The 55,914-nt window shown below is 60.5% G+C and carries 53 protein-coding genes (2 of these 53 running past the window's edge); 21 read left to right on the plus strand and 32 right to left on the minus strand.

All coding sequences use genetic code 11. The features are described from left to right. Nucleotides 1–623 carry the 5' portion of a GntP family permease gene (locus HMPREF2996_RS08735; RefSeq protein WP_070730987.1) on the minus strand. It extends 877 nt beyond the left edge of the window, so only the first 623 of its 1,500 coding nucleotides appear in the window; the start codon lies at nt 621–623; its stop codon lies off the left edge, out of view. A gap of 75 nt (nt 624–698) precedes the next feature. Between HMPREF2996_RS08735 and HMPREF2996_RS08740 the strand changes: the two genes are divergently transcribed. Further along, nucleotides 699–1,280 (plus strand): TetR/AcrR family transcriptional regulator, encoded by a 582-nt coding sequence (locus HMPREF2996_RS08740; protein ID WP_070447129.1) that lies wholly within the window; start codon nt 699–701, stop codon nt 1,278–1,280. Nucleotides 1,281–1,332: 52 nt separating this feature from the next. On the opposite strand, the gene mmsB is transcribed toward HMPREF2996_RS08740, so the two are convergent. Together mmsB and HMPREF2996_RS08750 are read right to left on the minus strand one after the other, a co-directional pair. Then, a complete protein-coding gene (gene mmsB, locus HMPREF2996_RS08745) occupies nt 1,333–2,220 on the minus strand; it encodes a 3-hydroxyisobutyrate dehydrogenase (protein ID WP_070646226.1) in 888 nt (295 codons plus the stop codon). A 12-nt stretch (nt 2,221–2,232) separates the two neighbouring features. Continuing rightward, nucleotides 2,233–3,747 carry a CoA-acylating methylmalonate-semialdehyde dehydrogenase gene (locus HMPREF2996_RS08750; RefSeq protein ID WP_070646223.1) on the minus strand — a complete coding sequence of 505 codons (1,515 nt, stop codon included), beginning with the start codon at nt 3,745–3,747 and terminating at the stop codon, nt 2,233–2,235. Nucleotides 3,748–3,979: 232 nt separating this feature from the next. Between HMPREF2996_RS08750 and HMPREF2996_RS08755 the strand changes: the two genes are divergently transcribed. After that, nucleotides 3,980–6,619 (plus strand): GNAT family N-acetyltransferase, encoded by a 2,640-nt coding sequence (locus tag HMPREF2996_RS08755; protein ID WP_070730988.1) that lies wholly within the window; start codon nt 3,980–3,982, stop codon nt 6,617–6,619. After that, nucleotides 6,616–7,749, plus strand: coding sequence for an acetoin utilization protein AcuC (locus HMPREF2996_RS08760; RefSeq protein ID WP_070730991.1), 1,134 nt, complete (start codon nt 6,616–6,618; stop codon nt 7,747–7,749). Before HMPREF2996_RS08755 ends, HMPREF2996_RS08760 begins: the two co-directional genes overlap by 4 nt. Before the next feature lie 41 nt (nt 7,750–7,790). On the opposite strand, the gene HMPREF2996_RS08765 is transcribed toward HMPREF2996_RS08760, so the two are convergent. Further along, nucleotides 7,791–8,540 carry an SDR family NAD(P)-dependent oxidoreductase gene (locus HMPREF2996_RS08765; RefSeq protein WP_070730995.1) on the minus strand — a complete coding sequence of 250 codons (750 nt, stop codon included), beginning with the start codon at nt 8,538–8,540 and terminating at the stop codon, nt 7,791–7,793. Between the two features lie 82 nt (nt 8,541–8,622). Further along, complete coding sequence (locus tag HMPREF2996_RS08770) at nt 8,623–9,831, minus strand: acyl-CoA dehydrogenase family protein (protein ID WP_070717932.1); 1,209 nt, start codon at nt 9,829–9,831, stop codon at nt 8,623–8,625. Nucleotides 9,832–10,063: 232 nt separating this feature from the next. Between HMPREF2996_RS08770 and HMPREF2996_RS08775 the strand changes: the two genes are divergently transcribed. From HMPREF2996_RS08775 to HMPREF2996_RS08785, 3 genes are all read left to right on the plus strand, one after another. Further along, the gene (locus HMPREF2996_RS08775; protein ID WP_070730998.1) at nt 10,064–10,624 is read left to right on the plus strand and encodes a TetR/AcrR family transcriptional regulator; all 561 of its coding nucleotides are present in this window, start codon (nt 10,064–10,066) and stop codon (nt 10,622–10,624) included. Between the two features lie 159 nt (nt 10,625–10,783). Next, nucleotides 10,784–12,514, plus strand: a complete 1,731-nt coding sequence (locus tag HMPREF2996_RS08780) for an AMP-binding protein (RefSeq protein ID WP_070731000.1) — start codon at nt 10,784–10,786, stop codon at nt 12,512–12,514. 142 nt (nt 12,515–12,656) lie between these two features. Then, a complete protein-coding gene (locus HMPREF2996_RS08785; protein WP_070731002.1) occupies nt 12,657–13,157 on the plus strand; it encodes a MarR family winged helix-turn-helix transcriptional regulator in 501 nt (166 codons plus the stop codon). 11 nt (nt 13,158–13,168) lie between these two features. Here the strand turns inward: HMPREF2996_RS08785 and HMPREF2996_RS08790 are convergent, their stop codons facing one another. From HMPREF2996_RS08790 to HMPREF2996_RS08810, 5 genes are all read right to left on the minus strand, one after another. Continuing rightward, on the minus strand, nt 13,169–13,933 hold the full coding sequence (locus tag HMPREF2996_RS08790; protein WP_070710696.1) for an enoyl-CoA hydratase: 765 nt from the start codon (nt 13,931–13,933) through the stop codon (nt 13,169–13,171). Between the two features lie 66 nt (nt 13,934–13,999). Next, nucleotides 14,000–15,061 (minus strand): enoyl-CoA hydratase/isomerase family protein, encoded by a 1,062-nt coding sequence (locus tag HMPREF2996_RS08795; protein WP_070731006.1) that lies wholly within the window; start codon nt 15,059–15,061, stop codon nt 14,000–14,002. A gap of 40 nt (nt 15,062–15,101) precedes the next feature. Then, nucleotides 15,102–16,280, minus strand: coding sequence for an acetyl-CoA C-acyltransferase (locus HMPREF2996_RS08800; RefSeq protein WP_070731008.1), 1,179 nt, complete (start codon nt 16,278–16,280; stop codon nt 15,102–15,104). 198 nt (nt 16,281–16,478) lie between these two features. Further along, nucleotides 16,479–18,044 carry an aspartate-alanine antiporter-like transporter gene (locus tag HMPREF2996_RS08805; protein WP_070646189.1) on the minus strand — a complete coding sequence of 522 codons (1,566 nt, stop codon included), beginning with the start codon at nt 18,042–18,044 and terminating at the stop codon, nt 16,479–16,481. Between the two features lie 125 nt (nt 18,045–18,169). Next, nucleotides 18,170–19,039, minus strand: a complete 870-nt coding sequence (locus HMPREF2996_RS08810) for a patatin-like phospholipase family protein (RefSeq protein ID WP_070710693.1) — start codon at nt 19,037–19,039, stop codon at nt 18,170–18,172. 35 nt (nt 19,040–19,074) lie between these two features. On the opposite strand from HMPREF2996_RS08810, the gene HMPREF2996_RS08815 reads away from it, so the two are divergent. Continuing rightward, entirely contained in the window at nt 19,075–19,482 is a 408-nt protein-coding gene (locus HMPREF2996_RS08815) for a hypothetical protein (protein WP_070710692.1), read from the plus strand. Nucleotides 19,483–19,488: 6 nt separating this feature from the next. After that, on the plus strand, nt 19,489–20,034 hold the full coding sequence (locus HMPREF2996_RS08820) for a gamma carbonic anhydrase family protein (protein WP_070731011.1): 546 nt from the start codon (nt 19,489–19,491) through the stop codon (nt 20,032–20,034). Between the two features lie 138 nt (nt 20,035–20,172). Here HMPREF2996_RS08820 and HMPREF2996_RS08825 read toward each other — a convergent pair whose 3' ends face one another. After that, a complete protein-coding gene (locus HMPREF2996_RS08825; protein ID WP_070731014.1) occupies nt 20,173–20,829 on the minus strand; it encodes a sulfite exporter TauE/SafE family protein in 657 nt (218 codons plus the stop codon). 246 nt (nt 20,830–21,075) lie between these two features. On the opposite strand from HMPREF2996_RS08825, the gene HMPREF2996_RS08830 reads away from it, so the two are divergent. Genes HMPREF2996_RS08830 through HMPREF2996_RS08840 form a run of 3 tightly spaced genes read left to right on the plus strand, consistent with a single transcriptional unit; the run spans nt 21,076 to nt 24,604 of the window. After that, a complete protein-coding gene (locus HMPREF2996_RS08830) occupies nt 21,076–22,272 on the plus strand; it encodes an NAD-dependent epimerase/dehydratase family protein (RefSeq protein ID WP_070731016.1) in 1,197 nt (398 codons plus the stop codon). A gap of 8 nt (nt 22,273–22,280) precedes the next feature. Next, nucleotides 22,281–23,444, plus strand: coding sequence for a glycosyltransferase family 4 protein (locus HMPREF2996_RS08835; RefSeq protein WP_070731020.1), 1,164 nt, complete (start codon nt 22,281–22,283; stop codon nt 23,442–23,444). After that, nucleotides 23,444–24,604: a DUF6882 domain-containing protein gene (locus HMPREF2996_RS08840; protein ID WP_070731023.1), complete on the plus strand. Its 1,161-nt coding sequence runs from the start codon at nt 23,444–23,446 to the stop codon at nt 24,602–24,604. Before HMPREF2996_RS08835 ends, HMPREF2996_RS08840 begins: the two co-directional genes overlap by 1 nt. Nucleotides 24,605–24,611: 7 nt before the next feature. Here the strand turns inward: HMPREF2996_RS08840 and HMPREF2996_RS08845 are convergent, their stop codons facing one another. Then, nucleotides 24,612–25,646, minus strand: a complete 1,035-nt coding sequence (locus HMPREF2996_RS08845) for an enoyl-CoA hydratase/isomerase family protein (RefSeq protein WP_070731025.1) — start codon at nt 25,644–25,646, stop codon at nt 24,612–24,614. 97 nt (nt 25,647–25,743) lie between these two features. Between HMPREF2996_RS08845 and HMPREF2996_RS08850 the strand changes: the two genes are divergently transcribed. After that, complete coding sequence (locus tag HMPREF2996_RS08850) at nt 25,744–26,541, plus strand: HAD family hydrolase (protein ID WP_256380923.1); 798 nt, start codon at nt 25,744–25,746, stop codon at nt 26,539–26,541. A gap of 60 nt (nt 26,542–26,601) precedes the next feature. Here HMPREF2996_RS08850 and HMPREF2996_RS12900 read toward each other — a convergent pair whose 3' ends face one another. Continuing rightward, entirely contained in the window at nt 26,602–26,910 is a 309-nt protein-coding gene (locus tag HMPREF2996_RS12900; RefSeq protein ID WP_210398912.1) for a hypothetical protein, read from the minus strand. Between the two features lie 862 nt (nt 26,911–27,772). On the opposite strand from HMPREF2996_RS12900, the gene HMPREF2996_RS12905 reads away from it, so the two are divergent. After that, on the plus strand, nt 27,773–29,614 hold the full coding sequence (locus HMPREF2996_RS12905) for an acyltransferase family protein (protein WP_210398917.1): 1,842 nt from the start codon (nt 27,773–27,775) through the stop codon (nt 29,612–29,614). 72 nt (nt 29,615–29,686) lie between these two features. On the opposite strand, the gene HMPREF2996_RS08860 is transcribed toward HMPREF2996_RS12905, so the two are convergent. Both HMPREF2996_RS08860 and HMPREF2996_RS08865 read right to left on the minus strand, forming a co-directional pair. Further along, complete coding sequence (locus HMPREF2996_RS08860; RefSeq protein WP_070731032.1) at nt 29,687–30,007, minus strand: putative quinol monooxygenase; 321 nt, start codon at nt 30,005–30,007, stop codon at nt 29,687–29,689. A 98-nt stretch (nt 30,008–30,105) separates the two neighbouring features. Continuing rightward, nucleotides 30,106–30,693: a hypothetical protein gene (locus tag HMPREF2996_RS08865; RefSeq protein WP_246823022.1), complete on the minus strand. Its 588-nt coding sequence runs from the start codon at nt 30,691–30,693 to the stop codon at nt 30,106–30,108. A gap of 158 nt (nt 30,694–30,851) precedes the next feature. On the opposite strand from HMPREF2996_RS08865, the gene HMPREF2996_RS08870 reads away from it, so the two are divergent. Next, nucleotides 30,852–31,766, plus strand: coding sequence for an AEC family transporter (locus HMPREF2996_RS08870; protein ID WP_070447185.1), 915 nt, complete (start codon nt 30,852–30,854; stop codon nt 31,764–31,766). A 22-nt stretch (nt 31,767–31,788) separates the two neighbouring features. Here the strand turns inward: HMPREF2996_RS08870 and HMPREF2996_RS08875 are convergent, their stop codons facing one another. From HMPREF2996_RS08875 to HMPREF2996_RS08895, 5 genes are all read right to left on the minus strand, one after another. Then, nucleotides 31,789–33,624, minus strand: a complete 1,836-nt coding sequence (locus tag HMPREF2996_RS08875; protein ID WP_070731037.1) for an ABC-F family ATP-binding cassette domain-containing protein — start codon at nt 33,622–33,624, stop codon at nt 31,789–31,791. Between the two features lie 57 nt (nt 33,625–33,681). Further along, a complete protein-coding gene (locus HMPREF2996_RS08880) occupies nt 33,682–34,620 on the minus strand; it encodes a 4-(cytidine 5'-diphospho)-2-C-methyl-D-erythritol kinase (protein ID WP_070731039.1) in 939 nt (312 codons plus the stop codon). After that, nucleotides 34,617–35,459, minus strand: a complete 843-nt coding sequence (gene rsmA, locus HMPREF2996_RS08885) for a 16S rRNA (adenine(1518)-N(6)/adenine(1519)-N(6))-dimethyltransferase RsmA (RefSeq protein ID WP_070731042.1) — start codon at nt 35,457–35,459, stop codon at nt 34,617–34,619. Before rsmA ends, HMPREF2996_RS08880 begins: the two co-directional genes overlap by 4 nt. A gap of 33 nt (nt 35,460–35,492) precedes the next feature. Then, nucleotides 35,493–36,641: a resuscitation-promoting factor gene (locus HMPREF2996_RS08890; RefSeq protein ID WP_070646153.1), complete on the minus strand. Its 1,149-nt coding sequence runs from the start codon at nt 36,639–36,641 to the stop codon at nt 35,493–35,495. Between the two features lie 244 nt (nt 36,642–36,885). Beyond that, complete coding sequence (locus HMPREF2996_RS08895) at nt 36,886–37,710, minus strand: TatD family hydrolase (RefSeq protein ID WP_070710681.1); 825 nt, start codon at nt 37,708–37,710, stop codon at nt 36,886–36,888. 163 nt (nt 37,711–37,873) lie between these two features. Here HMPREF2996_RS08895 and HMPREF2996_RS08900 point away from each other — a divergent pair, with 163 nt between their 5' ends. Further along, complete coding sequence (locus tag HMPREF2996_RS08900; RefSeq protein ID WP_070731044.1) at nt 37,874–38,377, plus strand: GNAT family N-acetyltransferase; 504 nt, start codon at nt 37,874–37,876, stop codon at nt 38,375–38,377. Nucleotides 38,378–38,560: 183 nt separating this feature from the next. On the opposite strand, the gene HMPREF2996_RS08905 is transcribed toward HMPREF2996_RS08900, so the two are convergent. The 6 genes from HMPREF2996_RS08905 to rsmI all read right to left on the minus strand — a co-directional run bounded on the left by HMPREF2996_RS08905 (nt 38,561) and on the right by rsmI (nt 45,343). Further along, nucleotides 38,561–38,821: a HigA family addiction module antitoxin gene (locus HMPREF2996_RS08905; protein ID WP_070447199.1), complete on the minus strand. Its 261-nt coding sequence runs from the start codon at nt 38,819–38,821 to the stop codon at nt 38,561–38,563. Nucleotides 38,822–38,855: 34 nt separating this feature from the next. Continuing rightward, a complete protein-coding gene (locus tag HMPREF2996_RS08910) occupies nt 38,856–39,137 on the minus strand; it encodes a type II toxin-antitoxin system RelE/ParE family toxin (protein WP_070731047.1) in 282 nt (93 codons plus the stop codon). A 101-nt stretch (nt 39,138–39,238) separates the two neighbouring features. Beyond that, nucleotides 39,239–40,432, minus strand: a complete 1,194-nt coding sequence (locus tag HMPREF2996_RS08915; protein WP_070731051.1) for an MFS transporter — start codon at nt 40,430–40,432, stop codon at nt 39,239–39,241. Between the two features lie 4 nt (nt 40,433–40,436). Next, entirely contained in the window at nt 40,437–42,269 is a 1,833-nt protein-coding gene (metG, locus tag HMPREF2996_RS08920; RefSeq protein ID WP_070731052.1) for a methionine--tRNA ligase, read from the minus strand. Between the two features lie 75 nt (nt 42,270–42,344). Then, the gene (locus HMPREF2996_RS08925) at nt 42,345–44,189 is read right to left on the minus strand and encodes a BCCT family transporter (RefSeq protein ID WP_070447206.1); all 1,845 of its coding nucleotides are present in this window, start codon (nt 44,187–44,189) and stop codon (nt 42,345–42,347) included. 305 nt (nt 44,190–44,494) lie between these two features. After that, complete coding sequence (gene rsmI / locus HMPREF2996_RS08930) at nt 44,495–45,343, minus strand: 16S rRNA (cytidine(1402)-2'-O)-methyltransferase (RefSeq protein ID WP_070447208.1); 849 nt, start codon at nt 45,341–45,343, stop codon at nt 44,495–44,497. A 38-nt stretch (nt 45,344–45,381) separates the two neighbouring features. Between rsmI and HMPREF2996_RS08935 the strand changes: the two genes are divergently transcribed. Beyond that, nucleotides 45,382–46,995 carry a dolichyl-phosphate-mannose--protein mannosyltransferase gene (locus HMPREF2996_RS08935; protein ID WP_070447210.1) on the plus strand — a complete coding sequence of 538 codons (1,614 nt, stop codon included), beginning with the start codon at nt 45,382–45,384 and terminating at the stop codon, nt 46,993–46,995. Here the strand turns inward: HMPREF2996_RS08935 and HMPREF2996_RS08940 are convergent. Both HMPREF2996_RS08940 and HMPREF2996_RS08945 read right to left on the minus strand, forming a co-directional pair. Next, nucleotides 46,992–47,681 carry a zf-HC2 domain-containing protein gene (locus HMPREF2996_RS08940; RefSeq protein WP_070447212.1) on the minus strand — a complete coding sequence of 230 codons (690 nt, stop codon included), beginning with the start codon at nt 47,679–47,681 and terminating at the stop codon, nt 46,992–46,994. The two genes, HMPREF2996_RS08935 and HMPREF2996_RS08940, sit on opposite strands and share 4 nt — an antisense overlap. Further along, nucleotides 47,668–48,081: a DoxX family protein gene (locus HMPREF2996_RS08945; RefSeq protein WP_010187578.1), complete on the minus strand. Its 414-nt coding sequence runs from the start codon at nt 48,079–48,081 to the stop codon at nt 47,668–47,670. The genes HMPREF2996_RS08940 and HMPREF2996_RS08945 overlap by 14 nt, the downstream gene beginning before the upstream one ends. Before the next feature lie 54 nt (nt 48,082–48,135). On the opposite strand from HMPREF2996_RS08945, the gene HMPREF2996_RS08950 reads away from it, so the two are divergent. Both HMPREF2996_RS08950 and HMPREF2996_RS08955 read left to right on the plus strand, forming a co-directional pair. Continuing rightward, nucleotides 48,136–48,639: a methylated-DNA--[protein]-cysteine S-methyltransferase gene (locus tag HMPREF2996_RS08950; protein WP_070447214.1), complete on the plus strand. Its 504-nt coding sequence runs from the start codon at nt 48,136–48,138 to the stop codon at nt 48,637–48,639. A 24-nt stretch (nt 48,640–48,663) separates the two neighbouring features. Next, nucleotides 48,664–49,281 (plus strand): DNA-3-methyladenine glycosylase I, encoded by a 618-nt coding sequence (locus tag HMPREF2996_RS08955; protein ID WP_083276489.1) that lies wholly within the window; start codon nt 48,664–48,666, stop codon nt 49,279–49,281. 40 nt (nt 49,282–49,321) lie between these two features. Here the strand turns inward: HMPREF2996_RS08955 and glpR are convergent, their stop codons facing one another. The 4 genes from glpR to HMPREF2996_RS08975 form a co-directional block, all read right to left on the minus strand. Then, a complete protein-coding gene (gene glpR / locus HMPREF2996_RS08960) occupies nt 49,322–50,554 on the minus strand; it encodes a divisome protein SepX/GlpR (RefSeq protein WP_371441130.1) in 1,233 nt (410 codons plus the stop codon). A 171-nt stretch (nt 50,555–50,725) separates the two neighbouring features. After that, a complete protein-coding gene (locus HMPREF2996_RS08965; RefSeq protein WP_070718330.1) occupies nt 50,726–51,442 on the minus strand; it encodes a GNAT family N-acetyltransferase in 717 nt (238 codons plus the stop codon). An 18-nt stretch (nt 51,443–51,460) separates the two neighbouring features. Then, complete coding sequence (gene glp / locus HMPREF2996_RS08970) at nt 51,461–52,753, minus strand: molybdotransferase-like divisome protein Glp (protein WP_070731058.1); 1,293 nt, start codon at nt 52,751–52,753, stop codon at nt 51,461–51,463. 88 nt (nt 52,754–52,841) lie between these two features. Continuing rightward, nucleotides 52,842–53,771, minus strand: coding sequence for a UTP--glucose-1-phosphate uridylyltransferase (locus HMPREF2996_RS08975; RefSeq protein ID WP_070447224.1), 930 nt, complete (start codon nt 53,769–53,771; stop codon nt 52,842–52,844). Nucleotides 53,772–53,841: 70 nt separating this feature from the next. On the opposite strand from HMPREF2996_RS08975, the gene HMPREF2996_RS08980 reads away from it, so the two are divergent. From HMPREF2996_RS08980 to mscL, 3 genes are all read left to right on the plus strand, one after another. Continuing rightward, nucleotides 53,842–54,408, plus strand: a complete 567-nt coding sequence (locus tag HMPREF2996_RS08980; RefSeq protein WP_070731061.1) for a 5-formyltetrahydrofolate cyclo-ligase — start codon at nt 53,842–53,844, stop codon at nt 54,406–54,408. 91 nt (nt 54,409–54,499) lie between these two features. Next, on the plus strand, nt 54,500–55,144 hold the full coding sequence (locus HMPREF2996_RS08985; protein ID WP_070646122.1) for an SAF domain-containing protein: 645 nt from the start codon (nt 54,500–54,502) through the stop codon (nt 55,142–55,144). A 379-nt stretch (nt 55,145–55,523) separates the two neighbouring features. After that, nucleotides 55,524–55,914, plus strand: the 5' portion of a protein-coding gene (mscL, locus tag HMPREF2996_RS08990) for a large conductance mechanosensitive channel protein MscL (protein WP_070447230.1). The gene runs 38 nt beyond the window's last position; only the first 391 of its 429 coding nucleotides appear in the window; its start codon is at nt 55,524–55,526; its stop codon lies beyond the right edge, outside the window.

Consider the following 55,914-nt stretch of genomic DNA (forward strand, 5'->3'; position numbering starts at 1 on the left):
GCGCGCAGGGTGCGCACGCGGTACTCCAGCCACGCGGTTCCCACCGCCAGCATGATCGCAGAAGAGATGAGACCGAAGAGGGGTGCCGCGTAGACGTTGGTACCGAAGTAACTGGTGGGGATTGCGTTATGGATCTGCGGCGAACCGGGAAGCCCGGCCAGCGCGAAGGTGATGGTTCCCAGCGCAATCGCTCCGGGCATGAGCCGTTTGGGGATCCCAGATTCCTTAAACAGGGCGGTCGCGATGGGCACGATGGTAAAAGCCACAACCCACGCAGATACACCGCCATAGGTGAGCAAGGCTGTGGCGACGACCGTCGAGAACATCGCGCGCTTTGGCCCGAATAACGCGGTAATCCCGCGAGCTAGGTACCGGGCAAGCCCCGTGGAAGTCATGAGGAAGCCGAAAATCGCGCCGAAGAGGAAGAGCGGGAAATACTTGGTCACGAAGTTTCCGGCTGCCGGCATAAAGATCTGGGTATAGGTAGCCAGGATCGGCCCCCCAGAGAAAACCACCGCGATCAAGGCCGCGAAGGGGGCGACGACCACCACGGAGTGCCCGCGGTAGGCCATCACGACGAGGAAAATCAGGGAAAGAACCACCCCGATGAATGAGATAACCATAATTTCTACCTCACTGTCTTGGTCATCTGAGGCAAGAGGGTGAATCACCCTTCCTGCGCATGCGTCGCCGGTACCATGTCCTCTATGGAGGAGAAAACAGCTTCGACGCGGGAGAGAATTCTCGAATGTTCACGCGAGCTTTTCAGTGAGCGGAGCTTCTCACAGGTCTCAATGAAAGACATCGCGGAGGAAGCGAATGTTTCTGTCGCGCTGATTGTGAAGCACTTCCATAACAAGGAAGGGCTCTTTGAGGCCACGGTGGATTTCACTGCTTCCTCGGCAGCGCTCTTTGCCGGTCCCTTCAGCGAATTAGGCCGCACCGCGGTGGTTGAAACCCTTACTGCTCCACACAACGCGCCCTACTCCATGGCCCGGACTATTTCCGTGGCGAGCGGTGACTATCAGACGCTCGGAGCCATTGGTAAGAGAATTAAATCCGACTTGCTGGAGGTCTTAGCTTCTCGGATTCGTGAAGAGTCCGGGAAGCACTCGCCTTCGCCGGAGCTGCGGGCCCAATCCGCGCTGGCCCTTCTCATGGGACTGTCGTTCATGCGGCGTTTTGGTGATACCGAGTTTGCGGCCTTTCCTACCGAGGAACTCATCGAGTACTATGCCCCGCTGCTCCAGGGCATCCTCGACGGTGGCCAAGCGCCCTAGCGCTCTCAGCAGGCTAGAGCGCCTAGGAGGCCTTAGAAGCACTTAGGAGCGCTTAGGCTGTTCCTTTGGAACGAACTTCGGAAATGATGGCGGAGAAGTCGAGGCCGCCGTGGCCTTCGTCCACAAAGGAGGAGTACTGCTCCTCCGCAATCCGGCCCAGGACAGTGTCGGTCTTGGTGTCTTCCGCCGCGGCCATGGCCAGTTTGAGGTCCTTGAGCATGAGTGCGGCGGCGAAACCGGGCTTGAAATCGTTGTTCGCCGGTGAGCTCGGCACGATATCCGGAACCGGGGCGTTGACGGACAGCGACCACGAGTTGCCGGTGGCGTTGGAGACGACGTCGTAGAAGGCTTGGTGATCCAACCCCAAGCGCTCGCCGAGGACCAAGGCTTCAGCTAGGACAATTTGTTGGACCGCGAGGATCATGTTGTTGCATGCCTTGACCGCTTGGCCGTTGCCGATGTCACCGCAGTGGGTAACAGACTTGCCCATGATGTCGAGCAGCGGTTTGACCTTCGCAAAGTCTTCGGCTGTGCCGCCGACCATGAAGGCGAGCGTTCCCGCGGCAGCCCCGGCGATGCCGCCGGAGACCGGCGCATCAAGAAAGGCGGAGCCAGCCTTGCCCACCGTCTCCGAAAGCTCACGTGCTTCCGCGACCGCGATGGTGGAGACATCAACGTAGGTCTTTGCATCCTCGTTGGCTGCGAGGACCGACTCGATGACCTGCTTGACCAGCCCACCATTAGGCAAACTGGTAAAGACTACCTCGGCGCCCTGCGCGGCTTCCTCCGCGGTCTCGATGATGGTGACACCTTGCTCGGCGGCGCGCTCCCGAGCCTCTTCCACGACGTCGAATCCGCGGACCTCGTGCCCGGCCTTCGCCAAGTTGACGGCCATAGGGCCGCCCATGTTGCCCAATCCGATAAACGCGATAGTCGTCATTGTGTTCTCTCCTTACATGACCGGCATGGTGAACTGGGGACCTGCGGACTCATCACTAGGCCAGCGCGAGGTGATGGTTTTAGTCTTGGTGTAGAAGCGGAAGGAGTCCGGACCGTGCTGGTTGAGGTCGCCGAAACCGGAGGCCTTCCAGCCGCCGAAGGTGTGGTAGGCAATCGGCACCGGAATCGGAACGTTGACGCCCACCATGCCGACCTGGACGTTCTTGCAGAAGTCGCGGGCCGCGCCGCCGTTCTGGGTAAAGATGGCGACACCGTTGCCGTAGACGTGGTCGTTGGGGTAAGACACGGCCTCTTCCAGGGTTTCGGCGCGGACCATGACCAGCACCGGGCCGAAGATTTCCTCGCTGTAGACGGACATGTCGGCGGTAACGTTGTCGAAGAAGCTCGGGCCGGAGTAGAAGCCGTCCGCGAGGGAATCCTCGTTATAGGTCTTGTCAGACATGTCCAACTCGCGGCCGTCGGCAAGCAACGTGGCTCCTGCCTCCACGCCCTCGGCGATGAGCCGGTGTACGCGATCGCGTGCCTCTGCCGTGACCAAGGGGCCATAGTCGGCCTCAGGATCGAGGCAGTGGCCTACCTTAAGTTCTGGAATCTTGGCCAGGATGGCATCGCGCAAACGGTCTGCCGTGTCCTGTCCCACGGGGACTACCACGGACAGGGCCATGCAGCGCTCACCCGCGGAGCCGAAGGCAGCGCCCACGATGGCGTCGGCGGTGGCGTCAATGTCGGCGTCGGGAAGCACGATGGCGTGGTTCTTCGCACCGCCGAAGCACTGAGCGCGCTTGCCTGTGGCCGCGCAGCGCTCGTAGATGTACTGCGCAATCGGCGTGGATCCGACGAAGCCCACGGCCTTGATGGTGTCGGAATCGAGGATGGCATCGACTGCCTCCTTGCCTCCGTGCACCACGTTGAGAACGCCGGCCGGGCCGCCTGCCTCAATGAAAAGCTCCGCTAGGCGTACCGGTACGGAGGGGTCGCGCTCAGAAGGCTTGAGCACGAAGGCGTTGCCCGCTGCCAGTGCCGGGCCGGCCTTCCACAGCGGAATCATGGCCGGGAAATTGAACGGGGTAATACCGGCGACCACACCAAGTGGCTGGCGCATCGAGTAGGTATCGATACCGGTGCCAACCTCCGAAGAATACTCACCCTTGAGCTGGTGCGGGGCGCCAAGCGCGAACTCCAGCACGTCGACGCCGCGCAGCACGTCTCCCTTAGCATCCGGGAAAGTCTTACCGTGCTCCAAGGAGAGCTGCGTGGCCAGTTCATCCATGTTCTCGTGGATGAGACGGATCCATTCCATGATGATGCGGATACGCTTCTGTGGGTTTAGTGCTGCCCAGCCTGGCTGAGCCTTCGCGGATTCCGCGATGACGCTGTCCACATCGGCCTTGTTCGCCAGAGCGACGGCGGCCTGCTCCTTGCCGGTCGAAGGGTTCAGGACGGGCTGGGTGTTGCCCGACGTCCCCTCGAACGTTTCTCCATTGACATAGTGATACACAGTGCGCATGTCGCGTCTCCTTCCTGGAACCTCCGGCTCCTTCTATGGCTTGGGTCACACACTAACCGCAGTCCACAGTCACACGCCATGGATAATGAGACATAAAACACTATTCACCCCCTAGAGTGAGTTGACATACACGCTTTGTCCTGCACTTTCCCCATACGCCTCCCCTCGAAGTAGTGGGGTGAATGCCATTCACCTGGCCTGTGCCCGAGAAAGCGCGGGCTAAGGTGATGACATGGACCACACGGAGCAGCCTGCGACCACCACCCCCGACGGGCCCGGACTAACGAGCTGGGAAGCCGATGTCATCCTCAACGATGGCGATATCGCTACCCTGCGTCCCATCACGCCGGGCGACCGCGATGCCATTCGCGCTTTCTATGATCGCGTCTCGGATCAGTCGAAGTATCTGCGCTTCTTCGGCACGCACCCCACGCTGACCGACGATGACCTAGACCGCTGGCTCCACACAGACGGCTATGACAAGGTCACGCTCGTCATGGTGGAGCGCGGCAGTATCGTGGCGGTGGCCGGATACTCCATTGTCGAACAGTTCTTGCCGGCGCGCGTGGGCGATGTCTCCTTCCTAGTCCAGGATTCCCACCACGGCAAAGGCGTAGCCAACATCCTTCTTGAACACCTGGCGGAGATCGGACGCGAAGGAAAAGTGGAGCGCTTTTTCGCAGAGATGCTCACCCAAAACCGCAGGATGGTGCAGGTCTTCGTGCGTGCAGGCTACTCCGCGAAGCCGGAGCTTGAGGATGGATTCATTCGAGTGGATTTCCACATCGCTCCGAATGAGAATTCCCGCGATGTTATGGAACGCCGCGAGCTGCGCGCCGAAGCCAACTCAATTCACCGTTTGCTCACCCCAAGCTCCGTGGCGGTGGTTGGCACGCTCTCCAGCCAGCAACTGGGCAGCGCCGGCTTCACTGGTTCACTGCATCACCTGCACAGCGTCGATGAACTCCATGACCTTGCTGAACCGGTAGACCTCGTTGTCATCGAATTTCAAGGGCGTGGCGGCGCCAATGTCATGGAGGCGGCTGCCGCCGCAGGCGCTAAAGGGGTCATCGTCATCTCTCGCAGCCAGAACCCTAACCTTTCGCGCGAGGAAGCCCGCGACATCGTACTCGCGGCTAGGGACTACGGTCTGCGCGCCCTCGGCCCCGCTGCCTTGGGCCTCATCAACACCGATGACTCGGTTCGCCTCAACGCAAGCCCCGCGCCCATGCCACGGGCCGGCCAAGTAGGGCTCTTTACCCAATCGGCTGGCGTGGCGACACTGGCTCTATCCCATGCGCTGCAACTTGGCTGCGGTTTAAGTAACTTCATCGCCGCTGGTTCCTTCGCCGATGTCACCGGCAATGACGTCATGCAATTCTGGAGCCAAGATGAGAACACGCGCATCTGCCTGCTTTCCCTCGACTCGATTGGTAACCCGCGCAAATTTTTCCGCGTTCTGCGCCGCCTAGCGCTGGACAAGCACGTCGTGGTGTTTCTTCCTTCGCGCGCGCTGAAATCCGCCCGGCACTACGCAGTCGATGGACTGTCTGCGGCCAGTCCGGCCGCACTGGATGAGATCATCCGCTACACCGGAGCTATGGTGGTCACCCGCCGCGATGCCATGCTTGACATCGCCCAGCTCCTCGCGCGCCAACCCGTGCCGCAAGGCCGTCGAATTGCCGTGATGTCGAATTCCTCTGGACTCACCGCGCAGATGGAGCAAGCAGCCTGGCGCTTCGGGCTACGCCCGCGCGCTACCACCGTCGTCGACGATCCCGCTCCCGCCATCACTGAGGAGGCACGGCGGGCTTTGGCGGACCCGAATATTGACGCAGTGCTGTGTGCCGTCGTAGAAGTCGGCGAGTTTATCCTCAAGGATGCTTATTCAAGTTTGTCGCAGCTGGCATCCATGACGACGGATACCCCGCTTATCGCCAGCTTTGTTGGCTTCGACGTCCCCGATTTCCGCACCGCTCCGGGCCCAGAGAAACCCGGCCAGCTGCCGGTGTTTGACACCTATGCCGACGCCATCGAAGCATTAGCGACCATCATCGATAACGAACGCCGACGCGCCCTCGCCCGCCCCAACCCTGCCGATGAATTCGCCACCAGCGAGGGTCTGGCTGAAGCACGCGGGGTCGTTGCGGAGGTGCTTCTGGATTCTCCCACCGGGAGGTGGACAACCGATGAGGAGTGCGCGCGAATTCTGAGCGCCTATGGCATCGACATTGTTCCTTGGAATCCGGTCAGCACCCTTGAGGAGGCCATTGCGGCTGGGCACGAGTATGGATGGAATGTGGTCCTCAAGTGCACCTCGCAGATAGTGCGGGGCCGCTCGGAACTTCCCACTGTCGTGCGCAACATCCATGACGAGGAGTCCATGAAGCGCGCGTGGAGCACCATCACTCAACTCACGCGTGATCTCCACTTAGGCGAGGATCCTGCCATCTTGATACCGGTGGTACAGCGCATGGTCACGGCGGGCGCCTCCCTTACTCTGCGGGCCATCGAAGATCCCGTTGTGGGCCCGATGGTTTCTGCAGGTTTCTCCGGGCTGCCCTCGGATCTGTTGGGGGACGTCGAGTGGCGCGTGCCTCCGCTACGCCGAACGGATGCCCTGGACATGCTCAGCTGCTTGAAGGCCTCTCCCCTGTTGACCGGCTATCGCGGTACCAAGGCCGCCAAGCTACATCGCGTCGAAGAGGTCATGATGCAGCTGGCACAGCTCAAAGACGACATTGCCGCACTCGTTGACATCGAGCTCTCCCCTGTCATCGCCGGGGTGACACAGACTGATGTGGTGGGGGCCCGCATGCGCATCGCCCCGCTGGGTGATGTCCGCGATCCCCTCGCGAGGTCCTTGTCATGAGTCAGTCAAAACCGCTGCTTTTCGCTTCGGAGGAAATGTACCGCTACTCGCTTGGTCCAGAGCATCCGATGGGGCCGGACCGGGTCGCCGCGGCGATGTCTCTGGCTCAGCACTTCGGCGTGCTCGAGGAATTCGATATCGAGTGCCCCGACCCGCTGAACACCTCGCACCTGCAGCTCGTGCATAGCCCCGACTACATCGCCGCCACCCGCGCCGAGGTGCCCACTAAACGTTTCGGTCTGGGCACCGAAGACAACCCGATTAGTCATGGCTTGTCGACGGTCGCCGCGCGCATCGCCGGCGGTACCCTAGCGGCCGCACGGGCTGTGTGGGAAGGTCGCGCACCACGCGCAGTCAACCTATCCGGTGGGCTGCACCATGCTTTTGCCGATTCCATGTCGGGGTTCTGTATGTACAACGATGCCGCGATTGCCATCCGGTGGCTGCTGGCTCACGGTGCCCAGCGCGTGGTCTACCTTGATTTAGACGCTCACCACGGCGACGGCGTGGAGAAGATCTTTTGGGACGATCCCAACGTGCTCACGATTTCAGTGCATGAATCGGGACTCTATCTTTTCCCTGGCACGGGCTATGCCCACGAGGTTGGTGGACAGGGCGCGGAAGGTACCGCCGTCAACGTGGCCCTGCCCCGTGGGGTCACGGATGAGGAATGGCTGCAGGTGGTCCACGCCATCGTTCCGCCACTGCTCAAGAAGTTCCGCCCCGATTTCATCATTTCCCAACACGGCGCGGATCCGCACCGTTCGGATCCCCTCGCTGACCTAGAGCTCACCATCGATGCGATGGCGCGGGCGTACCGTTCGGTGGCGGTGTGGGCGCAGCAGTTTGCGGCTGGACGGTGGGTCGCCCTTGGTGGCGGAGGATACCAAGTCGATGCCGTCGCACGCGCGTGGACGCATGTACTCGCCGCGGCCGCCAATGTGGAGCTCACTGCCTCCTCCCGGATGCCAGGCGGCTGGGAAGGCTCCCCTACTCTGGGCGATGAGGGCTCGGGCGCCACCATCGAGGACTTCGACCCCACCAAGGTCATGGCAGAGAGGCCGCACGCAGCGCTGGTGCAGACCACGCGCGCCATCTTCCCCTACTGGGGTTTACCTGCTTATGGTTAGGCCCCGCGTGGGGCCTTAGCACTGAATACGCGGCATTCGCCTTAACGCGGCGGCATACGCAGCGCACCATCCAAGCGAATCGTCTCGCCATTGATATAGGGGTTGTCAGCAATCGACAGGGCCAGGGCAGCGAATTCCTCCGGCTTAGCAAGCCTGGCGGGGAAAGGCACAGTGGCTTCCAACTGCTCACGGAACTCCGGGGTGATCTGCTCCATCATCGGGGTGGATACCACGCCCGGGGCGATGGCATTGACGCGAATGCCCAGCGAGGCCAAATCTCGAGCCCCGGTAATCGACAGGGCGGCCACCGCACCTTTCGACGCCGCGTAAGCTGCCTGCCCGACTTGTCCTTCAAAGGCTGCGACGGAGGCAGTGTTGATGATAACGCCGCGCTGGCCGTCCCCATCGAATGGTTCTGTCTGCGCCATTGCCTCAGCGGCAGCAGTCATGACGTGGAAGGTACCTATGAGGTTGACGTTGATGGTCTTGGAAAACAGCTCCGGATCATGTGGTCCTTTGCGTCCAAAGATGCGTGCCGAGGGGCAGATTCCCGCGCAGTTCACGGCCACGCGCATGGGTGCTTCCGTTGCTGCACCGAGGACCGCCTCGCGTACCGCGGCGACATCGGTGACGTCGACGGCTATGTAGTTGATGTCGCTGTGCTGTTCCTCTGGGACGGACAAGTCGAGCACAGTGACCGCGGCTCCGTGTTCCGCGAGTGCTGCGGCCGTCGCCGCTCCAAGGCCGGATGCCCCGCCGGTCACGACGGCTGATACTTCGTGTAGGTTCATGGTTTTCTCCTTTTGAGAAGAGCGAGGGGGTGGGTTCCCTGGTGCTGTGAATCTGTGGCGGTGAGTACGAGGACAGAGCTACTTAAACGAAGGCAGATACGCCAGTCACAGCACGGCCGACGATGAGCGAGTTGATGTCGTAGGTGCCCTCATAAGTGAAGAGAATCTCGGCATCATCCATCATCTTCGACAGGTCATACTCTGTGAGGATGCCGTTTCCACCGCCAATGTTGCGGCCCGCTGCGGCGGATTCGCGCGCTAAGCGTGTGGTGGTTGCCTTCGCCAGGGCGGCAAACGGCATTTCCAGCTTGCCCTGTTCCTGGACCTCCGCCAGCTGGGCCATCATGGCAAGCGACGCAGTAGCGTTGCCCAGGATACGGGAGAGCTGCTCCTGGACGAGCTGGAATTTAGCAATGGGCCGGCCGAACTGCTCGCGCTTAACCGCGTACTCGCGGGCCTTGTCGAAAATGCCCAGCTGCAACCCAGCGCCCTGCCAGCCCACCCAAGCACGGGAATAGCACAAGAAGTCGTTGACGTTGGCGAAGGATTCGGCACCAGGGATCAGGTTCTCATGGGGGATAAGAACGTCGTCGAAGTGCAGATCTGCATTCTGCATGATGCGCAAACCCATTTTGCGCGAGATCTTGTTACGCGTCACGCCGTCGCGGTCGAGCTCAACGATGAAGGCTTTAATCTCATTATCCGCCGTATCGCGGGCGAAGGTGATGGCGAAATCAGCAAAAGTACCGGCGCCGATCCAACGCTTCGATCCATTGATAACCCAGCCCTCGGCGGTGCGCTCCGCCGTTGTGGCTAGTCCGCCAGCGATGTCGGATCCGTGGTCCGGCTCGGTCAGCGCGAAGCACCCCACTTTGGTGAACTGGCGCAAGCCTGCCAACCAGGTGTCTTTTTGTTCCGGGGAACCAAGCTTGTCGATGAGTCCGAGAACAAGCTCATTGTGAATACCCACCAACGCCGATAGTGACACATCTGCGCGGGTAACCTCCGCGTACACCAACCCGCGGTAGAGGCGTGAGGTATCCGTGAGCTCGACTTCCCCTAAACCCATCTCCGCCATGCGAGGAAGAAGGTCGAAAGGCAGCTCTTCACGGTCCCAGTATTCCCCCACGACCGGGCGAATCTCCGTCTGCAGAAACTCGTGGATCTCTGCCAGGCGCGCTTGCTCCTCGGGAACTAGGCGGTCAGCGACTGCGAAGATATCAGCGTGAGGGTACTTAATCTTCTCCAAGTGTTTCCCACTGGGATGTTGTGGTCCAAGGATTGGGGGCATAGTTTTCTACCTTTCTAGCTGAGAGTTTGTGGTGGCCACATGGATTTTCTTAAAGCAATGCGGCGATCTGTGGGACGGGAAATCAATGGGAACTACGCATTGAGTGAGTACGATAATACACCGTTTCGTACCGCACACGGCGTGTTCTATGATCGATTGGCACACCGCCATACGTCAAGCCCCACGAGAAATGGGTGCCCGAAGGCCGGAATCAACACAGACGGAGCGACACATGACCAAACCACTCACACCGCGGCAGCGAGAGCTCTTTAACGCCCTTTTGCAGGACTTTCTAGTCGAGGGTTTCGAGTCCTTCACCATCGACGGTGCAACCAAGCGCTACCAATGCTCCAAATCCACCATTTACGCACTAGGGCCATCGAGAGATGCCATCATTCGGCGCGTACTGGTCAGCTTCTTTAAAGAAATTGCACGCCGTACCGCCGTGGGCAAGACACCCACCTACACGCAGGCGCTTGAGAACTACTTTTCCTCCATGACCACCGCCCTAGAACCTGCCAGCCCGGAGTTTATGCGCGATCTCGCCTCCGAACCCGCTGCCCAGGAGGTTTTTAGCCTCAACACGCGCAGGGCTACCGAAACTATCCACGAGCTACTCAAGCAGGGCGTCGCAGCAGGAGAATTCACTGCGGAATACACAGATTTTGTCTCTCACCTGATCCAGCGCTCCATGACCGACATCCAGCAGGGCTTTTACTCGGATACTTTAGCTCCAGCCGAGGCCTATCACACCCTTGGACAGCTCATCCTTCACGGAATTTCATTGCGCTAGCCTGCGACTTCGGTACGCGTTACCCAAAATCTCTAGCAATTACTTCGAACTCGAAGTAAAGTAGTGTGCGACCCACGTCACATAGACGCACGGATTGGGATACGGGCCATAGACATCGCAGCGTCCTTTCCCCCATGAGTACAAGCTAGAGGAGAACCAATGACCACGGTGACCGAACAATTCCAAGCAGCACGCGACCTGCTGGTTTCTTTTCAGACTGACTATGAAGAGGCCCGAAGCAACTTCGAGTGGCCGCGCTTCGAACACTTCAATTTCGCACTCGATTGGTTCGATCACCTTGCCACTGCAGAAGACTCTAAAGACCGCGAGGCACTCGTCATTTGTGAGACCGATGGCAGCAGCACCCGCCGTACCTTCGCTGAAATGTCGGCTCGCTCTGCGCAGTTGGCTAATTGGCTCGAGGGTCAAGGCGTCCAGCGCGGTGATCGCGTCATGCTCATGCTCAACAACCAAGTAGAGCTGTGGGAGTGCATGCTGGCCTGCATCAAAGCAGGCTTCGTCCTTAATCCAGCAACCGCCATGCTCGGTGCAGCGGATTTGCAGGACCGCACCGACCGCGCCAACATTTCCTGGGTTGTGGCTAACGCTGAGGATGCCGAGAAGTTCCAAGACGTCACCGGTGATTTCACCATTATTCAGGTGGGTGATGAACCAAATGCACAGTCGGCACACCCCACCCTGCGCTACTCGGATTCTTTCACCGGCCCAGAGGTCTACACGCCAAAGCAAGACACCAAGGCTGACGAAACTCTCCTGCTCTACTTCACTTCCGGAACCACATCGAAGGCGAAGCTCGTCGAACACACCCATACCTCTTATCCGGTCGGCCACCTGACCACGATGTACTGGATTGGCTTGGCGCCTGGCGATGTCCACCTCAACGTCGCTGCCCCTGGCTGGGCTAAGCATGCATGGTCGAACTTCTTCGCCCCCTGGATCGCCGGGGCCACCATCTTCCTGTACAACTATGCCCGCTTCGATGCCGCAGCCCTCATGGACAAGATGGAAGAAGAAGGAGTAACCAGCTTCTGTGCTCCACCGACCGTCTGGCGCATGCTTGTCCAAGCAGACTTGGGACGTATGAAGACCCCACCGAAGAAGCTAGTCGCTGCGGGTGAGCCACTAAACCCCGAGCTCATCAGCACCATCAGCAAGGCCTGGAACACCGATGTTCGCGATGGTTTCGGACAGACGGAAACTACCCTGCAGATTGCCAACACCCCAGAACAAAAGGTCAAGCCAGGCTCAATGGGTCGCCCACTGCCGGGGTGGGAAGTCGTGCTCAAGGATCCCGCTACGGATGAGATTGGAGATACCGGCGAAATCTGTTTGAAGATTGATCCCCGCCCGGTCGGTCTAACGGTGGGTTACTTCAACGACCCCGACAAGAACGCGGAAGTCTTTCGCGATGGTTACTACCACACGGGCGATACAGCGGAGCGCGATGAAGATGGCTACATCTTCTACATTGGTCGTGCCGATGATGTCTTCAAAGCCTCCGATTACCGCCTGTCCCCCTTCGAGCTCGAGTCCGTCGTCATCGAGCACCCAGCTGTCGCCGAAGTAGCGGTAGTTCCCTCCCCCGACCCCATCCGCCTCGCTGTGCCGAAGGCTTATGTGGCGCTGGCCAACGGTTACGAGCCGAATACCGAAACGGCCGAAGCCATCCTCAAACACTGCCGTGATGGCTTGGCACCCTATAAGCGTATCCGCCGCCTCGAGTTCTACGAGCTACCAAAGACGGTCTCCGGCAAGATTCGCCGCGTCGATCTGCGCAAGCGCGAAACCGAGATTCACTCAGCTGATGGCGGTGAGACCACTGCGTCGACAGAGTTCGCTGATTCCGACTTTCCGTCACTGAAGGGCTAGCCCCACTAATCTTTCGACGATACAGGCCCCAGTTTCCAACTGGGGCCTTTGCTTCTCCTATCCCGGTTCTCAGAACAATGAGGCGGTCATTTATAGTTGTCTCGCGCTCTGAGCGCGCTACAAGGAGGTCTCTTTCCCGCTCATGGACATCATTGCCGAAGCACGCCGCCAGTGGGCCAAGCGCTATTCCACGCACTCCGCGCGTGGCCTGGCCACGGTCTCCTCCTTCGAGCGCGCCGCCCACATTTTAAGAAACGGTGCCGAAGAGGTTCTCACTCCCTTCGGGGTGAGCTATAGCCAGTTTGAAGTCCTCGCCGTGCTTATGTGGTCGCGCGCGGGAAGCATGCCCATGTCGAAGATCAGTTCCCGCCTTCAAGTCCCGCCGGCATCTCTTACCCACACGGTACGCAAACTGGAGAAGGACGGGCTCATCGCGCGGGTGAGCGACCCTAAAGATAAGCGCTCGACCTTGGTGATGGTTACCGACCAAGGAATCGTGTTGGCCTCTGCGGCGGGGCCTGCCCTCGACCGCTATTTCGAGTCCATTGCGCTACCCGCCCGCGAACAGGATCGCGTCATCGCTGCTGCGAACCGCGTTCGCCGCGCCGCCGGTGAGGACGTCGAGGGGCCCGAAGCCCAGTAGAGCGGCGAAGCTTAAGCATGCTTGAAGTCTGGATCACGCTTCTCCACGAAGGCCGTCATTCCTTCCTTCTGGTCGTGAGATGAGAAGAGTGCGTGAAAGGTACGGCGCTCAAACTGGATGCCCTGGGACAGGGAGAGCTCGTCCACGGCATTGACCTGTTCCTTGATCTGGGACGTTGCTACGAAGGACTTCGAGGCAACGAGCTCTGCGGTTTCCAGTGCAGAATCGAGGAGCTCATCGGCGGGGACCACACGGGCCACGAGGCCGGAGCGCTCCGCTTCTTCTGCTGCCATCATGCGGCCGGTCAGGCACATCTCCATGGCCTTTGCCTTCCCAATAGCGCGGGTCAGGCGTTGGGAGCCTCCCATACCCGGGGTAACGCCGAGGTTGACCTCCGGTTGACCGAACTTGGCCTTGTCGCCGGCGATAATGAAGTCACACATCATAGCTAGCTCACAGCCGCCACCTAAGGCATATCCGTTGACCGCGGCGATGATCGGCGTGCGGGCGCGGGTAAGTACGTCCCAGCCTGCAAACCAATCCGCGTTGTACATTTCTGTCGCGGTCTTCGACGACATCTCCTTAATATCCGCGCCCGCAGCAAAGGCTTTATCGGAGCCAGTGATAACGATTGCTCCTACCTCGGCATCGGCATCGAATTTCTGCACCGCTTGGGTGACTTCCAGCATGGTGTCGTTGTTCAGCGCGTTGAGCGCCTCTGGGCGGTTGAGAGTAATGAAGGCGACGCGGCCGCGCTTTTCAGTAAGAATTGCCATGGATCTAGTGTCCTTTCTGTGCTTTCGGATAGTGCTGTAATAACTCGTGATGAGTGGTGAGCGTGTTTAATCTTCGGAGGCATCAAATGCGGGGGCTTCCACGCTGCCTTCGCCGGGTTCGAGGATAGACGCCACCACGTCTGCTGGGACGGCACCGATGGACTCGTACTCCCAGGAAGGGTTGCGGTCCTTATCGATGATCTGCGCGCGTATTCCTTCCACGAATTCCTTGTGCTTTTGCATGTTCACGGACATCCAGAATTCTTGCGTCAAGGTTTCTGCGAAGCTCATCGACGCAGTGCGGTTAAGGGATTCCTCGGTAACGCGGATTCCCAGTGGGGAGTTGAGACTCATCCGCTTGGCGGCCTTCGCGGCCCAGTGCCCGTCACCGCGCGTGGCGGCGAGTTCCTGCAGCCGGGCCAAGGTTTCCTCAGCAGTCTCTGCAGCGTAAACCTCTACCATTTCGGCGCGCTCCTCCCCGAAGCCGCGCCCCACCCCCTCGGTGAATTTCTCGATGTCTGCGGGGTCACCCGACTCCACCAGCCGTTCAACCAACGCGTCGAGCTTGTCCTTGGGCACAAAATAGTCCGCAAAACCGGTGTCGATCGCTTCGGCAGCACCCACGTGGATCGCGGTATATGCCAAGTGGCGGCCAAGACGATCTGCGGCCCGGGAAAGCAGGTAGGAGCCGCCGGCATCGGGCGAATACCCAATTCCTACTTCCGGCATTCCGATGCGGGAATCTTCGCTCACAATACGGTGCGAGGCGTGCGCTGAAACGCCGATTCCGCCGCCCAGCACGATGCCTTCCATGAGGGCCACATAAGGCTTGGAATAGGTGGAGATCAGATAGTTCAGCTCGTACTCCGTCTTCCAGAAATGGGCACCGGCGGTTCCGCCTTCCAGGGCATCGTGATACAAAGCCGCGACGTCACCGCCCGCGCACAGTCCTCGATCCCCAGCACCGCGGAGGATGACGAGCTTGACGCGGTCATCATCCTGCCACTGCCTGAGCACCGCCGTCATCTCGTCGATCATCGTCTGGTTGAGCGCATTAATGGCCTTGGGGCGGTTGAGTGTAAGCACGCCGGCATGTCCACGAATTTCGCTAAGTATTTCGTTCGTCATGGTCTTCTCCTTATCTCTCCTACTAGCTACTGAGCTGGAGTTAGTTCACAGCCTCAAGCAACAGGGCTTCGCCTTGACCGCCGCCCCCGCACAAAGTGACCCCGGCGCGGCGAGCATGGGATTGCGCCAATTGGTGCGCCGCATGCACCACGAGCCGTGCGCCGGAAGCCCCGATGGGGTGGCCTAGGGCGATGGCTCCGCCTTGCGGATTAACATCATCGGGGTTGATCCCTAGGATCTTCGCGGAGTGCACCACCACCGCGGCGAAAGCCTCGTTGATCTCGATGTGGTCGAGGTCGTCCACGCCCCAACCTTCGCGTTCTAAGGCTTTAAGAAGAGCACGAGCAGGCTGTTCCTGCAGCGAAGAATCCGGACCGGCTACTTGTCCGGGCGCCCGAAGGACTGCCATGACGGGCAGTCCTTCCCTCTCCGCATGCTCGCGGGTGGTGAGGACGACGGAGGCTGCTCCATCCGTGATAGGTGAGGAATTTCCGGCCGTAATGCTTCCCGTGCTCTCGAAGGCCGGACGCAGTGCAGTCAAAGTTTTTTCCGTGACTCCTTCCCGGATGCCTTCATCGTGCGAGACGGTGACCTCATCGCGCCGGCGGTTCACCGTGATGGGAGCGATTTCCTTGTCGAAGGTTCCCTCCTCGCTCGCCTGAAGCGCGCGCTGGTGGGACAGTGCCGCACAGCGATCTTGTTCCTGACGGGTGGCCGGATAGCGTTCGGCATATTTCTCCGACAGCGAGCCCATGGAAATTCCGAGGTCAGCTGCGCGCAGGCCATCGTGCTCCATGTGATCGAGAAGTTCAACAGGACCAAATTTCTTCCCCCTGCGTGATTGCGGAAGCAGGTGGGGAGCCTGTGACATCGACTCCATTCCCCCAGCCACCACGACAGTAGCCTCACCGGAGCGCAGGAGCCGAGAGGCGTCGATAATCGCGGTCAGACCTGACAGACAAACCTTGTTGACCGTGGCGGTATGTGCCCTCGCAGATATCCCTGCCCCCAGCGCCGCCTGTTTTGTAGGATTCTGCCCCACACCCGCCTGCAAGACCTGTCCACAGATGACGGCATCAACATCATCCGGCTTAATCCGTGCTTGTGTGAGTGCGGCGGCGATGGCGTGAGAACCGAGCTCCGTCGCTGTCACGGTGGAAAGGGAACCAAGTAATTTGCCGAAGGGCGTTCGGGCGGCACCCACAATGACGATGTCCATATATCGCTCTCCAAACTGTACGAAGTTAACTCAAATCGTACCGCTGGATTGTGTGCTGCGCCACCCTTTTGAGGCAATCTATGCTCGCATGATTCTGGAGCAGCGCCATACGAAACAGTTTGAAGAGCAATTAAGGCTCACTAGAACCAGCCACATGAGAGAGCCGTCGAGGCTCTACCCAGCTGCATTCCTGAAAGATTAGAACGTGAGCATCAACGGAATGACCACGATCTTGACTATCTGCGCCACCACAATGGTGGCCGCGTAGCCGGTCATGATGCGGGAATCCGTGCTCATACCCGTGGCGTAGTTGACCACGGCAGGCTGACCGAAGATGCCGGAGATACCGCCGGCGGTGCGGGTCTCCGACTGGCCGAGGAACCTATTGACAACAGCGAAGATGGCGACGGCAACCACGGTAATGATGGCGGCCAGAACCATGGACTTCAACCCCATCCAGGAGAAGGCCGTGGACTGGAAAGCCTCACTCGAAGCGAGGCCCACCGACGCCAAGAAGATGACTAGACCCCACTGTTGAAGAGCCATATTGATAGAGGCCGGGACCTTCCACGGCACACGACGCGTGCGGTGGAGAGCGCCAAGAACAAGGCCGGTAATCAGCGGCCCCAGCGCGAAGCCCAGCTCAAAGGACGTGCCACCCGGCAATGGCACCACGATGAGCGCAATGAGGTAGCCCAAGAACAGGCCACCTCCCACGGCGATCCAGTTCAGCTGCGAGTAGCCCTGAACCGAGTCACCGAAGTAATCGCGAATATCGCCCATACGGTCCTGATCCACGATCACCGTCACGCGGTCACCGGCATCAAGGTGCGTATCGAAGCTGGCGAGGAACTCCTCATCGCCGCGCTCCACGTGGACGATGCGGCCACCATAGCGCCGGAAAAGATTGAGCTCCTCCACGGTTCGTCCCGCAATATCGGTGTTCGAGACCACCACGTTTTCAATGACCAAGCGCTTGTCCACGAAGGGTACTTGGGGCTGACGTTTACCCAAGGCGGCGGTAAGCTCGCGCCTCTTCGCCTTCGTCACGAGCACGCGCAGGATATCGCCTTTGCGAATCTCTGGATGGTCCCCCGCCACAGTGCGGGTATTGCCGCGGCGAATCGTGGCGATGACAAATTGATCCTCGAAGCGGTCCACGAGCTCCTCATAGGTGATGTCCTTGGTCACCCGAATGGTGCGGGAGCGGAAAACCTCCTCCGCAGAATTGTCTTTGTCTTTAGAACCCGGCCAGGACTGCTTGAGCAGGAATGCCACGAGCAGAATGGCAACGGCTACGCCCACCGGGTAGCCCAAGGAATAGCCCACGGCGGGCAGCTCCTCGCCGGTCTGTTGTTGGGCAACAGCAAGCGACGCCGTCGAGGTCGTCGCACCGGAGAATACGCCCACGGAGAGCAAGGGTGACAGGCCCAACCATCCGCCCGCGAGAAGCGCTACGGCAGCAGCCCCCACCACCGCGATGGCAGCAGTGATCATGTGTTTCAGCTGCTCAGAGAACCCCTTGAAGAAGCGTTCGCCGGCAGACAAGCCCTGCATATAGATAAAGAGGCCAAGCCCCATCTCTTGCAGGCTGCTTAAAATCGTTCCGTCGAGTTCGATAAAGGCGCCGATGGCCAGTCCCACAAACAAGGTGCCGGCTGCGCCGAAGCGCAACGGGCCGAAGGGGATCATGCCGAACAACGTGCCGAGCAAGGCAACAAAGAATATGCTCAGCCAAATATTTCCATCAAATAGAGCCAACACGAAAGGCCATTGTAGGAAAGCGAGAGCAAAAGACCACGTTCAAAGACGCTTTTCTGTGCTAAGGGTGCTCCGTCTCACGTCTGAAGCAGAAAGGAGATCTAAAAATGGCGCCTCAGCTTGGCCAGTTAGCTGCCGAGGAATTCCTTCCACGCCGGCCACTCCGCATAGGTCTGAGCGCGCCCGGCTTCATAGTTCGCACGCAGCTTAGTCACCGAGCGCTCGGTCGAAGCCACCTGCATATCCTCCGGAAAGAAAAGCTGAGCGCGCCCCTTTTTCTCCAGTTCCAGGAGTAGCTCCTTGGAGGCGTTATAGCGTGGTGGGCGCGCAATCATCGCCTCCGCCACAGCCGGGTACTTCCGGAAGACCCGACGCAGCGCCGCCGGCCGCCCCACTTCCGGGCGCACGTACCCACGCGGTTTCGAACCGAGGAAAAGAAACTTCTCGAACCCGGCCTTCTCCGCTTGCTCGATGAGGATGCCACCGGACTCGCCCATCGCACCGTCGACATAAGGCACGCCATCGATGACGCGCATCGGCATGATCAGCGGCAACGTTGAAGAGGCGCGAACACGCACCATCAGGTCGTCTTGGGTCTTTATGTCTTCGCGCCCCCAGTACACGCTCTCCCCGGTATCGGCACGGGCGGCGGATATGCACATCTGTGCCGGGTTGGCCTCGAAGGCTTCCCAGTCAAAAGGCATGTCCTGGTCCGCGGCTTTCTCGTAGATGAACTCCGCGTTGAAGTAGCCGCTACCGCGCAGCAGCGAACCTAGGCCACCGAAGCTGGGGTTCTTGGCAAAGTCTACGAAGGATTCCTCCGAGCGACTCACATCGCGGGAGAGGAAATTCACGGTGTGCGAGGAACCCGCGGAAACGCCTCCAACCCAGCCGAATTCCACCTCCTCCTGCAGAAGCTTGACGATGCACGCGGCGGTATAGGAATTGCGCATGCCGCCGCCTTCAATGACAAGTGCTGTATCTTTCGCGTCAATCACAGTGCTCGATGGTACCCCCGCGCTAGGATCGCGCCATGGGTTTGTTTTCTGCGGTTAAGGATGTCATCGACAAACTCGGCGGCTCCAGCACTGTCCGTTTGGCTTCCCCGGATCCCCACGCCGTCGAGGTCTCTTTAGATCACCTGTCCGTGCACACGGCGAGCGGTCTCATCATCCTGGCTACCTCCCCTGCCGGTGCGCAGGTGCTCAGTGAGGTGGCCCATTCCGGCGAGCCCGCACAGTTACGCGGACCGCAATCCACGGTGCACCTCTCCCCCACGGCGAAGACACAGCGCCCTGTCCACGATCCCAAGCGGGGCTGGGCCATCCCGTTGTCGTCTGCGGAAAGAGAGGCGCTGTCCCGGATCAGCGCCGAGCCCGGCGATTATGAAATTTCCGAGTCCCTCGCCGTATCGATCGAAACCACCCCTGAAGAAAGCTAGTCCGCCATGCTCATCCTCCCCTTCCAAGGCCGCACTCCCCGCATCCACCGCAGCGCCTGGATTGCCCCGAATGCCACCATCATCGGTGACGTCACCATCGGGCCAAATTCTTCTGTGTTCTATGGCAGCGTGCTGCGCGGGGACGTCGGTTCCATCCGCCTTGGGGCACGCGTCAACATCCAGGACAACTGCGTCATCCACGTTGAAGCAACTAAACCTTGTGTGCTGGAGGATGACGTCACCGTGGGACACATGGCCATGCTCCATGGCACGCACGTGGGCGCAGGCACGCTGATTGGGATGAAGTCTTCTTTACTCTCCGGCTCCACCGTGGGCCCAGGTTCTCTCATCGCCGCCGGCGCGGTGGTGCTCGAAAACCAGGACATTCCTGCCGGCGCCTTGGCCGCAGGGGTGCCCGCCAAGGTGCGCCGCGAGTTGAGCCCTGAGGAATCCGCCGCCTTCATCCCGCACGCCGCGCGCTACGTCGAGATTGCTCAGAAGCAGGCGCTGCTTGGCGAAGCCCTCCCTCTCGACGAAGTCCTCTACGACTAGCGCCACGACTCTTTCACACTGCCGTTGTTGCCAAAACTCTTGAACTCGCCGCGGGATCTGACCAGATCTTTGGCAACTAGGGCAGTTTCGCCTCCGCGTCGCTCAGACAACAGTCGCATCACTTAAAAGGTGAGCTCCCTAAAGCAAAGCGAAGATACCCATGACAACCAAGAAGGCAGCCACGCCGTAGCCACTCCACAGCGCAACTGTGGCGGAGTTCTCCCGCGCCCACGCGAAGGCGCGACCGGCCCAGGAATGTGGTTTCGCCCGAACCACAGCGATGAAAAGCCCGCACACCGTGGGCAGTGAGAGCGCGAAAGTGGCATAGAAGAAAAGGCCGCCGTATTTAACGGTGTTGCTAAAGTCCCCTGCCGCAAGGTGCATCAGCCCATAGAAGAAAGGCACGGAGGTCAAGGACTGGATAACACCCATGGCATAGCCCACCGCGACAGTCTTGGCCGAAGGCGCGCGCAGCGGGCCGAGGAGTTTCTGCACCATGTCATTAGGTTCGCCCTTGGAGCGCCAGGCCAGAAGGCCCAGTCCCAGGCCGATGACCACCAGTCCCCAGCCAAGCAGCGGTGATTCGAGTGCGGCAGCCACCTTGTCCTGAATACCGACGAACACAAACATCACCACGGCGGCTGCGGTGAGCACACCGAACCAATCACCGACGATGACTAGGGCCGCGATCTTGCGGTAGCTGCCCCGCGGAAGCATGATGCCGATAGCTACCAGGATTCCGATCAGTAGAGCATTGACGGAATCGGCAAAGGCATTGAGCACGGCTTCGAGCATGCGGGCCAGTGTACAGGGCGTCGTGTCGGAGCTAATACGGACTCCGAGCCTTCAGCTCCTGCACCGAGCCTCACCCTAGCGGTACAGCCTGAGGAAACATTCACTCACTGTTTACCGTTAAGGGCCCTCATGCGAGGGCTGTCAACGGTAAGGTATTGAAAAGTACTTGCCGCCGCGACGGGTTTCTCCCCCATCGTCGGCGGCGCCCTAACTCATGCCCCCGACAGTGATGTGGAGAGATAACAAATGAAGGTAGCGATTCTCGGCGGAGACGGCTTCTGCGGTTGGCCCGCTTCCCTCTATCTCTCCGACCAAGGCCACGATGTCATCATCGTGGATAACCTCTCCCGGCGCGCCATCGATGAGGAGTTGGGCGCGGAATCCTTAACACCCATCGCCTCCATTGAGGAGCGCCTGGCTGCGTGGACCGAGGTCTCCGGCAAGACCATCGGCTTCCGCAACCTCGACGTGGCCCAGGACTACGACGGCTTGTTGGATTTCCTGAATACCGAGCGCCCAGATGCTGTGGTGCACTTTGCTGAGCAACGTGCCGCCCCCTATTCCATGAAGAACTCGCGCACCAAGCGCTACACGGTGGATAACAACATCAACGCCACCCACAACTTGCTCGCCGCCATTGTCGAGTCTGAGCAAGATATCCACGTCGCCCACTTGGGCACCATGGGTGTCTACGGTTACGGCACCGCCGGCATGAAGATCCCGGAGGGCTACCTGGATGTACAGGTGGATGCGGGGGAGAATGGCGTCGTCAAGCAGCAAATCCTCTACCCCTCCAATCCGGGCTCGGTCTACCACATGACGAAGGTGCTGGACCAGCACCTGTTTGCCTACTACGCCAAAAATGATGAGCTGCGCATCACCGACCTACACCAGGGCATCATCTGGGGCACGCACACTGAGCAGACCCAGAAGGATGAGCGCCTGATCAACCGCTTTGATTATGACGGTGACTACGGAACGGTGCTCAACCGCTTCCTCATTCAGGCCGGTATTGGTTATCCGCTGACCGTGCACGGCACCGGCGGACAAACCCGCGCTTTTATCCACATCCGTGACATGGTGCGCTGCATCGAGCTAGCGCTGCAGAACCCGCCGGCACGCGGTGAGCGCGTGAAGATCATCAACCAGATGACCGAAACCCACCGCGTGCGTGACCTGGCAGAGTTGCTGGCGAAGATTTCTGGTGCGGAAGTGGCTTATGTGCCGAACCCGCGCAAGGAATCCGCGGAGAATGAACTCCACGTCACCAACGACACTTTCCTCGAACTAGGGCTGGAGCCGACCACCTTGTCGGAGGGGTTGCTCCATGAGGTCGAGGAGGTTGCGCGTAAGTACGCCGACCGCGCGGACCGCTCCAAGATTCCGGCGCAGTCACTATGGACACGCCAGCAGCACGCCGGCGTTCCTTCCACAGAGGCTTAAGTCCCACCGTGCGCATCGCAATCGTTACTGAGGTCTTCCTGCCCAAGATCGACGGCGTGGTCACGCGCCTGACGCGCACGCTGGACCAGTTAGCCGCGATGGGCCACGAGGTCCGGATTTTTGCCACGGGCAAGGCTCCTGACTCCTATGCCGGCTTCGAGGTCACCCGCATCCCCAGTCTGTCGCTGTGGGTCTACCCGGAGATCAAGTTTGGCCTGCCTTCGTGGAAATTCTTCAAGGAGATCCGAGATTTCGATCCCGATGTCATCCACGCGGTCAACCCCATTTGGACTGCAGCCCTCGGCGTCTTCGCCGCGCAGCGCGATGCCGTGCCGCTGGTGGCGAGCTTCCACACCAACGTGCCTGAATACGTCGATGCGCTGGGCATCGGATGGACCCGCCCGCTGACTGAGGCCGCTCTGAAGTACCTGCACAACCAGGCGGCGGTGAACCTGTGCACCTCTGGCCCCATGGTGGATAAGGCTCGGACGATGGGGATCCGCAACGTGCAGTTGTGGCCCAAGGCGGTGGATACGCAGACCTATCACCCTGACCGCGCCACAGCACAGATGCGCGAGCGCCTCACCGGTGGTAACCCGGATACCCCGCTGGTGACCTATATCGGCCGAGTGTCCAAAGAGAAGGACTTGGAGCGCCTCGACCACGTGATGCAGTTAGTGCGGGCACAGCTTAGCGACGCCCGCCTGGCCATCATTGGCGATGGTCCCGCTTTGGAGGAGCTCAAGGCTAGCTTCGATCCTGCACACACAGTGTTCACCGGCTACCTGTCTGGCGAGGAGCTCGCCGCTGCATTCGCCGTGGGGGATGTCTTCCTCTTCCCCTCCGCCACGGAGACCCTGGGGCTGGTAGCACTCGAGTCCTTCGCCTCGGGCGTGCCGGTCGTCGGCACGAATGCCGGTGGTATCCCCTTCGTCATTGAGGAAGGCGTGACCGGTCACCTCATCGCGCCGGACGCCGATGAGGAGGCGTGGGCGCGCGCCACGGTCGGACTCCTCGAAGACCCTGCCCGCCGGGAAACGATGGGTGCCGCCGCGCGCCGCGAGGCTGAAAAGTATTCCTGGGTAGAATCCACCCAAGCCCTCCTCCACGCCTACGAGGAGGCTATCGAACACCCCTTCCGCAGGGAAGAAAACAAAGTCAAGGAGCACTAATGGATTCCGCCCAGAACCTGTACTCCGCAGGCGCTTTTATCCAAGCCGGCATCGACGCCACGTTTACGTCCCGATTGGGCGACGTGCGCGACGTCGAAGTGAACTTCACGCCCGCTGCCCCCGCCCCCGAAGCCCGACAAGCAGCGCAGCCAGACCAAGACCAGCGCGCGGTGGTGCGCTTTAGTACTGATTCAGGGAGCTATGACTTCGATGGACTGCGTCTAGCCACCATCCAGGATGGACAACTGCACTGGGCCACGGGTTTGACGGAACAAGCGCCCCAACCTCAGTTCCACGGACCACAGCCCGATTCCACCCTGCTTCGCGGCTTAGCGCGGCGGTTGGTGGGTGACCGGCCCGTTCTCCGCGTCCCACAGGGTGAGGGCGAAGCACTCGTCGCCGTCGATTTCACGGAGCTCCACCCAGATCCCCGTGTCAGCATCCTGGCCGGGCTCGAACGCTCGGGGGATGTCGAAGGGGGCGTCGACGAGCGCCTTGCTACCTCTGAGCTCGCCTCCTATCTAGGCGTGGCACCGGTGGCAGCAGAAGGCCTCGCGCGCTTCCACGGCACTCGGATCGCGGCCCTTCCCCACCCCTCAGGCCAGGCCGGGCTTAGCGCACGCGATGTATTGGCTGACGCCCACTTTCTTGCCACCGAGCATAATTTCTTCTTGGAGGCCCGCTTCCCCAACCTGTCTGCGGACCTCGCCCCTGGCACGTCTCGCACCGTGGTCAACTCTGATTATGGTTCGCTCACGGTTCCCGCCCACCTCATTGCTACTCTCGACGCATCCACGGACACGTTCACCTGGGCATGGGCGGACGAGCTATCTAGTTCCATGTCCGCCCAAGCAGCGGCGAACCTGCGCCGCTTCGGCTATGACAATGCTCTCCCCGAGCTGATTCGCGCCCGTGTGTCGATCCCCGAAGCGCGCTCGGTGCGCCTGCCGCAGTTAGCCATGCCGGTCTTGGGACTGTGGACCCTATTGCCTGTGCAGCTGCCCGATGGTCGCCAGGGGCTGGCGCTGACCGATGCCCCTGCCTTCCATCTGCCCGCACCGACCCCGGCCGCCACGCAGGCCACCCTTAACGTTGCCGTGCCTGAAGGAGTGGATGAACACCGGGCGCGCGCCGCCTATCAGCAGGCACGTGGCCTATAAGTCCTAACTAGGAGTTCAACACTGCGCGGAATTCTTCGGCGTCAACCTCCTCGGTGGTCGCTGGGTTAAACGCAGCATCCTGGGTCTTGTCCACCAGCACCGCGCGCACGCCTTCGGAAAAATCGGGGCGGCGGTACATGTGCATGCCCAGCTTGAGCTCCAGTAGGAGGGCCTCGCGGATATCGTCGACAGCAGCCTCCGCCTCATAAAGCTCATTGGCCGCAACGATGGCGGCTGGACAGGCGGCGGCCATGAGGCGGCGTACTTCGCCGGCAATGGTTGGGCGCTTGTCGAGCTCCGCGGAAATCTCTTCCCACGTCGGCAGCGCGAAGGTCTCCTCCAAGTCTTTGGCTACCTGCTCCAACGGCGCCGGCTGTTGTGGTGCCGGCAAAGCTAGATCCTCCAGTGCGGCGTCGATGCCCCGCTCGATAGCTGCCTCAATCAACTCAGCGGCATCCTTAACCACGTGGGTTGCGACACCCGTCCACAGCATGTCCGCGGCATACATGCGGTAGCCGCTGAGCCCCCAGAATTTTGCCAAGCCCGGCGAAGCTACTCCGCGTGTGCCCACCATGCGCTGCGCTGCATAGGCCACTCCCACGTCCGTGACGTAGCCGATATTCATCTCCGGCATCGACGCGAAGGCCTTCTCAGTTACCACGCGGTGCGAACCATGCATGGAGATACCCAATCCACCACCCATCACAACCCCGTCGATGACGGCAATATAGGGCTTCGGGAACTCGGCGATATCACCGTTGGTGAGGTACTCGCTGGCGAAGAAGGCATCGACTTCCTCCAATTTTCCTTCCGCGATTCCCTCACGGGCGTGGCGCACATCGCCACCGGCGCAAAAAGCTTTGGGGCTGTTGGAATGAATCAGGACTTGCTCAATCTCGTCATCCTGCGCCCACGCTTCGAGGGAGCGGCGGATGATGTCAATCATCTCCGGGTTCAAAGAATTCAGAGCCTTCGGGCGATTGAGTGCAAGGACTCCGGTACGGTTGCGGACAGAAACGAGTACTGGATCAGTCATAGTCATGCGCACCAGTGTTCCATATCACAAATGTTTCAGCCACCTATTTTTGGCGCTACCTTGGACATGGTTTCTGCTTTTAGCCCAACCCATTTAGATTGGTGTGACTTTCTTGCTCCCACAACTTGTTGCTCTTGACATGGACGGCACGCTCCTCGATGCCCACGGCCAACTACCAGCGGACTTCGCGGAGCTGCAGGAGCTTGCCGCGCACCGTGGATGCGAGCTAGTTCCGGCCTCAGGGCGCCAACTGGCAACACTCAAGCAGATGTTCCCGCAAGGCGAAACCTTCATCGCTGAAAATGGCTCAGTAGTCATGCGTGGTGGCGACATCATTGCGACATTCCCGCTCCCAGAAGCGACCGTGCACTCAGCACGCGAGGCCTCAGCAGCCATGGATGTGGAGCACACCGTGGTGCTGTGCTCACCTGAAACCGCCTATGTCGGGCGGGATGCATCCGATGCAGCCCGCGCAGAGATCTCCAAGTACTACAAGGCGGTCACGTGGGTCGATGACCTAGACGCCGTCCCCGATAGCAACATCATCAAGATCGCCATCTTCTGCGAATCCGGTTCAGAGGCACACATCTACAAACCCATTGTCCGCGCTGTCCCGGAAGACAACGTGGCGGTATCAGGCAAAGTCTGGCTCGATGTCATGGCTCGCGGCGTCGATAAAGGTGCAGCCTTAGTCAAGCTCGCTGAACTCGCCAACGTACCCATCACCGCCACCGTGGCCTTCGGTGACTACCTCAATGATCTCGAAATGCTGCGCGCTGCCGGGACAGCCGTCGCGATGGAGAACGCACATCCGCAGCTGAAAGACCTAGCGGACATCATTGCCCCTCCCAATACTGACAACGGCGTCAGCACCGTGCTTCGCCAGCTTTTGCGCACCTAACACGCTCCCCTGACTCCTTGACCGACTAGTCGCACGCACAGAGTAGGATTACTCGGGTTACTAAGCCTCAGTATCCGAACCACGGTGTCTACCTGCGGAGTGTGAAGTGAAGAAGTTTTTGCGGTCGATGGTGTCACGCTTGGCAAAAGGCGAATCATCCACATCGAGTTCCACTCCGGACTCCCCTTCCGCTTCACAGAAACCTTCTTCAACGTCGACTACTGCATCTAAAGTCTCAGCCGCGTCTACTAAGTCCACTACGGCTGTCAAGCCCTCATCGGCTTCTCCATCCACCGCACCTGTTGACACCACGAAGGCTGGAAAGTCGACCACTCCCGCCAAGCCCACCACCTCGGATAAAAGCGCCACGCCCAGAACTCAGCGGCCCAGCACTCAGCGCCCAGCCGCGCGGCCTGGCCGCGTGCGCCCACGGCCAGCGGAAGACTTCACCTTGGACTTGTCGCCGAGCGCCCTTCCCAAAGCTGCGGCGGTGAAGAAGGCCAAACTCGTCAAAGCCCGCGAGGAGGCTGACGTAGCCTCGACTGGCCGCCGCGGCCCACGACGCACCGTCCCTCGCCGCCCGATCACGCAGAGCTCTGCCCCGCAGAAAACAGGTTCTGAGCAGCAGAACAAGACTTCTGTTCCGGGAAACAAGGTCTCGGAGACCAGCCGTGCCAGCAAGACTCCGGCCGCCACACCAGGATCCCAGCCCGCTGCGGCAAAGTCCCCTACAGCTGCCACAACACAGAAGCCTGCCTCGACTCCGGCACCGGCTGCACACAAAGAAAAGACTCCCAAGCCTACTAAGAATCCTGCACAGGGCGAAGAGCGCCAAAAAGCCCAGCGCACTGAGGCCATCAAGGCCGAGGCACCTGAACAGGCCAAAGAACCGGGAAAGGGAAAGGAAAAAAAGAAAAAAGAAACCGCCGGGCCCGAGAATGAGATTTCGCGGGCTCTGGCTCGTCGCTCACAGTCCGTCGGGGTGCTGAGCACAAAACAAGAAAAGCGCCGTTCAGCAAAGCGGCCAGTAGCGAAAGAATCCACTGCTGCTGCCGCGGCTCCGGCAACTGCAACCGCGGCAGCGGTAGGCGCCGCAACGGCAAGCGCGACGTCCGCCACTGCGGCTACGGCCCCCGCCACGGCTCCTGCCGCTGCCAGTGCATCCGCCCGCAGCACAGCCGCCCCGTCTACAACTGCACCTGCAACCAAACCACGCCGTCGACGCGCCCGGCTGCGTCAAGTACCGGGCTTGGATGGTCTGCGTGGTCTCGCGGTGCTCGCCGTAGTGATCTATCACTTCTTCGGGGATATCCTCCCCGGCGGTTACCTCGGCGTGGACATGTTCTTTGTCCTTTCCGGCTTCCTCATTACCTCGCTGCTGGTCCGTGAATTCAACGCGACTGGGCGCATCAGCCTCAAGGATTTTTGGCTCCGCCGTTTCCGGCGCATTCTCCCCGCCGCCCTCGTGGTCCTCTCGATATGTACTGCGATTGTGGCCCTCATCGGTGGCGACCTAGCAGTAGGCATCCGCCAGCAATTCTTGGGCACCTTCTTCTTTGTCAACAACTGGACCCAAATCGCCACCAGCCAAACCTACTTTGCGCCAAATGAAGTGCAGGTTTTCGCACACTATTGGTCCTTGGCCGTCGAGGAACAGTTCTATCTTATTTGGCCCCTGCTGATGTTTGGCATCTTTGCCATTTCCCGCCGCAAGCCCAAGCGTCTGCCCATCGCGGTATCGCTGATCCTCACGATTGCTTCGGCCGTCGCGATGGCGCTCATCTTCACCCCGGGCGAGGATCCCACCCGTGTGTACTACGGAACCGATACCCATGCCTTCGGTCTCCTCATTGGCGCAATGTTGTCCCTGCTTTTGACCTCCACCGACAAGGACGTCGACGCCGACTCTTGGCCGGCAGCAAACAAAGGCATTCTTGCCGGTGCCGTTGGAACTCTCGCACTAGTTGCTTACCTTGCCCAACTGGTATGGATGGGCGCGGACCGCGAATTCACCTACCGCGGTGGTTTGGTCCTCACCAGTGTGCTCGGCGCGGCGATGATTTGGGGAGTGGTGCGGGAAACCGGCCCCCTCACCTGGATTTTCCGCACTCGCGTGATGCGCTGGCTGGGACAGCGTTCCTTCTCTTTGTACCTCTGGCACTGGCCGGTGGTCATGATTGTCCACGCGCTGTCCGATGCCCCTTCGTGGCTCCTGGGTCTCCTTTGCCTTCCGCTGAGCTGCTTGCTGGCAGAGGTGACCTACCAGTTTGTAGAAAACCCCTTCCGCCGCGCCGGATTCCGCCCCACGTGGCATGCCTATTGGTCGGCACGCCCCAGCATGGAGGAGATTAAGGATGGCTTTGGCAAGGCACTGTGGCCTGCAGTCCCCGTCATCGTCGTGCTATCTCTGCTCGGTGTGGGCTATGCCCTGGTGACCTCGGAGGATAAGAGCGAACTAGAGCGCGAGCTCGAGCGCATGGCGCAGTCCAACGAGCAGGCTGCTAGCTCCGCTCCGGCACAGCCCTCGGAAACTGCAAAGCCGAAGGAGAAGCGCGCGATACCCACTGGCAACGAAATCAGTGCGATCGGTGACTCTGTCATGCTTGCTGCTTCCGAGGCACTTAGTGAGCGTTTCCCCGGCGTTAGCATCGACGCTGCTATCTCCCGCCACTATTCGGCAGCCCTGCCCGTGGTTCAGGGGCTGAAGGATTCCGGGCAGTTGCGCTCCACCGTATTTATGGGCTTGGGCACCAACGGAGCTACGTTTGAGGGCCAAATGGACGAGCTCATCGACATCGTTGGCTCCGAGCGCACACTGGTCCTCGTGTTGCCTTACGGTGAGCGCGATTGGATGGGGCCGGCGCGCGCCGAAATCATCGAGGCCGCAACGACGCACGACAACGTCTATATCGCAGACTGGTGCGGAGTAGCGCAGGAGAATCCTGCCATGCTTTACGACGACGGTGTCCACCCGCTACCCGAAGGCGCGCACCTGTACGCGGATGCTCTGTACGCTGCCCTCGAGCAGTACGCAGACGAGGAGAAGAACCTCACTACAGTGTGCTCCAGCTAAGCGACAAAGACCTAAGAATCACGAAAAGCCGCCCAGCTTCACAGCTGGGCGGCTTTTGTTTAAGCATGTGGTTTAGACCGAGAATTCAGCCATCTTATCCCACTCCGTCTTACCTGGAATGGAAGTATTGATGATGTCCGGGGTCTCCACCAGGTACTTCGGGAACTCCTCGCAGGAGCGCTTGAAGTGCTCGGTGTTGACGTGGTCGACGTCAGTGCCATCCTTGTAGGACTCAAGCAGCAGGAAGCGCTGCTTGTCTTCCGGATCGCGGAACCACTTGAAGTCGATGCAGCCGGGCTCTGCCTGGCATGCTTTGGTGTACCAGTCAATCTCGTCCAGGAAGGTATCCGCGTAATCGGGCTTAACGTGGAACTGTACGTTGATCAAAATCATGTGCCCCACTGTAACGCTCTCCACGAAAACGTGCAGAAGGCCCTGTCTGAGGCGGCAGGGCCTTCTGCTAGGGCGGCTTTCATAAACCGCGCGGCGGCTTAGTTGAAGAAGTACTCCGCTACGTAGACGTGGGTGCCATCAAAGGCCTGGGCTACGCCGAAACCGGTGCCATCGGTCTTGGTCACGGGCACGTCGCGGTTGAGCCAGTTCACGCGGTCCTTCGCTTCCGACTCAGTGAGCTTGTAGATGTTGCCGCTGCCCTCTTCCAGGTGGGTCAGGCCATCGCCAACATTATCTTGGAAGGTGACCTTGCCGGCCGCGGCCTGGTTTGCCCACTCCTGGGCAATGTTCTTGGCGTTGGCATCCTCGTGGTGGCCCTGCTTCAGCAGGTGGGCGTGGGTTGCACCAACGAGCTCATTTGCCACGGCCGGGGTCGGCTTCTTGATGAAGCCTGGCAGCTGGACGTTGTACTGCTTAGCCAGGTCATAAGCCTGCGCAGGCAGCTCGATCTCTAAAGAGTTGACCTGCTCAACGGCCTGGGAGGACAGCTGGTTCAGTTCCTGCGGCTGTGCGGAGGAAAAGTTGACCGGGGCGGCCTGGGCCGCGGACACCGACAAAGCGGCGCTAAGGGATGCTGCCACGGCGGCAGTAGCGGACAGGCGGGAAACACGACGGAAGGAATTCATGCCTTCCACCGTGCCATACAACTGCGAGCGCAGTGAAGGTCTGATCGGCTCTAGGGGATTTTCGATACCACTTTGTTATCCCCTGCCGGCGTCAGCGCCACGACGTGAAAGAATGACCGAAGGCTAGCTTTCACAATTATTCGAAAGGTTGATCACTGTTGCTGGACGTCTTAACCGGCTTCGCCATCATTTTTGTGGTTATCGGGGTGGGCTTCTTCTTGGCTCACCGAGGCGTTATTGGCGAGGGCGAGGCGCGCCTGCAGTTCAACCGCACAGCGTTCTGGGCAGCCACCCCGGCGCTGATATTTTCCAGCGTGGCCACCTCAGATACCTCTGCCTTCACCTCTCCCGTTGTCGCTGTCATTGCGATTGCTTCAGTCACCACGATGGCACTGTATGGTCTACTCAGCGCACTGTTCTTCCGTCGTAGCGGAGCAGAAACGATGGCCGGTGCGGCAGCGGCAAGCTATTACAACTCCGTCAACATTGGACTGCCCATCGCGACCTATGTCATCGGTGATGCCACCTTTGTGGTGCCAGCACTCGTACTCCAGATGGCGGTACTCTCCCCCTTCATCATCGCCGGCCTCAACGCTCAGGGGACAAGCCTGCGTTCGATCGCCAGCTCCGTGGTTTCCGGGCTTACGGCACCTGTCGTCATCGCGGCCATCGCTGGCTTCATCGTTTCTGCGGCTGGCTGGCAGGTCCCCGATGTCATCATGGCGCCCCTCGAGATCCTCGGTGGTGCTTCCATTCCGATGATCCTCATGAGTTTCGGAGCCTCCCTTACAGGTAAAGGGTTGCTGACCAACGACCGCCTGCCGACGATTACCGCCACGGTTCTTAAGCTCATTGCCATGCCAGCCATCGCCTTAGCGGCAGGCCTAGCCTTGGGGCTGAGCGGCAACGAGCTTTACGCAGCGCTCATCTTGGCCGCGCTTCCGACCGCGCAGAACGTCTACAACTATGCCGCGACCTACCAATCGGGAGAAACGGTGGCGCGCGATACGGTCTTCCTCACCACCTTCCTCTCCCTGCCGGCCATGCTGGCTATCGCCGGGTTCTTTGGGTAGGGCTAGGCCAAACCGTCAAGCACTAGCCTTCGAGCTTCCCCCCCAGCTCCAGCCACTCCATCTCGAGTTCTTCGCGCTCGGCGGCAACGGCTTTGAGCTCGGTGTCGAGCTTCGCTAGCTCACCACTTTCCCCCTCACCAGAGGACATCTTCTCCGCGGCTTGTGCCATCTTTTCATTCAGCTTCGCGGTCTTGTCGTCGAGCTTGCTCATCTTGCGTTCCAGCGCATTCATTTTCTTGGTCAGCTCGCGCTCTTCCTGAGAGCTCAAACGCTTGGTCGGGGCGGCTTCCGCGCTTTGTTCGTCGGTGTTCTTGGAGCTCTCCCCCAAGTCGAGAACGCCGCGGGCGGTGGCAGCTTCCATTTCTTGGCGGCGACGCAAGTATTCCTCAATGCCTCCCGGCAGGTTGGTGAGCTTGCCATCCCCAAACAGCGCATACGTGTTATCGGCGATGCGCTCGATGAGGTAACGATCGTGGGAAATCACCACCAGGGTGCCGGGCCACGAATCTAGAAGAGACTCCAGCTCCTGAAGAGTATCGATGTCGAGATCGTTCGTGGGCTCGTCGAGAAGCAGCACATTCGGCTCTGCCATGAGCACGCGGGTCAGCTGCAGGCGGCGGCGCTCACCACCGGAAAGATCGCCGACCGGCGTGCGCTGGCGCTTGGCGGAAAAGCCCAGGCGTTCAGCCAGCTGAGAGGCGGAGAGCTCCTTCTTTCCCAGGTGGACGTAGGTGGCGACGTCCTCGACGGCGTCGAGAAGCCGGCGCTGCGGATCCAAGTCATCGAGTTCTTGGCGAAGCCAGCCCAGCCGCACGGTCTTGCCCTCGATGCGCTTGCCGGCGGCGAGCCCTACTTCACCCGCAAGGGCGCGCAGCAGCGTGGTCTTGCCCGAACCGTTAACACCGACGAGGCCGATGCGCTCGCCCGGCGCCAGCCGCCAGGTGAGGTGATCCACCAGCGTGCGGCCATCCGGGGTTGTGACCTTGGCATCCTCAAGCTCAATGACGACGCGCCCCTGGCGCTGCTTAGAGAAGGCCATGAGCTCAACCTTGTCACGCGGCGCAGGAACATCCGCGATGAGTGCCTCAGCCGCCTCAATGCGGTAGCGCGGCTTCGAGGTACGGGCCGGTGCCCCGCGGCGCAGCCACGCCAGCTCTTTGCGCGCCAAGTTCTGCCGGCGCTGCTCGATAGCATCAGCTTGGCGGGCACGCTCGGCGCGGGCAAAGGTCCAGTCGTTATAGCCACCCTCGTAAGCATCGACGACACCATCGTGCACCTCCCAGGTCGTGGTGGCGACGGTGTCGAGGAACCAGCGATCGTGCGTGACGACGACGACCGCCAGCTTGCGCGAAAGCAAGTGGCTGGCCAACCATTGCACGCCTTCGACGTCAAGGTGGTTGGTCGGCTCATCGAGCACCACAATATCGAGGTCTTGAACAAGTGCGGCGGCCAGGTTGACGCGGCGGCGCTCACCACCAGAGAGCGAGCCCACAGGGGTGTCTAGCCCTAGGTCAACGATGCCGAGGCCACCGAGGACATCGCGCACCTTGGCATTAGACGCCCATTCGAATGTCTCCAACCCAAGCGGCTCGATGATGACCTGGGCGATGGTGAGCGACTCCTCCAGCTCAAAGCGCTGGGTTACCACCGCCATGCGCAAATCCGAATTGTGGGACACACGGCCCGAGTCCGGGGATTCGATGCCGGTGAGAACTTCCAGCAGCGTGGTTTTGCCGCCGCCGTTGACGCCGACGATGCCGATACGATCACCGGTTTGCACGCCGAGGGAGACCCCGTCCAGCAGGGTCTTGAGACCAAAGGACTTGGTTACATTTTCAAGGTTAATGAGGTTCGCCATATCGAGAGTTCATCTTAGTGTCTCAGCGTGGCTGAACGAAGAACGCAGCCGCTGCCCCTACAACAGGGTGGCGCCTGACGCCGGTCCCGTGGTTACTAGGCCATTGGTGCCGCGGTTATCGGCGCAGACCTGGGCCACTACTTCCTGCGCGGTCTCCTCATCTTCACAGAGGAAGGCACAGGTTGGCCCAGAGCCGGAGACAATCCCCTTGAGGGCGCCGGCGGCCTCACCAGTATCAAGAATCTTGCGCAGGTCTGGGCGTAGTGAAAGGGCTGCCGGTTGGAGGTCGTTGTGCATCACCGCGGCGAGCTCGCGAGGGTTGCCGCCCACGAGGGCTTGCCCCACGGCTTCAGTGTCGAGATGTGGTGTGCTTCCCCGGCCGGCAGCGCGCAATTCGTCCAGCTTGCGGAAGACAGAGGGCGTTGACAAGCCCTCCACATTGGTGATGATTGCCCAGATATAGCGCCCACGCGAGAGCATCGGCATCAAGAGCTCGCCGCGCCCGCGCCCCAAGGCCGTGCCACCCATGAGGGTAAAGGGAACGTCGGAACCCAGCTCCGCGGCAAGCTCGTAGAGCTTCTCCATACTGAGCGGCTCGCGGCCAAACTCGGTACTCAACGCCTGATTAGCCAGAAGCAGGGCTGTGGCGGCATCGGCAGAACCGCCGGCCATGCCGCCGGCGGCCGGGATACTCTTTTCCATCGTGAGCATTCCAGCGGCCGGCAGCATGAGGTTCTGTGCCACCAATTCCACCGCGCGCCATGCCAGATTCTCGGTCGTTGCCGGAACGCCCTTCGCATGGTTGCCGGTGACTTCCACGGTGCTTCCCTCGCTCCAGCGGTAGCTCACGCGATCGTGCACGTCGAGAGACTGGAAGACGGTAGCCAGCTCGTGGAAACCATCCGCGCGGGCCTCACCGACGCCCAAATGTAGGTTGACCTTGGCATGGGCGCGCGCCTGCCAAAGCTGCGGGGACTCGTTTACCGTCTTGCTCATGAGACTTCCGCCAATCGAACGAAGTCCTCCACGCCCAGCTTCTCACCGCGCAGGCGCGGATCGATTTCCGCCGCGCGTAACGCTTCCTCTGCTGCCGCGGCGGAACCATAAAAGCCCGCTAAGGCGGCGCGAAGCGTTTTGCGGCGTTGGGCAAAGGCGGCGTCGATCAGCGCAAAGAGCCGTGGTCGCAGCTCCTCGTCGAAAGGGCGGGTGCAGTCGATACGCACCAGTCCTGACTCGATCTTGGGTGCCGGCCAAAACACGTTCTTGCCAATCGTGCCGGCTTGGCGGACGGGGCCATAAAAAGATGCTTTCACACTAGGTATGCCATAGACCTTGCTGCCCGGCGCGGCGGCGAGGCGCTCAGCTACCTCCAGCTGCACCATGACCAGAACACGGCGAATCGATGGGTAGACCTCCAACAGGTGGAGCAGCACCGGCACGGCCACGTTATAGGGCAGGTTGGCCACCAAGGCGGTCGGCTCCCCCAGCTCCCCCGCCTCAACGGTGAGTGCATCCTTCTCCACCACGGTGAGGCGCTCCGCAAAGTCGCCCGCCCGCGCGGCCACAGTGTCTGGGAGCTTGCCTGCCAGACGCGGGTCAATCTCGACTGCCGTGACGTGCTCCACCTCTCCCAACAGCCCCAAGGTCAGCGAACCCAGACCAGGGCCGACTTCCACCACGCGATCCTCCGAACTCAGGTCCGCAGCGGCAACAATACGCCGGATGGTGTTGGGGTCATGGAGAAAGTTCTGGCCCAGCTTCTTCGTCGGCGTCACATCGAGCTCAGCGGCGAGCTCGCGGATTTCCACCGGGCCTAGCAGGTGGAGTTGTGTCATGTCATCCAGACTAATACGCGCGGCTCGGAAGCTTTAGCGCAGACCAAGCTTCGAGGTGCAGGCGGGCCATGCACCCCAGCCCTGTGCGGCCTGAACCTTCTGGGCCACAGCAATCTGCTGCTCGCGGGAGGCCTGCCATGCCTGCGGGGCGTACTCGGTTCCGCCAAAAGCAGCCCAGGTCGACGGGGTGAACTGCAGACCACCGGAGAAACCGTTGCCGGTGTTGATGGACCAGTTGCCGGTAGCTTCACACTGCGCCAGGGCATCCCACACGGAGCCCTCGGCAACGGCCGGGGCGGTGGACTTGGGCTTGGTGCCGCGCGCGATCACGGCGGCGACGGCCTCATTGCGGACGTCTTCCTTGATGATCTCGTTGGACTCTTCCTTACCGTTGACCTTCACAATCTTGCGGGTCACGGTACGGGAACCAGGGGTGCCTTCCTCGCGGACTTCCTCGGTTCCCTCTTCCAACTCAGGATCGTCGACAAAGTCGGCGGGGGCATCGAAGTCTTCGGTCTTTTCTTCCTCGGAAATCTCGACGCGGTCCACAGTGATGGCCGTGCCGGCCTTAACCGGGGTATCCAACGCTGGGGATACTCGGTCATCCTTGCCCACGGAAATTCCACGGGCTTCCAGCACGTCTTCCACGGTTTTAGCGGCAACGCTGGCGTAGGAGACGGAACCGCCGTCAGAAATCTTGATGATCTTCGGGGACGTAACCTCAAGGTTCATGCCCTCAGTCACCGTTTCATCCTCCTTCACGGTCTTGGAGCCGGAAGTGATGGCAGCTCCCGGGGCGATACCATCGAGGCCGCCCAATAGGTCAGAGACCGTGAGTTCAGTGGAGGAAAGCTGCTTTTCAACACCATCGATGGTCACCGCAACCGGCTTAGCGGTACGAACGGTGATCGAATCACCGTCGGAAACCTGCTCTGACAGCGCGGGATAAACAACGTCTTCTCCCCCGACGTTGACGCCCGCAGCTTCGAGAGCGGCGTTGACATCGCCAGCGAAGGTAGCCAGCTCGGTGGTCTCACCATTGACGTCGAGCGTGATGTCCTTCTGGGCACCAACGGCAACAACACCACCCACGGCAAGGGTGCCGAGCACACCGCCGGTGGCCATGCGCAGCGGCAAGGAGCGGGAGTTATTGATTCGCTTGATCTGCTTCTTCGGGGACATAAACCTTTACTCGTCTCTGCGATGCTGTGTGCACGAAAGGCAGCTTCCTACCTTTGGCACCTGTCATGGCGCACTCTGGGCGCGCCGGCCGGCAACATCAAGGCCGGACTAACTTTGAATAACGATACGGTAACAGAACTCAACGATCGAGACGTATTTACACGCCAGGACCACTAGCAACACACTTGCCACAACAAGCACGCACGCCACCTATGAGCAGCACTTTTGCGTTGGGTGAGAATCGTCACACTCCGAAGACCTGCGCGAAGGTATCAGTCACCTCGGCAGCCAAATCCTCCACCTTTTGACCGCGCGCTTCGGCCACGCAGCGATAGGTGTGTCCGATCAAGGATGGTTCGTTGCGCGCACCGCGGAAAGGCTCCGGTGTCATATACGGCGCATCCGTCTCAATGAGCAGTTGGCCGGCTGGGGCAAGCGCTGCGGCCTGGCGCATTTCTTCGTTGCGCTTGAAAGTCACATTGCCAGCGAAGGAAAGAACATAACCGCGCTCAAGGGCTTCTTTGGCTACCTCCAACGTTGAAGAGAAACAGTGCAACATCACCTTCGGCGCCTGGGCGCACTCCCCCAGTACGCGCATAAGATCTTCATCTGCCTCACGATTGTGGATCATCAGTGTCTTGCCCACCTTCGCCGCCAACTCGGCGTGCCAGCGCAGCGCTTCCTCTTGGACCTCAAGGGGTGCGGTGCGCTCCGGCTCGTGGTGAATCCAGTAGGTATCCAACCCCGTTTCCCCAATGGCCACGCAGCGTGGGGCCGCTGCCATCTCGATCAGGCGCGCGCGGGCGGCCTCATCGAGTTCTTGAGCCTTCGTCGGGTGAATCGCGCAGGCCGCATACACGTTGTCGAACTCGTGTGCTGCGGCCAAAGCCTTCTCCGCCTCGGCCAAACCATCACCCACGGTGACGATGCGCTCAACTCCAGCAGCATGAGCGCGGGCAACAAGGTCAGCGTCGGCGTCGCGGCAGGAGGCGAGGTGCGTATGGGCGTCGATAAGCTGGCTCATACCTTCGGCGGGCACGGGCGTGGGGCGTGGCTTCTTCTTAGACATGGCTGCGAGTGTAGTCACCGACTTAGGCCAGCCCCTAACGCTGAGCTATCAAGTTGCATGAGAAGTTCGGCTTTGCCACTGTAGGAACGTTAAAAGAAGTCAGCCGCAAAGCTGGGCGCTGGATAGACCTCACCCACTTGCAACTCATGGTTTAAGGAACATCATGCACGTTCGTCCCGCAGAGCTTGCCGACGCCCCCGCAATCTCCGCCATCTACAACTCTGCCTCCGCCGCGAAACCAGCTACCAACCTGGTGACATGGCAAGAATCCGTAGAAGACCGCGAAAAGTGGCTGGCGCAGATGGACAAGGAAGGCTATCCGGTCTATGTCGCCGTCGATGACGATGAAATCGTTGGCTGGGCCGCCTACTTCCAGTTTGTCACCCCGGCTATCTACTACGGCACGGCGGAGGACTCTATCTATATTGCGGAGTCTGCGCGCGGCATGGGCGTGGGCAGCGAGCTCATGGACACGCTCATGGATCACGCGAAGGAAAATGACTACGTGGAGACGATGATTACCTACATCGTGGACACCAACGAGTCCTCCATTGCCCTGCATAAAAAGTTCGGATTTGTGGAAACCGGCCGCATGCCCAATATCCACACCAAAGATGGCGTCCGCCTCGGTCTGGTACACCTGCAACGCGACTTCGACCGCCCCTAAAACGGCTTGATTGCCGCCCCACCCCAGTGTCGGCACTGTCTTACGCCCCGCCTCAGTGACGGCACTGCCATTGTTGCCAAAGATCTGGCCAGATCTTGAGGCAAAGCGGGAAACTTTGGCAACAACGGCGACTTCGGCTTAAACAACTTATCCTGCGCTACGCGGTCACAGACGGCAAACGTGTTAAGCCGACGCTGCCTGAAGCGGCACAATATCGTCCAACTCAGCAAGAATTTTGTCTTCTGCGACATCCAAGTCGTAGTGAGTCTGCAGCCCGAGCCAAAATTGTGGGGACATTCCAAAGTACTTGGCAAGGCGAAGAGCCGTATCGGCGGTAATAGCCCGCTTTCCGTGGACGATTTCGTTAATACGTCGAGGCGGGACCCCTATCGAAACAGCGAGTTTGTGTTGGGTAATCCCCATGCCCTTGAGAAAGTCCTCCATAAGGATTTCACCTGGGTGCACCGGGGGGAGCTTGTTAGTGGTAGTCAACGATCTCAACCTCCTCTGGCCCTAAAGCGGTCCACCGGAAGCAGATCCGCCATTGGTCATTGATACGAATACTATATTGACCCCGCCGATCGCCCTTCGAAGCTTCGAGCCTATTTCCTGGAGGAATCCGAAGCTCATCGAGCCTCTGAACGTAGCCCAATTGCCTCAGCTGGCGAAGAGCTACCGAGTGAATACGTGAATCAATCGAGAGCACCCTCTCTCGATTCCATAGACGCTCAGTGGCCCTATCCGCGAACGACTGAATCATAAACGCACCATACCCCCTTATAACGCAACACGTCAATAACGCGAGACGTTAACTCTATCTAACGTTGTAACCCAAAAGCTACCCCAACTGTCGAGAACCGGCTAGGCAGCGAGCTCGTCGTCGATGTAGACACGCGTCGTCGCACGCAGGCCCGCGACTAGCATGCACAAGCTGAGCACCATGAGTCCAATAAGCACAGCGGTCCAATCGCCGGTGGCCCCGCGCACCACTCCCACGGACAGCGGTACCAGGCCCGCTAGGATGTAGCCGCCCGGCTGAACGAAGCCGGACAACCGCGCGGTCGTCAGCGCGCTCCGCGTGCGGGCGGTGAGCAGCGCCAGCGCCAGCGGGAAACACATGCCGCCGATCCCCATGAGGCTGGCCCAGGCCAGCGGGGCGGCGTCCGCAGCCACGAGAACCCCACCCCACCCAGCGCATGTGCATAGCGCCAGCACAATAGGTACGGGTGTGAGGCGGTCCAAGCGAGAAATGAGCCACGGCATGACAACGCCGCCGGCAATGTTGAAGACACCGATGACGGCAAGTGCCACACTGGCGGTGTTCTCGCTCACGCCCTTCTCCAGCAGCATGCGTGGCAGCCACCCCATTTGAACATAAGCCATGGAGGACTGCAGCCCGAAGAAAAAGAGCATGGCCACCGCCGTGGGCGACGTGTACATGGGCTTCGGCGCGCCCGCGCCATCAACCGTTCCGTGGGCGACGTCCCTTCCAGCTTGCGGAAGGACCACTATCCAAGCCACTAACTGGGCAATGGCGGGAAGACCCCAGATCCACAACGCACCTTGCCACGATTTTTGTGTCACCGCGGACAGCGGGCCGAGGGCGCTGGACACGCCCAACATCGTGGTATAGGTGGTCATCAGCGCCACCAGCGTGCGGCCCGACCCATGCTGCTTGATCCATGCGGGAAGCAGCACATTTGCCAGCGCGATGCCGGCAACAACGCATAGGGTAAGCGCTACGAAAAGCGAAAAGCTACTTACCCATGGACGCAGGCCAAGCCCCACGACCAAGGCCACCGTGCCGCCGGCCAAGGTACGGCTTAGCCCCACGCGGCGCGCGAGGGGAACCGCTGCCAACCCCATGGCGGCAAAACACAGCCCCGGCAGCGCGGTCAACAAACCCGCCTGGCCGGAGCTAATCCCGAAGAAGTCCTGGATCTGCCCCAGCACCGGTGCCACGGAGGCAATGCCCGAGCGCAGGTTTAGCGCGGTCAGACAGACAACGACAAAGAGTAGGACGGGCGCCAGGGAGCGCCGAAACGCCGAGCCCACGCCTTTACTTCTGAACCGGGGCCCACTCTGGGCCGGTCTCACCGAGCTCCGGATCGAGTTTAGCCACCAACGGCTTCGGCTTCTGCAGCGCAGTACCCGGAGTAATGTCGACACGCTTCCACGCAGCCTGCTGCGCCGAGTAGTCACCGGTGATGATCGGGTAGGGATGGTTCTCCGGCGGGAGGTCTACGCCAACGAGCTCGACCGGCATATCATCGACCACGTCCTCAATGCGCGGCTGTGCGGCCCAGACGCCCTCACGCCCCAGGGTCTCGTGCACTTTCTGTGCGGTGAAGGGTAGGAACGGAGTCAGCATCACGTTGCAGTCGGAGACCACCTGCAGTGCGGTCCACAACACGGTGGCCAGACGCTCCCGCTGAGTCTCATCCTTGGCCAGCTTCCACGGCTCCATCGCAGCAACGTAGGCATTGGCCTCGCCGACGACGTGCATGATGGCGGTCATGGCCTGCTTGAACTTGGACTGCTCGAGGAATTCCACGGCGGTGGTGAAGGTCTCCTCCGCCAGCGCCAGTATGTCCTTGTCTGCCGGCTCCAGCGCCGCAGGAGCCGGGACCTCGCCGAAGTTCTTGTGGGCCATCGACACCGTGCGGTTGACCAGGTTGCCCCAGCCGTTCGCAAGCTCGTTGTTGATGCGGCGCACGAACTCATCCCAGGTGAAGTCGGTGTCGTTGTTTTCCGGGCCAGCCACGGCAATGAAGTAGCGCAGCGCATCCGGGCCGAACTCCTCCAGGAAGTCCTTGACGTAGATAACGACGCCCTTGGAGGAGGAGAACTTAGAACCAGACATGGTCAGGTATTCCGAAGACACAATCTCCGTCGGCAGGTTGAGCTCACCATAGGTGTGCAGCTCACCGCCCTTGGAGCCTTTGCCCGCGTAACCCAAGAGTTCCGCTGGCCAGATTTGGGAGTGGAAGGTGATGTTGTCCTTGCCCTGGAAGTAGTAGTGACGCGCCTGCGGGTTCTGCCAGTAGTCCTTCCAGGCCTCCGGGTTACCGGTACGGTGGGCCCACTCGATGGAAGAAGACAGGTAACCAATCACCGCGTCGAACCACACATAGAGCTTCTTCGCGCCGTTGTCCTCCCAGCCTTCCACCGGGATGGGAATACCCCAGTCGATATCGCGGGTCATGGTGCGCGGGCGCATATCCTCCAGCAGGTTAAGGGAGAACTTGAGGACGTTCGGGCGCCAATCCTCACGGGTCTTCAGCCACTCTTCGAGGACGTCCTTGACCGCAGGCAGGTCCAGCAGGAAATGCTCGGTATCGATGAACTCTGGGGTTTCACCGTTGATCTTGGACACCGGGTTGATGAGATCTACCGGATCGAGCTGGTTGCCGCAGTTATCGCACTGGTCACCGCGCGCGCCTTCGGCGCCACACAGCGGGCAGGTGCCCTCGATATAACGGTCGGGCAAGGTACGGCCCGTGGACGGCGAAATAGCGCCTTGGGTGGTCTCCTTAAGCATGTAGCCGTTCTCGTACAGCCCCTTGAACAGCTCCTGCACCACGGCGTAGTGGTTGCGGGTGGTGGTGCGGGTAAAGAGATCATAAGACAGGCCGAGCCCAGCCAGATCAGTGACAATCTGACGGTTGTAGCGATCCGCCAGTTCACGAACCGTCACGCCTTCCTTATCCGCTTGCACGAGCAGCGGGGTGCCGTGCTCGTCGGTACCGGAAACCATGAGGACGTCGTTGCCACGCATTCGCTGGAAGCGGGCGAACACGTCGGAAGGAACGCCGAAACCCGCCACGTGTCCGATGTGGCGGGGTCCGTTGGCATAGGGCCAAGCAACATTAACGACAACTGTCTCAGTCATGGCCTCTACTCTATCGAACACCCCCTCACCGGCAATGCAGTGAGGGGGTGTATCAGAGAAATGCTCGCGCCAGAACTAGCTCTTGTTGCTGTGCTGGCGGCGGCGGGCCTTGAAGGCCTGTTCGCGCTGGAACTCGCGGTGCAGGCGACGCTCACGCGCCAGCTTGCGCTGGAAGGCCTGGGACTCGCGGTACTCGCGGTAAATCACGTCGTTACTCAAGTCCTTGAAAATAGCGAACATGAGTCCAACGAGGATAAAGAGGAATGGCAGTGCTGCCACGATGGTGACGTTCTGCAGGTTCGATAGGGAATCCTCGCTCGACAGCAGCAGGGTCAGGCCGACGGCTGCAGTGAGCACACCCCACGCTGCGGATAGCCACGGCTTAGCGGTGGTTGCACCGGACTGGGACATCGAGCCCATGACTGTCGACGCCGAGTCGGCCGACGTAATAAAGAACGTAGCCAGCAGCAGAGCGGCAACGATGCCTGCAATGAAACCACCAGGCAGGTTCTGCAAAAGGTTGAACAGCTCCTGCTCGGCAGATTCACCGGAGATAGAGTTGCCCTTCTGCTCCATGTGAATAGCGGTACCACCGAAGATGGCAAACCACACAGTGGAGACACCAGCCGGGACGAGAAGCACGCCAACGCAGAACTCGCGGACGGAACGACCACGGGAAATGCGGGCGAGGAACATACCCACGAACGGCGACCAGGAAACCCACCAAGCCCAGTAGAAGATGGTCCACGTCGACAGCCACTCACCAGCAGTTCCGTTGTCAGACTCGGCGGTACGAGCGATCATCTCAGTGAAGTTCGCCAGATAGTTACCAATGGAACCCGGAATCTGGTTCAGGATCGACACCGTGGGGCCAAAAATGAACACGAAAATGGCCAGCAGAGCCGCCAGAACCATGTTGGTGTTGGACAGGTACTGAATGCCCTTACCCACGCCGGACATGGCAGATAGAAGGAAGGCCAAGGTCAAAACGAGAACGATGCCGATGACGACCTTCTGAGTCGGGTTCTCAATGATTCCGGAGGCTTCCAACCCGGCCTGAATCTGCATAGCGCCCAGTCCCAGTGAACATGCGGTACCGAAGACTGTGGCAAAGATGGCCAAGATATCAATGATCTTGCCAACGAAGCCATCGGCCGCGCGCTGACCGATCAGTGGCACGAAGGCTTGACTTAACAGCTGCTTACGGCCGATACGGAAGGTGGAATAGGCAATGGCGAGACCCACGATGGCATATACAGCCCACGGGTGCAGGGTCCAGTGGAACATGGCCGTGGCCATCGAAGTTCCTACCTCGTGCTCGCTATGGCCTGGGACACCGTTCTTAAAGTAATTAAGTGGCTCGGATGCGCCGTAGAACATCAAGCCGATGCCCATGCCGGCCGCGAACATCATCGCAATCCAAGAGACCGTGGAGAATTCCGGCTCTTCGTTGATCTTGCCCAAGCGAATGGTGCCGAACTTAGAAGCAGCAATGCAAATAACAAAAATAACGAAGATGGTCCCGAAGAGCACATAGGCCCATCCAAAGTTATTCACAACAAAGCTCAGCGCGTTACCAGAGAAGGAAGCAAAGCTCTCCGGCGCTGCCAAGCCCCATGCCACGATGGCAGCGATGAGCAGACCGGCGAACCCCACAATGGTCCAGTCAATCGGTGAATCGATGCCGCCGGGCCCAAACTCGTCGGTTTCTTCTTGTTCTTCTACTGGGGTAGCTGCAGCCGCAGGATCGAACGCCTTGTTGGTGAGCATATCCTGGAGCTGGCTCGTGGCTGAGGATGCCTCGAGGCGCTCGTCGACAGTGCGGTAGTCCTCCACCGCCGCCGGCGAGCTCTGTTCTTGGGAGGCAGCCGAAGACACCTCCGTGTCCTTCACATTGTCTGAATTGGTCGAGTCTGTCATACCTACCGACCTTGGTGCTGTCTCATCAACTAGTCAAACTAAATCAGAAACAAAAAGACTATTCGCCACATGCATTTCGGGCATATAGCGTTCCTCAAGCATCTGTCACGAGCTTCTTTACGCGACCGTTATTCCACTGCAACTGCCGGTTCTGTACCGCAACTGTGCAGCTTGCCAGCTTGTTCGAAGGCATTTCGGAGATATGACACCCCTACCACGCATGCCGCGGCCACGCCGGGCGACATAACGATGCCATAACGATTCCCGCGAAAGAGACGGCCATCACTTGTTCTTATTCGTGCAGCTCAGCCACGGGCCGCAAGGTAGGCATCATAAAGCTCACGATTGGACCACGCCGTTCCCGCGGCGGCTTGCTTGCAGGCATCCTTGGCCCGCACGCCGCGTTCAACCTCTGCGCGGACCTGCTCCACGAGGGTCTCCAACGACACGGGTGCGGCATCACCGCCCTCGATCACTACGGTGATCTCACCCCGCGCATTCTCTTGCGCCCATTCGGCAAGCTCGCCCAAGCAACCACGCTTAATCTCCTCATATGTCTTCGTCAGCTCGCGGCACACTGCAGCGCGACGGTCGGCGCCGAGGATCTCTGAGGCGTCGCCAAGCGTCTGCGCCAAACGGTGTGGGGACTCGAAGAAAGCAATAGCGCGCTGCTCCCCCACCAAGGACTCGAGCCACGCCTTACGCGGGCCGGGCTTGCGCGGCGGGAAAGCATCGAAGAGAAAGTGGCCTACCCCTAAGCCCGACAGGGCGAGGGCAGTCGGCACCGCAGAGGGCCCGGGGAAACACGTCACGGGCACGCCCGCCTCCACGGCGGCGGTCACGATGGAGTGCCCCGGATCAGAAACTACCGGCATGCCGGCATCCGACACGACAAGTACGGTTCCCGTCTGGGCAGCGGCGACCAACGTGCGTGAGCGCTCCTCCTCGTTGTGGTCGAAGTTGGAGACCACCTTGCCGCGGATTTCTACTCCTAACGCCTGGGCCAAGTTGCGGACACGGCGAGTATCCTCCGCGGCAATCACATCTGCGTGGCCCAAAGCGTGCATGAGACGGGCGGAAGCATCACCGGGATTTCCCAGCGGGGTGGCGGCGAGGATGACACCGCGGGGCAGGGGTTCAAGCTGAAGACTCATACTCCCCAGCATTGCACATGCAAGCTAGACTCTTCCGGGTGAGTACCGCAACCCCTACAGATCGATCTGGCCGCCGCAAGCGCACGCGCCCCTCCGCCACGCGTGGCGCCCATACCCGGCCGGCACCGCCTGCCCCTCGGCCCTACACCTGGACCCGGGCCGACTCGATCAGCACTGCGATCATTGGTGTCTTGGCTTTTCTCACACGATTCATTGGTCTGGCTGCTCCGGTTTCTGAAGGCACACCCGTCTTCGACGAAAAGCACTACGTTCCGCAGGCCTGGGACATGGTCACCAGCTGGCACAACCTCTTCCTCGGCGGTATTGAATCTAACCCGGGCTACGGCTTGGTTGTGCATCCGCCGCTGGCCAAGCAGATCATCGCGATATCAGAAGCGCTTTTCGGCTATACCCCACTGGGATGGCGGGCCATGGCCGCGCTTTTCGGAGTGGGCACAGTAATGCTCACCATGGCGCTGGCTCGCCGCTTGTCTGGTTCGTGGCAGGTGGGATTCCTGGCTGGCCTGCTCGCCGTGTGCGATGGCGTACTGCTCGTAGCCTCCAAATTCGGAATGCTCGACATCTTCCAAGTCTTCTTTGTGGTTGCCGCCGCGTGGGCTTTGGCGCGGGATCACCAGCAGATGCGTGAGCGCCTCCACGCCGCCTTCGTGTCGGGGACCATGGGTGACTCCGACTTCGGGCCCCGTTTTGGGTTCCGGTGGTGGCGTTTTACGGCCGGCGTTTTCCTGGGGCTGACGTTGTCGGTCAAGTGGTCCGGCCTGTACTACATCATGTTCTTCGGTCTGATGAGCGTTTTCTCGGACCTCGCGCTGCGCCGCCTCTACGGCGTGCGCCGCTACATCGTGGGCACGCTGGTACGCGATACGCCAGCGGCCCTCGCCTCGATCGTCGCGGTTCCTGTGGCACTGTACACCTGGTCTTGGCGTGCGTGGTTCGCTGATGAAACCGCTGTTTACCGCCACGCCAAAGTAGACGGCACTATTGAAGAGGGCTCTTGGTTGCTCCATCTCCCCGAGCCACTCGCCGGCTGGTTTTACTACCACTCTTCCGTGTTGGAGTTTCATGCCTCTTTGACAACCTCCGGTGGGCACAGCCACCCCTGGGATTCCAAGCCGTGGGCTTGGTTGGTGGCTGCACGCCCTATCCTCTACTACTCCGCCACGGACATCTCCTGCGGGGACGGCAACTCCTGCCGCAAGATGCTGTATCTCTTTGGCACTCCCGCCATCTGGTGGCTGGTCATCCCAGCTGTGCTGTGGGGCCTGTGGTCCCTGCTCGTTCGCCGCAACCGCGCCTTCCTCATCCCGCTCGTGGGTGCCGCGGCGGGATTCCTGCCCTGGCTGGCCGTTTTCGACCGTCAAATGTATTTCTTTTACGCCACGGCGTTCATCCCATTTGTCATCGTGCTGATATCTCTGGCCTTGGGACAAATGATTGGGCGCGGCCGTGTTGTGCAGTGGCGCTGGCTCACAGGACTCTTTGGTACCGCGATGCCCTTGGGTACCTTCCTCACGGTGTGTTACGCCGCGCTCGTGGTGGCGATGTTCGCCTACTTCTCCCCGATTCTTTATGGATACCTCATACCGGATTCGTGGTACAGCTCCATGATGTGGCTGCCATCTTGGTCCTAACGCGGGCTAGCGGACAACGTCCGGTAAATATCCCGCAGCAGGAATCCCCGGTCCGCCGCCCAGGCCCAGCCCAAGCTGGCGGTGGCCAAGCCCGTGCCGATGAGGATATAAACCTGCCCCGCGGCGACGCTGCCCAGGGCAAAATCGCGCATGGTAAAACCGCACAGGAATGCGAACATCGTGCACGCTACCGGCAACAATCCAGGTGCCGAAGCGGGGCGCCATGCCGCAAAAGCCAAGCCACTTGCAAGGCCGAAACGCAGCGCCGCAGCCTCCATCAGCAGGTGCGCGCGCCCTGGGTCAGCCCCTTCCGCGAGGGTTCCTTCGCTCGATAAGGTGGTCAAACCTGAGGCACTAACAACGACCACGACCGCCCACACCAAAAACGCCAGGGACAACACTCCGAGGGATACTCGCGCCAACGTCAGCGACGCCTGCCGCGTGCTGGAAGCGCGCTGCCATTCCGGCTCCACGCCGGCGAGGATCACCTCAGACAAGTCTTGCGGCGGAACGCCTGCCGGTTCCACGAGGCTCAAGGAATGTGTTAGGGCTGCCGCCTTATCCCGGAAAGCCGCGCACTCGGGGCATCCCGATACGTGCGCTTCAATAACATCCGGTGAGAGCTGCGGGGCTTCCCCGTCCAGCTGTGCGGAAATGGCCGCCTGCACCTGCTCATGCGTCAGCACGGCTCAGCACCCCATCCACGCTGGCCCGGCCAGAGCCAAAAACGACAATCATGAGCAGCGACACGATGAGAACCAGCGGATACTCGACGCCACCATCGGCTGCAAAAAGGCCATTGCCCATGTGCACAAAATACAAAGCACAGGCCATGAGGAGAGCCAAAGCCCCCGCCACAAAGGTGGTGAGCAGGCCTACGACCAGCGCCGCGCCTCCCAGCATTTCTGCGAAGGCAGCCAAGTACGCGGAAGTATGCGGCTGCGGGACACCAAGTGCGGAAAACTGCCCGGTTATTTCATCCATTCCGCTAAAAAACATCTTGTCTACACCGTGCGCCACGAAGATGACTCCCAGTACCGCGCGGAAGATCAGGAGCGCGGCATCGCGTACGGCGGGTCTATTCATGGTTCATAGACTACCCTGGATGGCCACCTCTCTCCGAAAGGACTCCCTCCCAGCATGCACTTGTGGACTCCACTGGACACTCCCCTCGGCCGCCTCACCCTCGTAGGGTCCGCGCGAGGCTTATCGCAGGTGTATTTCCCTGACGAGGCCCCAAATCTCAACGGCCAGCGGCGCCTCACCGCTCGCTCAGATAGCGCCTGGTCGAGCGTTAAGGTTCTCGTCGCGGCCACCCAACAGATCACCGAATACTTCGCCGGCACGCGGCGAGACTTCGAGCTGCTACTCGACGTCCCTGCATCTCCTGACACCTTCCGCGCCCGAGCACAACGCGCGCTTCGTGATATTCCCTTCGGTGAGCGCTGGACCTATTCACGCCTTGCCTCCGCGGCTGGGAGCGCCCAAGCTGCCCGCGCCGCAGGCAGCGCCTGCGCCAGCAACCCTCTGCCTATCGTGGTGCCCTGCCACCGCGTCGTACCAGCAAGCGGCGGCTTGGGGTCTTACCGCGGGGGCGTTGCCGCAAAGCGGCTACTGCTGGAGCACGAAGCGGGGAACCAATGAGTAAGTATTACAGTCTAAAAAGGCATGACTAGTACACAAATGGCAAATGATACGAGACTTGTTTATGACGCGGCAGGGCTTGGCCGCCCCGCGTGGGCAATGACTTCCCCACTGCTCAAGGAGTATTACGACACTGAATGGGGCATGCCTGTCCACGAAGAATCCGCGCTGCTGGAACGCCTCTGTCTGGAAGGCTTCCAGGCAGGGCTGAGCTGGGAGCTAGTACTGCGCAAGCGTGATGCTTTCCGCGCTGCTTTCGTGGGGTTTGATGCGGACCTTCTGGCCAGCTTTGGTGAGGAGGAAGTCGAGCGTTTGATGAACAATCCAGGAATTATTCGCAACCGTCTCAAAATCAACGCGGTGCTCGCTAACGCGCGAGCCACGGTGGCCTTGCGCGAGCAGGGCGGGTTGGACGAATTCATATGGAGCTTCTTGCCTGAAGAAACCATCGCGCCGGAAAGCGAAGAAGATATCCCGAAATACACAAAAGAAGCCTTGGACATGTCCAAGGCTTTGAAGAAGGCCGGGTTCAAGTTCGTCGGCCCAGTGACCTGCTTTTCCCTCATGACGGCCATCGGGATGGTGGATGCCCACCTTCTGGGCTCACATCGCCGCGGGAGCTCGGGAGTGTGGTCGGCCTAGCGCTCAGCGCGCTTAGGCACAAGACACACTCGCGTGCCACTTAACCGACTCGCCGTGCCGCGAGATCATCACGCCGCTGGCGCGGGGAGGGATGGGGGCCGTCGAAACCACCGTCGGAATCATCCTCCGAGTACACCGGAAGGTAATCAAAATCCGGGCTTTCATCATCGATTTCCAAGATGAGGGCGCCCGGCCGGCGCAGGTTCGGCGGCAGCGACTCAGCAGGATTTTCCGCGTTGCGCACACCCAGGCGCGCACGGCGCAGGTGGTAGACGCGACGACGAAGTAGCTCCTGCTCGCGGCGCACTTGGGCGCGCAGCGCCACCAAGTAGACCGTGGTCACAACACCAGCGATGCCCGCCAACCACCACGTCCAACCGCCCACGACGATGCCCAGGCATACCGTTGCGACCACTGCCACGGCTAGGCCAATGAGCGTGCGCTGGCGGCGCTGGTAACGCGTGGCCGAAGCCTCCTTCTCCTTCACAGGATCCCAGCCGCCGCGGCCAAGACGGCGCTGCGCAAAGGCAACCTCTTCCGCGGAGAGCTCGGTATCGCTGCCATTGGTTTCAGGGTCCGCAGAGTTCGTATCTGCGACATCAATGCTCTCGCCGTCAACCGCTGTGGTCTCTTCCTGCTCCGGAGCATCATCAGCGCCGTCTGTTTCCTCGGCGCTGGAGTCCTCCGGCGTCTGGTCCAGAGAATCAATAGCTCCCGGGTACATCAAATCGACCGGAGAGGTATAGGAGTCATCCAAGCCGTAGGCATCTTCTGCGACACTAGCGTTGGCTGGAGCCGTGAAAACCTCGGCGGCGTTCGCTTCGACGCTCTCGATGTCATTATCGAGGTCGTGCTCTTTTTCGGCATCATGCTCAGGTTCCGCTGCTAGCTCGAAATCCTGTTCCGCATCTTCAGACTCAACAACTTCGCCGTCAATCGTGTCGGCGACATCTGGCTGCGCGGCAGCATCAGTCGCAGCGGTCTCAACAGGGCCGGATTGAGAATCCTCGCTGACTCCTTCGGCCTCGACCAGCTCGTAGTCTGCCTCCTCAGCACCAGCCTGCGCCTCTGCCTGGGAACTCATGCGGATATCTTCCTTACCCAAGCGCGGCTTACGGCGGCCCGGCACGGAGCCGGAATCGCCTTCGAAGAGCACGCGGGTCTCTTCAAAGGCCTCACCTGTATGGCTCATCGGGCGTTGCGAACGCAAAAGCAACGGGGCGAGGATGAAGAGCCACAACACGATTACGAGAATGATCGGCACGGCAGTCATCATGCGGCTGTGTCCCACTTTCAGGGGTCGACGAAAAAGGGAATATAACTAGGCCCCTACTCTAGCCGCCCAGCCCTGGCCTGTGGGCATCAACGAGCCCATAAATTACAAGGTTGTTACTTAAGTGAAAGCAGAGGTAGTTGACCAAAATATCGACCGGTTCAGCATTGGCTAAACACCGCTGAGGCGGCCCGTCGCACGCAAGCGCTCGACCGCCCCGGACGCAAAATCCTCACGGTTCAGTGCCAAGAAGTGGTGATCCCTCCACGCACCGTCGATATGCAGGTTGCGGCGCAGGAAGCCCTCATCCCGAAACCCGTTGCTGTGCAGTACCTTGCCGGAAGCAGGATTCTCCGGCAGATAGGTGGCCGTCACACGATGCAGCCCCACACGGTAAAAGGCATGGTCCACACCGAGAGCGCAGGCGGCAGTAGCCACCCCCGCGCCGTGTACCGCGGAATGAACCCAATAGCCAATCCAGCACTCGCTGACCCCTCCGTGCTGGATATTGCCTAAGGTCAACTGACCCCGGAACTGCCCGTCGACATCAATGACGAGCGGCACCACCGTTCCGGCGCGAGCCGAATCACGCAGAAACATCAAGTGATTCCACCATGCCGACTGCGAATGTGCCGCATCCCATGACGTCGGCAGAGTCGGCTCCACCGGTTTAAGAAAATCCCTATCCTCGATGCGCTGCCACCGCCAAGACTCACCGTCCCGGCGCAGCAGGGGGCGCAGGCGCACTGTCGCGCCGCGCGGGAAGACACGAGATTCTCGCAATCGGACCGCAGGCGTAGCTTCTGGCCACCCCGGATGGTCGGGGTTTGCCTCACCGCTGGCGGGGGTGGAAAAGCGCCCCGCGGCGGTACCGAAAGGATCAAGCATGATGTCGGCGGTGACCAGCTAGGCGCGTTGGGTCAGGAACAGGACGTCCACCACGTCCCCGGGGCGGATCTCTGTAACTTCCTCCGGGATACGGATCATCGCGTTGGCCTCGGATAGTCCAGCCAGCAAATGCGCCGGCGCGCCAGCCGCGCCGCCCAGTCCTTCCACCAGGTAGTCGGAGGTGTCTGCATCTCGCATGAGCCGGGCACGAATATAGCCGCGGCGCCCCGGGCGGGATTCCATGTGATTAAGCACGCGTGCGCGCACCATGCGGCGTTGGCCGCTGCGCTTGCCCAGGGAGAGCCGGATCAGCGGGCGCACAAAGACCTCGAAGATCACCAGCGCGGATACCGGGTTCGAGGGCAACAGGAAGGTCGGGATGCGCTCCTCACCCAACAACCCGAAGCCCTGGACCGAGCCTGGGTGCATGGCTACGCGTGAGGTATCCACGTCTCCCAACTCATCGAGGACCTCGCGGATTTCTTCCGAACCCGCACCGCCCACGGCGCCGGAGATCACCAGTACCTCGCTGCGCGCCAGGTAGGTTTCCAAGGCCTCGCGCACGCGGCGCGGCTCACCGGCGGCAATGCCGACGCGATGCACATCCGCTCCGGCTTCCTTCGCGGCTGCTGCAAGCGAATAAGAGTTCACGTCGAAGACTTGACCCAGGCCGGGTTCGCGGTCGACGTCGACAAGCTCCTTGCCATAGGACACGATGGTCACGCGTGGACGCGGATACGCCAAGACCTTTGAGCGCCCCACAGCCGCGAGCAAGCCAATCTGTGCTGGGCCCAGGATGGTTCCGGAAGACACGGCAACATCCCCGGGCTGAATGTCATCGCCCACGCGGCGCACGAAGTCGCCCGAGCGTACCGGGCGGTGGGAGGTCACGCGCTTACGGCCGCGGTCCGTCCATTCGAGGGGAAGGACGGCGTCGGCAAGCGTCGGCAACGGCGCACCCGTGTAGACGCGCACCGCTTGCTTGGGCTGCAAACGCAAAGGCTGGCGCGAACCTGCGGGAACCTCCCCCACTACAGGCAGAGAACGTTCAACCTCCGTCTCCGTGACGGGAGCATCCGCGTCCTCGGAGTCGTGGCGCGAGCGCGCTTTGAGGGCTTTTTCTCCCCCGACGTCTACGGCACGCACGGCGTAGCCATCAATGGCTGCTTGCGGAAAGCCCGGAAGCGGCTGGTTTGCCTGCACCTCCTCCGCACACTTGAGACCTAGGGCATTCGCGATGGCGATGCGTACCGGTTCAGGTGTCATCGCTGCATCAAGAATGAACGCCATCTGGTCATCGACCGAACGCATGTACCGCCTGCCTTTACTCTGGGGTATGTGGGGCCTAAAGGGATGGAAGTTACTGGAGTAGAGCTTAGCGCGCTGGACGTATGAAGGCTTAGCCCTTCAACCCCTTTTCTTCTTCGTAGTCCTCCACAATCTTCTTGATTGCCTTGTAGAGCGCAGGACCGTACTTCTCATCACGCAGACCAAAGTCAACGTTGGCCGGGATGTAGCCGCCCGGGTTGCCCAAGTCGTGGCGCTTACCCTGGTGGACTACGACGTGAACGGGGTGCCCCTCCTTAATAAGGAGCTCGATGGCGTCAGTCAGCTGCAGTTCCCCACCCTTACCTGGCTCGATACGGCGAAGGGCATCAAAAATCTTCCTATCGAGCAGGTAGCGCCCAGTAGCCACGAGATTCGAGGGCGCATCAGCCGGGTCCGGTTTTTCCACCATGCCCACGACCTTCTTCACTCCCGGCGCGTTCGTGTCCTCGACGTCGAAGACGCCGTAGTTATAGGTCTCTTCGCGCGACACCTCGAAGGCGCACAGCACGCTACCACCCAGCGCTGCACGAACGCGGGCCATCTCCCCCATGACGGTGGCCGGCAGGACAATGTCATCCGGGAGCATGACGGCGAAGAATTCTTCGTCATCCTCCAGCACAGATTCCGCCAAGCCCACCGCGTGGCCCAGGCCCAGCGGCTTTTCCTGTTCCACGGAAATCGGGTGGATCAACTGAGCAGCGCGCTTGACCTTGGCTACCTGCTCATCTTTGCCGCGGGCGTCGAGGGTCTCGACGAGATCGGGGAACTCCTCGAAGTGCCGCATCACTTCCTGTTTGTTCGGCGCGGTAATCACCGCAAGGCGCTGGGCGCCCACGGACGCGGCCTCTTCCGCGATGAGTTCAATGCCCGGCGTATCAACGACGGGGAGCAGCTCCTTCGGCACGGTCTTGGTGGCGGGCAAAAAGCGAGTGCCCATGCCAGCAGCGGGGACAACGACCGTAGTGATCCCGGTATGGGAATCCTCGTGTGCAATAGCCATAATTTCCACTTTACAATGCAGCCCCCGCGCCCCCGTGCTGCGCTACGCCATCCCGCTATGATTAAAGCCCATGACGACCTCCCACAAGGACGCCTTAAGATCCTTACTCCTTAACGCCCGGCGCGAGCGCAGCGCCGAGCAGCGCGCTGATGACAATGCCGCGTGGTGCACCGGCGTGGGTGAGTTGCTCACTCCCGCGATGCGAGTTGCCGCCTACCACCCACTGGGCACAGAGCCCGGCGGGCCCAACTTCGTAGAGACTGTGGCAACACTCTGCAAGGAGGTCTACCTGCCCATTTCCGGCAAAAACGGTGAGCTTTTATGGACGCTGTATGGCGGGCCGGAGGCCATGCGCCCGGGGGCATTAGGGATTGCAGAGCCCGTCGGGCAACGCCACAGTAGCGAAATCCTGGCACACCTCGACCTCATCTTGGCACCCGCGATGGCGGTGAGTGAATCTGGCATGCGTCTCGGGAAAGGCGCCGGCTATTACGACCGCGCGCTGACACCGCTGCCCACTGGGCACCCGCCCGTCGTCGCGCTAGTTCACTCCACCGAGGTCCGGGACGTCCCCTTCGAGGAACACGACCGCCCCGTCGATGGCATCCTCACTGAGCGCGGAATGCGCTGGCTGTAGCCAGCACCCTTGTCTCGCTCGCTTCGTTGGCTTGTGCGCTTTCCATCGATTTTTCGGGAACCATACGGCGCCGCGTGCAGTCTAAAAGGGCATGGGTTTTCTTCACGTTCTGCGCACTCCGGGGCATCAACGTAGCGTTATCCTTCGCCGCATAGCAGCCACAGTCTTGCTCCTTGCCGCGGCGGCGAGTGCCCTCGCCTCTACCCGCGAGCAGCCCCGCGTCGTGGTCATGGCCCGGGACGTCGCCGCTGGCGAGACGCTGGCGCTAAGCGATGTCTCCGTGGCACGCGTCCCCTCCTCCGCTCTGCCCGCCACGGCGTTGGGGAGCAACCCGGAAGATGCAGTAGGGCGTGTTCTGGTGGCAGCGGCTAGCGCCGGTGAAATCCTCACCAGCACCCGCCTTCTCAGCTCTGATCTCATCGCGGATTTCGGGATGGAGGACGGCCACCTCATCCCGCTTACCCTGGCTGAGCCAGAAATTTCCCGGAACCTCCATCACGGCGATACAGTCAATATCGTCAGCACGGTCGACGACAGCGACGACATTTCTGCTCCCACTCGTGGCTCGACAATTGCACGGGGCGCACGCGTCGTATCGGTGGGCACTGACGAAGAAGATGCGCGCACGCACACACTCCTCGTCGCCCTTCCTGCTGAGGCAGCCGAAGCCGTCGCGGCCGCTTCTCTTACACAACCGCTCACGGTTGTCATTGTGGGCGACCGCGCCCACAGTTAAGCCATGTTGTGAAGATCATCGCGTTTGCACTGGTAAACCTCCACAAGATGTTGCCACGACATGAAAACTCTGCCTACTATAGGCACATCCACTCGGGCGCTTTATGCTCTTGCAGTCTCGTGACTGCCGCGCGACCCCCGCGGCACCACCTGCAGGATGGCGCACAGAAGTGGCTTTCGCTATTCCAGTATTTCCACATGCTTCGTCTTCCGTTGGAGTCCCTGCGCATCTAGAGCCTCTCTTAGAGAGCATTATTGCTCTATGCCTGCTTTTCTCCGACTTCTCTGAACAGCGCGCCTGCACACAGTGCGGACTACGCAAAGCAGACGCTTAAGACACAAGAAGCACCTACCCCCCCGTAGATAGGACAACCACCACCATGCTCAAGGGCTTTAAAGATTTCATCCTGCGCGGCAACGTCATCGAGTTGGCCGTAGCAGTCATCATCGGTGCCGCCTTCACCGCGATCGTTACCTCCATCACCGATCACATCATCCAGCCGCTGATTAACTCCCTCGGCTCCCCAGACTTTGGTGGCTTGGGCTTCGCAATTACCGATAACCCGGAGACCTTCCTGGACTTCGGTGCAGTCATCACCGCCCTTATCAACTTCCTCATCGTTGCCGCTGTCATCTACTTCGTCATCGTTGCTCCGATCAACGCCGTCACCGAGCACGCAAAGCGCCGCCAGGGCGTTGACCCGGAGGAGCCGGCTCCGACCACCGAGCAGCTACTCGGCGAGATCCGCGACCTGCTCGCTGCTGAAAACG

Source organism: Corynebacterium sp. HMSC066C02 (assembly GCF_001814945.1).
GTDB lineage: Bacteria > Actinomycetota > Actinomycetes > Mycobacteriales > Mycobacteriaceae > Corynebacterium > Corynebacterium aurimucosum.

Excerpts from the sequence above, each read along its gene's own strand:
- HMPREF2996_RS08740 (WP_070447129.1), top strand. The coding sequence starts at position 699 with ATGTCCTCTATGGAGGAGAAAACAGCTTCGACGCGGGAGAGAATTCTC.
- mmsB (WP_070646226.1), bottom strand. The coding sequence starts at position 2,220 with ATGACGACTATCGCGTTTATCGGATTGGGCAACATGGGCGGCCCTATG.
- HMPREF2996_RS08750 (WP_070646223.1), bottom strand. The coding sequence starts at position 3,747 with ATGCGCACTGTGTATCACTATGTCAATGGAGAAACGTTCGAGGGGACG.
- HMPREF2996_RS08755 (WP_070730988.1), top strand. The coding sequence starts at position 3,980 with ATGGACCACACGGAGCAGCCTGCGACCACCACCCCCGACGGGCCCGGA.
- HMPREF2996_RS08760 (WP_070730991.1), top strand. The coding sequence starts at position 6,616 with ATGAGTCAGTCAAAACCGCTGCTTTTCGCTTCGGAGGAAATGTACCGC.
- HMPREF2996_RS08765 (WP_070730995.1), bottom strand. The coding sequence starts at position 8,540 with ATGAACCTACACGAAGTATCAGCCGTCGTGACCGGCGGGGCATCCGGC.
- HMPREF2996_RS08770 (WP_070717932.1), bottom strand. The coding sequence starts at position 9,831 with ATGCCCCCAATCCTTGGACCACAACATCCCAGTGGGAAACACTTGGAG.
- HMPREF2996_RS08775 (WP_070730998.1), top strand. The coding sequence starts at position 10,064 with ATGACCAAACCACTCACACCGCGGCAGCGAGAGCTCTTTAACGCCCTT.
- HMPREF2996_RS08780 (WP_070731000.1), top strand. The coding sequence starts at position 10,784 with ATGACCACGGTGACCGAACAATTCCAAGCAGCACGCGACCTGCTGGTT.
- HMPREF2996_RS08785 (WP_070731002.1), top strand. The coding sequence starts at position 12,657 with ATGGACATCATTGCCGAAGCACGCCGCCAGTGGGCCAAGCGCTATTCC.
- HMPREF2996_RS08790 (WP_070710696.1), bottom strand. The coding sequence starts at position 13,933 with ATGGCAATTCTTACTGAAAAGCGCGGCCGCGTCGCCTTCATTACTCTC.
- HMPREF2996_RS08795 (WP_070731006.1), bottom strand. The coding sequence starts at position 15,061 with ATGACGAACGAAATACTTAGCGAAATTCGTGGACATGCCGGCGTGCTT.
- HMPREF2996_RS08800 (WP_070731008.1), bottom strand. The coding sequence starts at position 16,280 with ATGGACATCGTCATTGTGGGTGCCGCCCGAACGCCCTTCGGCAAATTA.
- HMPREF2996_RS08815 (WP_070710692.1), top strand. The coding sequence starts at position 19,075 with ATGGGTTTGTTTTCTGCGGTTAAGGATGTCATCGACAAACTCGGCGGC.
- HMPREF2996_RS08820 (WP_070731011.1), top strand. The coding sequence starts at position 19,489 with ATGCTCATCCTCCCCTTCCAAGGCCGCACTCCCCGCATCCACCGCAGC.
- HMPREF2996_RS08825 (WP_070731014.1), bottom strand. The coding sequence starts at position 20,829 with ATGCTCGAAGCCGTGCTCAATGCCTTTGCCGATTCCGTCAATGCTCTA.
- HMPREF2996_RS08830 (WP_070731016.1), top strand. The coding sequence starts at position 21,076 with ATGAAGGTAGCGATTCTCGGCGGAGACGGCTTCTGCGGTTGGCCCGCT.
- HMPREF2996_RS08840 (WP_070731023.1), top strand. The coding sequence starts at position 23,444 with ATGGATTCCGCCCAGAACCTGTACTCCGCAGGCGCTTTTATCCAAGCC.
- HMPREF2996_RS08845 (WP_070731025.1), bottom strand. The coding sequence starts at position 25,646 with ATGACTATGACTGATCCAGTACTCGTTTCTGTCCGCAACCGTACCGGA.
- HMPREF2996_RS08860 (WP_070731032.1), bottom strand. The coding sequence starts at position 30,007 with ATGATTTTGATCAACGTACAGTTCCACGTTAAGCCCGATTACGCGGAT.
- HMPREF2996_RS08865 (WP_246823022.1), bottom strand. The coding sequence starts at position 30,693 with ATGAATTCCTTCCGTCGTGTTTCCCGCCTGTCCGCTACTGCCGCCGTG.
- HMPREF2996_RS08875 (WP_070731037.1), bottom strand. The coding sequence starts at position 33,624 with ATGGCGAACCTCATTAACCTTGAAAATGTAACCAAGTCCTTTGGTCTC.
- HMPREF2996_RS08880 (WP_070731039.1), bottom strand. The coding sequence starts at position 34,620 with ATGAGCAAGACGGTAAACGAGTCCCCGCAGCTTTGGCAGGCGCGCGCC.
- rsmA (WP_070731042.1), bottom strand. The coding sequence starts at position 35,459 with ATGACACAACTCCACCTGCTAGGCCCGGTGGAAATCCGCGAGCTCGCC.
- HMPREF2996_RS08890 (WP_070646153.1), bottom strand. The coding sequence starts at position 36,641 with ATGTCCCCGAAGAAGCAGATCAAGCGAATCAATAACTCCCGCTCCTTG.
- HMPREF2996_RS08895 (WP_070710681.1), bottom strand. The coding sequence starts at position 37,710 with ATGTCTAAGAAGAAGCCACGCCCCACGCCCGTGCCCGCCGAAGGTATG.
- HMPREF2996_RS08900 (WP_070731044.1), top strand. The coding sequence starts at position 37,874 with ATGCACGTTCGTCCCGCAGAGCTTGCCGACGCCCCCGCAATCTCCGCC.
- HMPREF2996_RS08905 (WP_070447199.1), bottom strand. The coding sequence starts at position 38,821 with ATGGAGGACTTTCTCAAGGGCATGGGGATTACCCAACACAAACTCGCT.
- HMPREF2996_RS08910 (WP_070731047.1), bottom strand. The coding sequence starts at position 39,137 with ATGATTCAGTCGTTCGCGGATAGGGCCACTGAGCGTCTATGGAATCGA.
- metG (WP_070731052.1), bottom strand. The coding sequence starts at position 42,269 with ATGACTGAGACAGTTGTCGTTAATGTTGCTTGGCCCTATGCCAACGGA.
- HMPREF2996_RS08925 (WP_070447206.1), bottom strand. The coding sequence starts at position 44,189 with ATGACAGACTCGACCAATTCAGACAATGTGAAGGACACGGAGGTGTCT.
- rsmI (WP_070447208.1), bottom strand. The coding sequence starts at position 45,343 with ATGAGTCTTCAGCTTGAACCCCTGCCCCGCGGTGTCATCCTCGCCGCC.
- HMPREF2996_RS08945 (WP_010187578.1), bottom strand. The coding sequence starts at position 48,081 with ATGAATAGACCCGCCGTACGCGATGCCGCGCTCCTGATCTTCCGCGCG.
- HMPREF2996_RS08950 (WP_070447214.1), top strand. The coding sequence starts at position 48,136 with ATGCACTTGTGGACTCCACTGGACACTCCCCTCGGCCGCCTCACCCTC.
- HMPREF2996_RS08955 (WP_083276489.1), top strand. The coding sequence starts at position 48,664 with ATGACTAGTACACAAATGGCAAATGATACGAGACTTGTTTATGACGCG.
- glpR (WP_371441130.1), bottom strand. The coding sequence starts at position 50,554 with ATGACTGCCGTGCCGATCATTCTCGTAATCGTGTTGTGGCTCTTCATC.
- HMPREF2996_RS08965 (WP_070718330.1), bottom strand. The coding sequence starts at position 51,442 with ATGCTTGATCCTTTCGGTACCGCCGCGGGGCGCTTTTCCACCCCCGCC.
- glp (WP_070731058.1), bottom strand. The coding sequence starts at position 52,753 with ATGCGTTCGGTCGATGACCAGATGGCGTTCATTCTTGATGCAGCGATG.
- HMPREF2996_RS08975 (WP_070447224.1), bottom strand. The coding sequence starts at position 53,771 with ATGGCTATTGCACACGAGGATTCCCATACCGGGATCACTACGGTCGTT.
- HMPREF2996_RS08980 (WP_070731061.1), top strand. The coding sequence starts at position 53,842 with ATGACGACCTCCCACAAGGACGCCTTAAGATCCTTACTCCTTAACGCC.
- HMPREF2996_RS08985 (WP_070646122.1), top strand. The coding sequence starts at position 54,500 with ATGGGTTTTCTTCACGTTCTGCGCACTCCGGGGCATCAACGTAGCGTT.